A 57671-nucleotide genomic window follows, 5' to 3' on the forward strand; every position below is an offset into this window, starting at 1 on the left:
CAGCAGGCCATGCAAACCAGCCCCTACACCTACAGCGACATCACAAAGGCTTCGCCCAAGCCGCCAGACAAGGTGTAAATTACTGGATATGCATCCAGTGTTTTGGCTTTTGTGGAGCTAACTGGATACCCCTTATGCATGTACAGTGTCGTCATGCTCCACAGCACCTTGCCCGCTCATCAGGTTTCTTCCTGCGCATCCGCGAGGAATGCGATTGACCGCCTGCCACCGCACCTGGCCCAGGCTGTCTGGCCTGGGCACGTGCTGGGCACGGGAGCACAGCTGGTCTGGCCCAGCGGGCACCCGCAGCTCGATGCCGAATTGCCGGGAGGTGGCTGGCCTGCCCATTGCCTCAGCGAGGTCCTGCAGCCCCAGCCCGGCCTGGCCGAGTGGCGCCTGTTGCTGCCGACCTTGCGCCAAGTGGTCCAAGCCGGCGGACACGTTTTGCTGATCGGCCCACCGCATGTGCCGCACCTGCCCGGGCTGGCGCAGCAAGGCCTGCCGCCCGATCGGGTGATCCGCATCGATGTCACCACCATGGCCGAGCGCCTGTGGGCCACCGAGCAAGCTTTGTTGGCCGATGGGCTGTGGGCGGTGCTGAGCTGGCTGCCGCAGGCCCGGGCTGCACAGGTGCGCAGGCTTCAGGTTTGTGCGAGTCGGCAAGCCGGGCCGGTTTTCCTGTTCCGGCCGGAGCGGGTGTCGAGCGAGGCTTCGGCCGCCCCCTTGCGCCTGCACCTTTCACTGGGGTCTTGCCCCCATCCTCTGGTGGTGCGCCTCGTCAAACGACGCGGGCCCTTGCGTGAAACGCCCCTGCAACTGGCCTGCTGGCCGCCAGGGCTGATCGAGTTGCTGCCGCCTGGTGAGCAGGGCCCTGTGTCACCCCTTTCGCCTGACTGGTCTCGCGCTCCGGCCAAGCGCCCTCCTCTGGCGCCCGCTGTGCCCTGGGTGGCGAGCCCCCTTTTGCCCGACCATGCCGAGCTGGATCGCCCTGCTGCCCGCACCCACGCCTGAACGCGGTGAGCTGGACGCCTTGCACCTGGGCTGGTGGGCCTTGCAGTTCACCCCTCGGGTGGCCTTGCTCGAAGAAGCCGTGGTGCTGGAGGTGCAGGCCAGCGAGCGACTGTTCGGTGGTGCGGCACAGCTGTGGCAGAGGGTGTGGCAAGAAGCCATCAAGCTGGGCGCACTGGCCGCAGCGCGCTCAGGCACGGCGCATGCGGCGCTTGCCCTGGCCCGCACCCGGCGAGGGCTGGACGCGTCCTTGAACACGCCTCTGGACACCTCGCTGGCCGCCCAACTTGCCCCACTGCCCTTGCACAGCCTGAGCGCGGTCGGCCAGCACGCCGAAACCCTGCATCGCCTGGGTTGTCGCACCATCGGGCAGGTGCAGGCCTTGCCCCGTGGTGGCCTCAGCCGGCGCTTTGGTGCCGACTTGCTGCACGCCCTCGATGCCGCACACGGCTTGCGCCCAGAAGCCTTCGACTGGTTGCTGCTGCCGCCCGTGTTCGAGCGCCGACTGGAGCTGCCCTGGCGGCTCGACAACGCCGAGACGCTTCACCGGGCCTTCGAGCAACTGCTGAGTGAGCTGTGCGCCTGGCTCTCCGGTCACCAGGCCGCCACCCAGGTGTTGCAGCTGGGCTGGTGCCACGACTGGGCGCGCCACAGCACCTCGCGCTGGCAAGCGCACACCGTGCCACTGGCTGAGCCCACTTCAGATCCGGCACGCCTGTCGCGCATGGTGGGCGAGCACCTGCGTCGCATCGAGTTGAGCTCGCCCGTCACCGACATCAGCCTGAGCGTGAACACCATCGAGTCACGCGAGCTCGAGGGTGCGTCCTTGTTCGCTGAACAGGCCCGCAGCGCCGAAGGCATGTCCAGCGAAGCCTTGACTGCAGCGGGGCAAAGGGCGCAGCGCAGTGCCCTGTTGAACCTGCTGGACCGGCTGAGCATCCGGCTGGGCCCCGAGCGCGTGCTGGCCGGGCAACTGCAGGCCGATCACCGGCTGGCGCACAGCCAGACCTGGCAGGCGGCGATCCCCTTGCTGACGCATCCCATGACGCGAACGAAGGTTCATCCAGCCTTGTTCGCCAGCGACGTCCCGCAGCCCACCTGGGTGCTGCCCACGCCCCTGCACCTGAGCTTGCGCGGCACGGGTGGCATCGCCTACGGGCTGCGCGAGACACCCATCCACCAGGGGCCGCTGCGCTTGTTGGCAGGGCCGCACCGCATCGAAGCCGGTTGGTGGGATGGGGCCCCAGGTGCTGGACGTGAGGTGCGCGATCATCACCTCGCCAGCAGCCCTCAGGCCGGCCTGCTGTGGGTCTTTTGCGATCGGCATGTGCCACAGGACGGCGGCAGCACCTGGCACCTGCACGGTTTTTTCGCCTGAGGGGTGGCCATGAACACCGTCGATGCACGCCCTGGCTTGCCTGCCAGCCCGCTCAAAGCTCTGTCCGATTACGCCGAGCTCCACACCGTCACCAACTTCAGTTTCCTGTGCGGTGCTTCGCACCCCGAGGAGATGGTGGAGCGCGCGCTGACACTGGGCTACCGCGGCCTGGCCATCACCGACGACTGCAGCATGGCTGGTGTGGTGCGAGCTCACCAGGGCTGGCAGGACGCCATCCGTGCCGGCGTGCCAGGTGCCGAGGGCTTTCGGCTGATGATCGGCAGCAGCTTCGATGTGCACGAAGAAACGCTGGGTGAAGCAGCCCCGGCTTTCACGCTGATCGCGCTGGCTTGTCACCGCCTAGGCTACGGCTTGCTGTGCGAGTTCATCACCCGCCTGAGGCGCGGCGCCACAGGCAAGGGCCTGGCCACGCTGTGGCGGCGTGACATCCGCGCGGCCGATCTGGGTGATTGCGTGCTGCTGTTGCGCCCTCGCCGAGGCGCCAGCCCCGATGAACTGCTGGACCAGGCCCGCTGGCTGAGGCGGCTCTTTCGCGGGCGCTGCTGGCTGGTGGCCGAGCTGCATCACTCGCTGGACGATGCGGCCTGGCTGCGCGCCCTGCGAGCCGTGGCCGAAGCCGCCCACCTGCCGCTGGTCGCCGCTGGCGATGTGCACATGCACGTGCGTTCACGCCAGCCGCTGCAGGACGTTCTCACGACCATTCGCCTGGGCAAACCGCTCCAAGAATGCGGCTTGAGCCTGGCACACAACGCGGAGCGGCATTTGCGCAGTCGCTTGCGCCTGGCCCAGCGATACCCGCCTGAGCTGCTGGCCGAAACGCTCAAGGTCATGGCCCGGTGCGAATTCAGCTTGTCCGAGCTGAAATACGAATACCCCGAGGAGGTCGTGCCGCTTGGTGAGACCCCGGCGTCCTACCTGCGTCGCATCAGCCTCGAAGGCGCTGCCTGGCGTTACCCGCAAGGCGTGCCCCCAGAGGTGAGGCAGCAAATCGACAAGGAGCTCGAGCTCATCACCGAGCTGGGCTACGAAAAGTATTTCCTGACCGTGCACGACATCGTGTGTTTTGCGCGCTCGCAACACATCCTCTGCCAAGGGCGTGGCAGCGCCGCCAACTCGGCCGTTTGCTACTGCCTGGGCATCACCGAGGTCAACCCTGCGCAAAGCACCGTGCTGTTCGAGCGCTTCATCTCGCGAGAGCGCAACGAGCCACCCGACATCGATGTCGACTTCGAGCACGAGCGTCGCGAAGAAGTCATCCAGTACCTCTACAACAAGTACGGACGTGACCGCGCTGCGCTGACCGCCACGGTCATCCGCTACCGCACCCGCAGCGCGCTGCGCGACGTGGGCAAGGCCCTGGGTTTTGCGCCTGACGTGATCGAAAAGGTCGCGGCCAACCACCAATGGTGGGACGGCAAAGGCCTGCAGACCGAGCGGATGCAGGAGCTGGGCCTGGACCCCGATGAGCGCCGCATGCGCCTGTGGCAAGAGCTCAGCAGCGTGCTGATGGGCTTTCCGCGGCACCTGAGCCAGCACACCGGCGGCTTCGTCATCGCCAAGGGGGCGCTGTGCCGCATGGTGCCGATCGAGAACGCCTCCATGCCCGATCGCAGCATCATCCAGTGGGACAAGGATGACCTCGATGCCCTGGGCCTGCTCAAGGTCGACGTGCTGGCACTGGGCATGCTGACTGCGCTGCGCAAGACCTTCGACTTCGTGTCTCAGCGCCGAGGCGCGCCGTTCGGCATGCAGGACGTCCCGGACGAAGATGGGCAGACCTACGACATGGTCTGCCGCGCCGACACCATCGGCGTCTTCCAGATCGAGAGCCGCGCGCAGATGAGCATGCTGCCCAGGCTGCGTCCCCGCACCTTCTACGACCTGGTGGTCGAGGTGGCGCTGGTGCGACCCGGTCCCATCCAGGGAGGCATGGTGCACCCTTACCTGCAGGCACGCGAGCGCTTCAGGCTGGACCCGGCATCGGTCACCTACCCGCATGGGCTTGAGTCAGCGCTGCAACGCACCCTGGGTGTGCCCATCTTCCAGGAGCAGGTGATGCAGATCGTCGTGATGGCGGCGGACTTCACGCCCGGCGAGGCCGATGAACTGCGGCGCTCGATGGCGGCCTGGCGGCGCAAAGGTGGGGTGCACCGCTTTCGCGACAAGGTCATCACGGGCCTGATGCGCAACGGGCATTCGCAGACCTTTGCCGAGCAGATCTTCAGCCAGATCGAGGGCTTTGGCGAGTACGGCTTTCCGGAGTCCCATGCTGCCAGCTTCGCCAAGCTGGTGTACCTCAGCGCCTGGCTCAAGTGCCATGAGCCGGCGGCCTTCCTGGCGGGCTTGCTCAACGCGCAGCCATTGGGGTTCTACTCGCCCAGCCAGCTGGTGCAAGACGCGCGTCGCCATGGCGTGGTGGTGCTGCCACCTGACGTGGTGCACAGCAACTGGGATTGCACGCTGGTGGATGTGCCAGATGGCTTCGATGCCAGCGACCCCGCGGTCTGGCCTCAGGCGCATGAGCGGGTCGCACACCGCCCGGACCAGCCCGCCGTGCGGCTCGGGCTGCGCCTGGTCAGCGGCCTGGGTCGCGAAGCGGCGTCGTGCATCGAGCAGGCGCGCCTCTGCGCGCCCTTGCTCAATGTGGATGACCTGGCCCGTCGCGCTGGACTGGAGCAAACCGAGGTGCGTGCCCTGGCTTCGGGCGACGCCTTGCAGAGCCTGGCCGGACACAGGCGCCAGCAGGTCTGGGACGCCGCAGCCCTGCACCGCGCGCCGGTGTTGCTGCGCGAAGCCCCGGTGGCCGAGGCCACGCTGACCCTGGCGGCCCCACCTGAAAGCGAAGACATCCTCTTCGATCACGTTTCACTGGGGCTTTCGCTGCGGCGTCATCCCCTGGCTTTGCTGCGACCCCGACTTCAAGCGCAGCGCCTGCAGACATCCACCGAACTGCACACCTTGCCCAAAGGCCGGCTGGCCCGGGCTTGCGGCATCGTCGTCGGTCGCCAGCAGCCAGGCACGGCTTCGGGCGTGGTCTTCGTGACGCTGGAAGACGAAACCGGGTCGGTCAACGTCGTCGTCAAGCCCGAGCTGAAAGCGCGCCAGCGCACCGAACTCGTCCATTCCCGGCTTCTTGCCGTCTACGGCGTGTGGCAACGCGAGGGCGAGGTCTGCCACCTGGTGGCGCAATTTCTCAAGGACCTCACGCCTTTGCTGGGGCGCCTGAGCACGCGGAGTCGGGATTTTCACTGAAGCGGCCTTGGCGTTGGCACAACACGCACCGGCGTCTGGTGATGAAATTCAATTCGACAACGCGCCTTGTCACAACCTAGAATGCCATCGCTCTGTGCGCATTCAGCACAAACCACACTAGGAGACACGCATGAGCATCGCCAACACCTGCGTCCTGATCGCCGCCATCTTGCCGGTCATCACCATGGGCGCCGCCAAGGCCGCCACCGCCGGCAAGCGCCGCAGCGACGGCGGCTACGACAACAACAACCCGCGCGACTGGGCCGCCAAGCAAACTGGCTGGAAGGCCCGCGCCGCCGCCGCACAGAACAACGGCTTCGAAGCCCTGCCCCTGTTCGTGTTCGCCGTGCTGGCTGCGCAGTTCGCCGGCCTGGACCAGGTCCGCACCGATCAGCTGGCCATGGCCTTCATCGGCATCCGCCTGGTCTACACGGCGCTGTACTTCGCCAACGTTGCGGCGCTGCGCAGCCTGGTGTGGTTCGCTGGCCTGGCTGTCACCATCGCCATCTTCTCGCCCACGCTGAAGCTGCCTTTCTGACCTGATCACGGGTCAGCCCAACAAAACGCCCGGGGCGGTTCATCACCGCGCCCGGGCGTTGTCTTTTCAGGTCAGTCGCAGCGCTTCAACGCTTGCGCACCGGCATCAGGTCCGTGCAGGTGCCGTGAGCCGCCTCGGCCGCCAGCCCCACGCTCTCACCCAGGGTGGGGTGCGGGTGGATGGTCTTGCCGATGTCGACCTCGTCGGCGCCCATCTCGATGGCCAGTGCGATCTCGCCGATCAGGTCACCCGCGTGCGTGCCCACGATGCCGCCACCGACGATGCGATGGGTTTCGGCGTCGAACAGCAGCTTGGTGAAGCCTTCCGAGCGGCCGTTGGCCAGCGCCCGGCCTGACGCTGCCCACGGAAAGAGCCCCTTCTTGACCGCCCTGCCCTGGGATTTGGCCTGGTCTTCCGTCAGGCCCACCCAGGCGATTTCGGGGTCGGTGTAAGCCACGCTGGGGATCACGCTGGCGTCGAACGCCGTGCGCGCAAGTTTGTCGTCACCCAGCAGCTCACCGGCGATGACCTCGGCCGCCACGTGGCCCTCGTGCACGGCCTTGTGCGCCAGCATCGGTTGCCCCACGAGGTCACCGATGGCGAACAGACTGGGCACGTTGCTGCGCATCTGCTTGTCCACGGGCACGAAACCACGCTCGTTGACCGTCAGCCCGGCCTTGTCTGCTCCGACCTTGCGGCCATTGGGCGAGCGGCCCACGGCCTGCAGCACCAGGTCGTACACGGCTGGCTCGGGCGCCGGCTCGCCATCCTTGGCCGAAGCGAAGCTCACTTTGATGCCTTCGGGCGTGGCTTGTGCCGCCACCGTCTTGGTGCTGAGCATGACGCGGTCAAAGCGGTGGGCGTTGAACTTGTCCCAGACCTTGACCAGGTCGCGATCGGCGCCAGGCATGAGCCCGTCGCCCATCTCGACGACGTCGATGCGTGCCCCCAACGTGGAGTACACCGTGCCCATCTCCAGGCCGATGATGCCGCCGCCGATGACCAGCATTTTTTTGGGAACGCTGGTCAGCGCCAGGGCGCCGGTGGAGTCGACCACGCGCGGGTCGTCGGGCATGAAGGGCAGGCGCACGGCTTGCGAGCCCGCGGCCAGGATGGCGCGCTTGAAGCGCAACTGGCGGGTCTCACCGGTCTTGTCCTGCGCGCTGCCGGTGGTGACCTCGACCTCGAGCGTGTGCGCATCGACCAGGCTGCCGTAGCCACGCACCACCTCGACTTTGCGGGCCTTGGCCATGGCGGCCAGACCTTGCGTGAGCTTGCCGGTCACGCCCGACTTGTGCGCACGCAACTTGGCCAGGTCCAGCTTGGGCTCGCCAAAGCTCACACCCAGCGCATCGAAATGCTTGACCTCGTCCATCACGGCCGCCACGTGCAGCAAGGCCTTGGAAGGGATGCAGCCCACGTTCAGGCAGACACCTCCCAGCTCGGCGTAACGCTCGACCAGGATGACCTTCAGCCCCAGGTCGGCCGCGCGGAAGGCAGCGCTGTAGCCACCGGGGCCACCGCCCAGCACGAGCACGTCGCAATCGGTGTCGGGCGGGATGGCTGCCGCAGCCCGGGCGGGCTGGGCGACAACTTGCGCTGGAGCTTGAGCAGACGGTTGCGTAGAAGGCGCAGCTGCTGGAGTCGCGGCCGTTGCCGTCGCAGCGGCCCCAGACGCCCCAGACGCCGCAGACGTCGTTGCCCCGGCACCCGCCACATCCAGCGTCAGGATGACGTGCCCCTGCCCCACCCGGTCGCCCAGCTTGACCCGGATTTCGCCCACCACCCCGGCCTGGGGCGAAGGCACCTCCATGGAGGCCTTGTCGGACTCCAGGGTGATCAGGCTTTGCTCGGCGGCCACGGTCTGGCCGGGTTTGACGAGGATCTCGATGATCGCCGCGTCGGCGATGTCGCCCAGGTCGGGCACGGGGATGTCGATGAATGCCATGTCGACGCCCCTTACACCAATGCCCGGCGGAAGTCCGCCAGCAGCGCCGCCAGGTAGGCGTTGAACTTGGCCGCCGACGCGCCGTCGATGACGCGGTGGTCGTAGCTCAGGCTCAGCGGCAACATCAGGCGCGGCACGAACTCGCTGCCATTCCAGATCGGCTTCATGGCTGAGCGGCACACGCCCAGGATGGCCACCTCCGGCGCGTTGATGATCGGCGTGAAGGTGGTGCCACCGAAGCCGCCCAGCGACGAAATCGAGAAGCAGCCGCCGCTCATCTCGGCCGGGGTGAGCTTGCCGTCGCGGGCCTTGGCCGCCAGCGCGGCGGTTTCCAGCGCCAGCTGGCTCAGCGACTTCTGGTCCACGTCGCGGATCACCGGCACCACCAAGCCATTGGGCGTGTCGGCCGCGAAGCCGATGTGCACATAGCCCTTGAGCACCAGGTCATCGCCATCGAGCGAAGCGTTGAATTGCGGGAACTTGCGCAGCGCCACCGCACAGGCCTTGAGCAGGAAGGCCAGCATCGTGAACTTGGTGCCTGCCTTGGCGTGCTCCTCGTTGAGCTTGACGCGCAAGGCCTCCAGCTCGGTGATGTCGGCCTCTTCGTTGTTGGTGACGTGCGGGATGCGCACCCAGTTGCGGTGCAGGTTGGCGCCCGAGATCTTCTTGATGCGCGACAGCGGCTGGCGCTCGATGGGGCCGAACTTGGTGAAGTCGATCGATGGCCAGGGCAGCAGGGTCATGCCGCCCAGGTCGGCGCTGCCAGCACCCGATGAGACGGCAGGTGCGCCGCCCGAGGCCACCTGCGCGATCACACCCTTGACGAAGTTCTGCACATCGACGTGGGTGATGCGCCCTTTGGGACCGGTGCCTGGCACCTTGGCGATGTCCACGCCCAGTTCGCGCGCAAAGCGTCGAACGGAGGGCGAGGCATGGGCAAGCTGGCCCGTGGCGGGTGGTTCAGCCGGTGGCAAGGAGGCAGTCGGGCTGGTGCGCGGGGCCGGCTCGGCCACTGGCGCTGGCGCAACCACAGCGGCAACGGGTGCCGACACAGCAGGTGCGGCCGAGGCAGCAGCAGGCACAGCGGCTGCTGCAGGTGGCGAGGCACTCGCAGCGCCCTCACCCACCTCCAGCAAGCCGATCACCGATCCCTGGCTGACCTTGTCACCCAGCTTCAGCCTCAGCTCCTTGATCACTCCGCCTTGCGCAGACGGCACCTCCATCGACGCCTTGTCCGACTCGATGGTGATCAGGCTTTGTTCCGCGCGAACGGTGTCGCCCGGCTTGACGAGCAGCTCGATGACGGCTGCGTCGCTCACGTCCCCGATGTCCGGGACGGTCAGTTCAATCGTGGCCATGTGTGGTCCTCGCAGGCGTCAGGCGTACAGCGGGTTGAGCTTCTCGGTGTCGATGCCATATTTGGCGATCGCCTCGGCGACCTTCGAGCCCGGCAGCTTGCCTTCATCGGCCAGCGACTTCAGCGCGGCCACGACGATGTAGTGGCGGTTGATCTCGAAGTGCTCGCGCAGCCGGTAGCGGAAGTCGCTGCGACCGAAGCCATCGGTGCCGAGCACCTTGAAAGAACGCCCTTGCGGGATGTGGGCACGGATTTGCTCAGGCAGCGCCTTGACGTAGTCGGTCGAGGCCACGACCGGGCCTTGCGTTCGGCTCAACTGCTTCGTCACGAAGGGCACACGCGGCGCATCGGTCGGGTGCAGCAGGTTCCAGCGCTCGACGTCCTGGCCTTCGCGGGCCAGCAGGTTGAAGCTCGGGCAGCTCCAGACGTTGGCGCCCACGCCCCAGTCGGCTTCCAGCAGCTCCTTGGCCGCCACCGACTCGCGCAGGATCGAACCCGCACCCAGCAGGTTGACTTGAAGCTTGTGTTTGCTGTCAGTGTCCTGCAGCAGGTACATGCCGGCGATGATCTCGGCCTCGGTGCCTTGTTTCAAGCCTGGCTGGGCGTAGTTCTCGTTGAGCAGGGTCAGGTAGTAGAAGACGTTCTCCTGCTTCTCGACCATGCGCTTGAGGCCGTCCTGGATGATGACGGCGACTTCGTGCGCGAAGCTCGGGTCGTAGCTCAGGCAGTTGGGAATGGTGCCCGCCACCAGCTGGCTGTGGCCGTCCTCGTGCTGCAGGCCTTCACCGTTCAAGGTGGTGCGACCCGACGTGCCACCCAGCAGGAAGCCGCGCGCCTGCATGTCGCCCGCGGCCCAAGCCAGGTCGCCGATGCGCTGCAGCCCGAACATCGAGTAGTAGATGTAGAACGGGATCATCACGCGGTTGTTCGTCGAGTACGACGTGGCCGCCGCGACCCACGAGCTCATGCCGCCGGCTTCGTTGATGCCTTCCTGCAGGATCTGGCCGGCCTTGTCCTCGCGGTAGTACATGACCTGGTCCTTGTCGACCGGGGTGTACTTCTGGCCTTCCGGCGCGTAGATGCCGATCTGGCGGAACAGGCCCTCCATGCCGAAGGTGCGGGCTTCGTCGACCAGGATGGGCACCACGCGCGGGCCCAGGTTGGCATCGCGCAGCAGCGGCGTCAGGCAGCGCACGAAGGCTTGCGTGGTCGAGATCTCGCGGCCTTCCTGCGTGGGCTCCAGGATGCTCTGGAACGCATCCAGGCCCGGCACCGGCAGCGTCTCGTCGGCCTTGGGACGGCGCTTGGGCAGCGCACCACCCAGGGCGGCGCGGCGCTCCAGCAGGTACTTCATCTCGGGCGTGTTTTCAGCCGGCTTGATGAAGGGCAGCTTTTCGATGTCCTCGTCGGCCACCGGGATGTTGAAGCGGTCGCGGAAGAGCTTGATGTCTTCGTCCGTCAGCTTCTTGGTCTGGTGGGCGGTGTTTTTGCCTTCACCGCTCTTGCCCATGCCGAAGCCCTTGACCGTCTTGATCAGCAGCACGGTGGGCTGGCCGGTGTGGTTCACGGCCGCGCTGTAGGCGGCGTACACCTTCTGCGGGTCGTGGCCGCCGCGTTGCAGGCGCCAGATGTCGTCGTCCGACAGGCGCGCCACCATCTCCAGCGCACGCGGATCGCGCCCGAAGAAGTGCTGGCGCACGAAGGCGCCGTCGTTGGCCTTGCAGGCCTGGTAATCGCCGTCGACCATCTCCATCATGATCTTGCGCAGGATGCCGTCCTTGTCGCGCGCCAGCAGCGGGTCCCAGTACGAGCCCCACAGCAGCTTGATCACGTTCCAGCCGGCACCGCGGAACTCGCCTTCGAGCTCCTGCACGATCTTGCCGTTGCCGCGCACCGGGCCGTCCAGGCGCTGCAGGTTGCAGTTGATGACGAAGATCAGGTTGTCGAGCTTTTCGCGCGCGGCCAGGCCGATGGCGCCCAGCGATTCGGGCTCGTCCATCTCACCGTCGCCGCAGAACACCCAGACCTTGCGCTTGGAAGTGTCGGCCAGGCCCCGGGCGTGCAGGTACTTCAGGAAGCGCGCCTGGTAGATGGCCATGATCGGGCCCAGCCCCATCGACACGGTCGGGAACTGCCAGAACTCCGGCATCAGCTTGGGGTGCGGGTAGCTGGACAGGCCCTTGCCACCGACTTCCTGGCGGAAGTTGGCCAGTTGCTCTTCGGTGATGCGGCCTTCCATGAAGGCCCGGGCGTAGATGCCGGGGGCCGAGTGGCCCTGGATGTAGAGCAGGTCACCGCCGTGATCGGGGGTGTCGCCATGCCAGAAATGGTTGAAACCGACACCCAGCATGGTCGCCAGCGACGCGAACGACGAGATGTGTCCGCCCAGGTCGCCGCCATCGGGCGGGTTGTGGCGGTTGGCCCGCACCACCATCGCCATGGCGTTCCAGCGCATGTAGCTGCGCAGGCGCTCTTCGATGTCGAGGTTGCCGGGGTGGTGGGCCTCGTCCTCCACCGCGATGGTGTTGACGTAGGCCGTCGTGGCCGAGAACGGCATGTCGATGCCGGCCTGGCGGGCGTGGTCGAGCAGGTTCTCGAGCAGGTCGTGGGCGCGGGCGCGACCTTCGGTTTCGATGACCCCGGACAGGGCATCGAGCCACTCGCGGGTTTCCTGAGGATCCTGGTCCAGGTTGGGGGACAGCAGCGGATCGTTGGCTGACATGGTTTCAGTCTCCGGTGAAGGTGGCGTGCAACCGAGTATGGCCGCACGCCTGGATGGCCAAAAGCGTGGATAAACGCTGCCATTCCGGTTTCGACGAGGTGCGCGCGCAACACGGTGGCATTGCGGCACTCGGAAAATATACCTGCCGGGAGGCACTCCTCCAGTTGCGGTTTCCCGCACCGATAATCCCGAGATGCCCTTTTCCGCTTCTCCGCAACAGCCCGGGACGCCGCCGCCCCAAGCCGCCGGACAGACCAGCCGCCTCTTCTGGCGCTGGTGGCGCAAGCAGACCCCCAGCCAGCAGGACCGCTACGCCACCCTCGGGCCCCTGGTCTCCGTGCTGCTGTTCCTGGCGGCGATCATCGCGGCCTTCTGGTACCTGCGCAACGAAGAGCTCGAACGGGAGCAGGAGGCCGTCAAGCGCGACACCGAGGTCGTTCAGCAACAAATCCGCATGCGCCTGGTCGAGAACCAGGAGCAACTGCTGCGCCTGGCCCGCGACGTCAGCCTCAAGCCGGCCGACGCCGACGTTTTCACCCGCCAGGCCGATGACTTCATCCGCGCCCGCCCCGAAATCCTCAGCGTCAGCTGGGTGCAGCGCGACGGTCGCATGAAGGCCACCCGCAACGCCTTCAGCCTGCCCATTGCGCCAGAGCTCGAGCCTGACATCAACATCGAGGAAGACGACTGGCGAGACCACTTCCCCGGCGCCGAGCCCAGGCAGGCTTTCAAGAGCGCGCGTGAAAACAACATGCCGGTCTACTCGCGCCCCTACCTGAACCCTCAGGGCGTGCGCGTGCTGCAGCTACAGATGCCCATGATGGAGCGCGGCCAGTTCTCCGGCACCCTGGTGACCGAGTACGCGCTCGACCCCCTGATGCGCTACCTGGTGCCCCGCGAGATCGCCGCGCGCCACGCCATGAGCCTCATCGAGGTGAGCGGCATCGTGCTGACCAGCACCTCCGGGGCCCGCAACGAAGACTCCGCCCGCCCCATCTTCGCCCACGACGTGGTCGTCACCCCCGTGGGCAACGGCCTGATCCTGCGCGGCTCGGGCTACCGCACCTCCTCGGGCCTCATCGGCAACACCCTGTTCTGGATGGTGGTGGCACTGTCGGTTCTCACCGTCTGGACCCTGATGGGCACCCTGCGGCACATGCGCCGCCGCTCGCAGATCCAGAAAGCGCTGGTGCAGGAAACCAACTTCCGCCGGGCGATGGAGAACTCCATGCTCACCGGCATGCGCACCATCGACCTCGAAGGCCGCATCACCTACGTGAACCCGGCGTTCTGCGCCATGACGGGCTTTTCGGAAGAAGAGCTCATCGGCTGCGTGCCCCCCTACCCCTACTGGCCGAAAGACCGCCTGGACGAGTTCAACCGCATGTTCCAGCAGGAGCTGCTCGGCCGCAGTCCCATGGGTGGCATCGAGGTCGTCATGCAGCGCCGCGACGGCAGCCAGTTCGACGCCCGCATGTACGTCTCGCCCCTGATCGACGCCCAGGGCGACCAGACCGGCTGGATGACGTCGGTCACCAACATCACCGAAGCCAAGCGCGTGCGAGACCAGCTCACCGCCGCCCACGAGCGCTTCACCACCGTGCTGGAGGGCCTGGACGCCGCCGTGTCCGTGGTCTCGGTGCAACGCGGCGAACTGCTGTTCGCCAACCGCTCCTACCGCCTGTGGTTCGGCGCCAACCCCGACGCCCACGCCCAGCTCACCGGCGGACAGGTCATGCCCGATGAAATCATCGACGGCGACGAGGCCGTGGACGATTTCGGGGGCCTGCCCGCCCACTCGCTGACCAACGCAGGCAGCGACACCCGCGAAGTCTTCATGGACACCGTCCAGAAATGGTTCGACGTGCGCGCCCGCTACGTCCAGTGGACCGACGGCAACCTGGCCCAGATGCTGATCGCCACCGACATCACCGCCCGCCGCCAGGCCGAAGAAGCCGCCGCCCGCCAGGCCGAGAAGTCGCAGTTCACCAGCCGCCTGATCACCATGGGCGAAATGGCCTCGACCGTGGCCCACGAGCTCAACCAGCCGCTGGCCGCCATCTCCAACTACTGCAGCGGCATGATCAGCCGGGTGCAAAACGGCAACATCGACAACGAGCAGCTTGTCAGCGCCCTGGAGAAAACCTCCCGCCAGGCCCAACGCGCCGGCCAGATCATCCACCGCATCCGCCAGTTCGTGAAACGCTCGGAGCCGCAGCGTCAGCCCGCCCGGGTGCGCGACATCACCGACGCCGTGCTTGAGCTGGCTGTTTTCGAGATGAAACGCCGCCGGGTCACGCTCAACACCATGGTGGCCAACCGCCTGCCGCAGCTCATGGCGGACCCGATCCTCATCGAGCAGGTGCTGCTGAACCTGCTGAAAAACGCCGCCGAGGCCATCGACTCGGCTCAGATGCCCATGTCGCGTCGCCTGATCGACCTCAAGGTGCAACAGCGTGTGACCGAGGACCAGGGCCCGGTGGTCGAGTTCACCGTCAGCGACGGCGGCCCCGGCATGAAGGAAGAGATGCTGGCGCGGCTTTTCGAGGCCTTCCACTCGACCAAGGCCGAGGGATTAGGGATAGGCCTGAGTCTTTGTCGCTCCATCATTGAGTCGCATCATGGTCGGATCAAGGCCGAGAACATCTACAATGGTCCGAACGTCGTGGGGTGTCGTTTCACCTTCACACTCCCGATCGAAACCGACGCAGGTAGCCAGCCGGACCCGACCGACTCGGCCATCCCCCCCTCCAACGATTTGCTTGCCGACAACCCATGAGCTTGATCCCGAAAAAAGGCACTGTGTATGTGGTGGATGACGACGAGGCCGTTCGCGACTCGTTGCAGTGGCTGCTGGAGGGCAAGGACTACCGGGTTCGCTGTTTTGACTCGGCCGAATCCTTCCTCGCCCGCTTTGACCCCCGCGAAGTCGCCTGCCTGATCGCCGACATCCGCATGGATGGCATGAGCGGCCTGGAGCTGCAAGACAAGCTGCTCGAGCGCAAGTCCCCCCTGCCCATCGTGTTCATCACTGGTCACGGCGACGTGCCCATGGCCGTGAACACCATGAAAAAGGGCGCGATGGACTTCATCGAAAAGCCCTTCAAGGAAGACGCCCTGGTCGCCCTGGTCGAGCGCATGCTGGACCAGGCCCGCTCGTCCTTCTCGCAGTCGCAAGAAGCCGCCAGCCGCGAAGCGCTGCTCTCGCGCCTGACCACCCGCGAAGCCCAGGTGCTCGAGCGCATCGTCGCCGGCCGGCTGAACAAGCAGATCGCCGACGACCTGGGCATCTCCATCAAGACGGTGGAAGCCCACCGCGCCAACGTGATGGAAAAGCTCAACGCCAACACCGTGGCCGACCTGCTCAAGATCGCCCTGGGCGCCAGCGGCCAGGCGCCCGCAGCCGGCACCAAGTAAGGCTGCCCAGCCGCCCCCACAAGGCCGCCTCCAAGCGGCCTTTTTCCATTCCTGAGGCCACTCGGGCACGCCCCGAAGCCCCTTTTCGCTGAACTCGCTCACCTCGTTCCCCGGAGCCCCACCATGACCGCCCAACTCATCGACGGCAACGCCCTGTCCAAGCAACTACGCGGCGAAGTCGCCCAGCGCGCAGCCGCCCTGACCGCCAAGGGCCTCAAGCCCGGCCTGGCCGTTGTGCTGGTCGGCGACAACCCCGCCAGCCAGGTGTACGTGCGCAACAAGGTCAAGGCCTGCGAAGAAGCCGGGTTCCACTCCGTGCTCGAAAAGTACGACGCCACCCTGAGCGAGGCCGACCTGCTCGCGCGCGTCGAGGCCCTGAACAACGACCCTGCCATCCACGGCATCCTGGTGCAGCTGCCCCTGCCCAAGCACATCGACGACCACAAGGTGATCGAGGCCATCTCGCCATTGAAGGACGTGGACGGCTTCCACGTGGCCAGCGCCGGCGCCCTGATGGTCGGCGAGGTCGGCTTCAAGGCCTGCACGCCCTACGGCTGCATGAAGATGCTCGAATCCATCGGCATGAAGGACCTGCGCGGCAAGCACGCCGTGGTGATTGGCCGCTCCAACATCGTCGGCAAGCCCATGGCCATGATGCTGCTGGCCGCCAACGCCACCGTCACCATCACACACAGCGGCACGGCCGACCTGGGCGCCATGACCCGCCAGGCCGACATCGTCGTGGCGGCCGTGGGCAAGCGCAACGTGCTCACGGCCGACATGGTCAAGCCCGGTGCCGTGGTCATCGACGTGGGCATGAACCGCGACGACGAAGGCAAGCTCTGCGGCGACGTGGATTTCGCCGGTGTGAAAGAAGTGGCGAGCCACATCACCCCCGTGCCCGGCGGGGTCGGCCCCATGACGATTACCATGTTGCTGGTCAACACCATGGAAGCCGCCGAGCGCACCTTCGCGACTCGCTGAGCCCCACCCGCACCGCTTTGCCCACGTTCACCGCCAGCACCATGAGCAGCAACCCCCTCCTCGACACCTCCGGCCTGCCCCTGTTCGACCAGATCAAGCCTGAGCAGGTCAGCCCTGCGATGGACGCCCTGCTGGCCGAGTCCGAAGCGGCGCTTGAAAAGGTCACCGGCCCGGACGTGCCGGCCGACTACGACGCGCTGTCGCTGCTGCTGGACGTGCCGACCGAGCGCATGGGCCGCGCCTGGGGCGCCGTGGGCCACCTCAACAGCGTGGCCGACACGCCCGAGCTGCGCGCGGCCTTCAACGAGAACTTGCCTCGCCTGACCGAGTTCTACACCCGCCTGGGCTCGGACGAGCGCCTCTACGCCAAGTACAAGGCGGTCAACCTGGCAGACCAGGCCGCCAGCGCCGAGCGCAAGCTGCCCCCCGCTCGCCGCCGCGCCCTGGACAACGCCCTGCGCGGCTTCGTCCTCGGTGGAGCCGAGCTGCAAGGCCCCGCCAAGCAACGCTTCGCCGAGATCCAGGAATTGCAAGCCGCCAAGTCGCAGGCCTTTTCCGAGCATGTGATGGACGCCACCGACGCGTTCTCGCACTTCGCCAGCACCGATGAACTGGCCGGGGTGCCGGACGACGTGCAGGCCGCCACCCGCGCCGCCGCCGAAGCCGACGGCAAGGAGGGCAAAGACACGCATAAGCTCACCCTGCACATGCCCTGCTACCTGCCGGTCATGCAGTACGCCACCAACCGGGCGTTGCGCGAGACCATGTACCGCGCCTACGCCACCCGCGCCAGCGAGTTCGGCCCGGCAGAGCGCGACAACTCCACGCTGATGCAGGAGATCGTCGCCCTGCGCCAGGAAGAGGCCCAGCTGCTCGGCTACGCCAACTTCGCCGAGGTGTCCTTGGTGCCCAAGATGGCCCAAAGCCCCCAGCAAGTCATGGACTTCCTTCGCGACCTGGGCAAACGCGCTCGCCCTCACGCCGAGAAGGACATGGCCGAGCTGCGCGAGTTCGCGCGCACCGAATGCGCCCTGCCCGACCTGCAAGCCTGGGACATCGCGTTCGTGAGCGAAAAGCTCAAAGAGGCCCGCTACGCCTTCAGCGACCAGGAGGTCAAGCAGTATTTCACCGAGCCGACCGTGCTCAAGGGCCTGTTCGGCCTGATCGAAAAGCTCTTTGACGTCACGATCAAACCAGACACGGCGCCCGTGTGGCATGAAACGGTGCGCTTCTTCCGCATCGAGCGCGCCGGCAACTTGGTCGGTCAGTTCTACCTCGACCCCTACGCCCGCCCCGGCAAGCGCCCAGGTGCCTGGATGGACGACGTGCGTGGCCGCTGGAATCGCCCCGACAACCACGTGACGCAGACCCCGGTGGCGCACCTGGTGTGCAACTACGCCCGCGGCGTGGGCGACAAGCCCGCCCTGCTCACCCACGACGATGTCACCACCCTCTTCCACGAGTTCGGCCACGGTCTGCACCACATGCTGACCCAGGTCGACGACATCGGCGTGGCCGGCATCAGTGGCGTCGAGTGGGACGCGGTCGAGCTGCCCAGCCAGTTCATGGAGAACTTCTGCTGGGAGTGGGACGTGGTGCAGCAGCTCACCCACCACGTGGACACCGGCGCTTCGCTGCCACGCGCGCTGTTCGACAAGATGGTCGCCGCCAAGAACTTCCAGAGCGGCATGCAGACCGCTCGCCAAATCGAGTTTTCGCTGTTCGACATGCGCCTGCACGCCGAGCCCGGCGCACAAACCGATGTTCAGAAGGTGATCGACGAGGTGCGCCAGGAAGTTGCCGTCAACATTCCGCCGGCCTTCAACCGCTTCCAGCACAGCTTCTCGCACATCTTCGCTGGCGGCTACGCAGCCGGCTACTACAGCTACAAGTGGGCCGAGGTGCTGTCTGCCGACGCCTACGCAGCCTTCGAAGAAGCCGCCACGCCGCAAACCGGCGTGCTCAACGCCGAAGTCGGGCGCCGCTACCGCGAGGCCATCCTCGAAGCTGGCGGCAGCCGCTCCGCCATGGACAATTTCAAGGCATTTCGCGGGCGTGAGCCCCAGATCGACGCCCTGCTGCGCCACCAGGGCATGGCCTGATGAAGTCAATGAAGGAGCCAGCCATGTCAGCGACCAACCACCGTGCTTTCTGGCGGGCCTGCCTGCCCGCGCTGCTCAGCGCCTTGCTGGCTCCTGCCGCCTGGGGCGCCTACAAAATCGTGGGCCCCGATGGCCGTGTCACCTACACAGACCGCCCTCCCGTGGGCGAAGGGGCGCAAGCCCTCGGCAAACCCAGGGCGGGTGTCAGCACCGTTGCCTTGCCTTATGAGTTGCAACAGGTGGTCAACCGCCACCCGGTGACGCTCTACACCATGCGCGAATGCGGGGCCTGCGCAAGCGGGCGCCAACTGCTGCAGTCCCGCGGGGTGCCATACACCGAAAAGACGGTCGACACGCCCGAAGACGTCCGCGCCTTCAACGCCCAGGAAAACAGCACCCAGCTGCCCTTGCTCAAGGTCGGTGGCAAGCAGATCATCGGACTGCAGCAGTCGGAGTGGAACGCTTACCTCGATGCGGCCGGCTACCCGCAGCAGTCGAAGCTTCCACCTGGGTACACCCAGCCCGAAGCCAGCCCGCTCGCGCCGCCCAAGCCTGCCTCCAGCCCGGCGGGCGATCGTCGCAACGAAAGCGATCGGCCTTTTGCCCCCACCATCGGCAACCCGCCCGAAGGTTTCCGCTTCTAACCTGACCTTGCCCCCTGTGATCGAAACCGACGTGGCCATCATTGGCGGTGGCCCGGCAGGGCTTGCCGCAGCCGAACTCCTCTCCACACAAGGCTGGCAGGTCGACCTGTACGACGCCATGCCCTCGGTGGGGCGCAAGTTCCTGCTGGCGGGCCGTGGCGGCTTGAACATCACGCACTCCGAACCGCTCGATCGCTTCGTCACGCGCTTCGAGGGGCGATCAGGCACCCTGGCGCCCATGCTGGCGGCCTTCACGCCCGACGACCTTCGCCAATGGTGCCAGGGCCTTGGTGTGGACACCTTCGTGGGCAGCTCTGGCCGCGTTTTTCCGCAAGAGATGAAGGCGGCCCCCTTGCTGCGCGCCTGGCTCAGCCGCTTGCGCCAGCAAGGCGTGCGCGTGCATGCCCGCCACCGCTGGCAGGGCTGGACATCCGACGGGGATCTGGCCTTCACCGCCCCCGGCGGTGACATCGCAGTCAGGCCTCGCGCCACCTTGCTCGCCTTGGGTGGCGGCAGTTGGTCGCGCCTGGGCTCGGACGGCCGCTGGGTGCCCTGGCTGCAGGAACGCGGAGCGGATGTCGCCCCCCTGCGGGCGGCCAACTGCGGCTTCGACGTGGCGCCCACCGCACAGGGGCGCAGCGGCTGGTCGGAACACCTCACGAGCCGTCACGCCGGCCATCCCATCAAGCCGGTCACCCTGACCTTCACCGACCAGCAAGGCCTCAGCGAAACACGTCAGGGCGAGTTCGTGCTGACCGAGTCTGGCATCGAGGGCAGCCTGGTCTATGCCTTCTCCAGCCGCATCCGCGACGCCATCGAGCGCGATGGCTCGGCCACGGTGTGGCTCAATCTGTTGCCGGCCCACTCGCCCGATCAGGTGCTGACCGAGCTCAAGCGCCCACGCGGTCCCCGCAGCCTGTCCACCCACCTCAAGAGCCGGTTGGGCCTGCAAGGACTGAAGGTGGCGCTGCTGCACGAGTTGCTCAGCAAGGACGACATGCACGAGCCACTGCGCCTGGCACAAGCCATCCAGCACCTGCCGATCAGCCTGGTGCGCGCTCGCCCGATGGACGAGGCGATCAGCACCGCGGGCGGCGTTCGTTTCGAGGCGCTGGACGAGCACCTGATGTTGCGTACCATGCCCGGCGTGTTCTGCGCCGGCGAGATGCTCGATTGGGAAGCGCCGACAGGGGGATACCTGTTGACCGCGACCCTGGCCACGGCCCGTTTGGCGGCGGCGGGTGTGGCCCGCCACCTGAGCCTCAATACGAAATCGTCTTGACGCCAGCCGTCGTGCCCAGCAGGCAAACGTTGGCCTTGTTGCGGGCAAAGACGCCCACGGTGACCACGCCCGGCCACTGGTTGACGTCTGACTCGAAGCGGGCCGGATCCGTGATCTGCAGGCCACGCACGTCCACGATGATGTTGCCGTTGTCGGTGGTCACGCCTTCGCGCACCTGACCTTGGCCGCCGATGGCGGCGAAGGCACGGATCACCTGCGCGGCCGCCATCGGGATGACCTCCACGGGCAGGGGGAACTTGCCCAGCACTTGCACCAGCTTGCTTTCATCGGCTATGCAAACGAAGCGCTCGGCCAGCTCGGCCACGATCTTTTCACGCGTCAACGCGGCACCACCGCCTTTGATCATGTTGCCGGCGTGGTCGATCTCGTCGGCGCCATCCACGTAGACACCCAGGCCCGTCACGCTCTCGGACGCTAGCACGGGCACGCCCAGGGCTTTCAGGCGCTGGGTGCTGCGCACGGAGCTGGAAACCGCCCCACTCACCCGCTTCGGGTCGGCTTTCAAGGCTTCGCCCAGTGCATCGATGAACTTGTCCACGGTCGAGCCCGTGCCCACGCCCACCACGCTGCCAGCCGGCACGTGTTCCAGGGCGGCACGGCCCACCAGGGTCTTGAGTTCGTCTTGGGTCAGGGCTTGGGACATGTCAAAGGCTCGAGAAGGGGTGATGCGAATGTGAAGACGGGACGCGTCAGGGGGCAGGAGGCAAAGAACGCTGGCAGGCCAGGGGCCCACCTGATCACGGCGACAGCGGCCGAGGGCCCAGCCACTGCTGCCAGGCCATCAGTGCACCGATGAACACCGGCTGGTGCACCATGTAGAAGCTCAGGCTCCATTGCCCCAGCAAAACCAGGGCCCGCCAGGCAAGGCCGTGATTGTCGCCCGAGTTGCCCGCCGAAACCTGCGATGAAGCACCGCCCAGCCACTGCGGCCGGTGGTGCAACAGCCATTGCGTCACGGCCAGGCCCCACCACATCACGCCCAGCCAGGGCAGCACGGGCACGAAGTCTTCGGTGATGGGCTTGTGCGTGACCAGGCCCACCCAATTGGTCAGCCTCGTGTCAAAGAATGGATCTTGCAGCCAGCGCGGCAGCAGCATGGCGAGCAGCCCCAGAGGCAGCAGCCATCGCCCCAGCGGCGCACTCAGGCGGGCGACGACCAGCATCACCGCCATGCCGTGCAGCACCCCGAAGGAGATGTAGCTGCGCGGGAACATCCACCAGCTGCTCAGGCTCACCAGCAGCGCGCATCCGACGATCTGCGCCCAGCGGCGCCAAAAACGTGCCCAGCTCTGCCCCCGGTGCGTGGCGATGGCCTGGCCTGCCCCGGCACACAGCAAAAACGTCGAGAGGATGAAGGTGCGCTGCCAGGTCCAGAACGGGTCGCGGTAGAAATCCGATTCCGTCAGGCGAAAGTTGGCCAGGTCGAAACAGAAGTGGAAGGCTGCCATCCACACCAGCGCCAGCCCGCGCAAGGCGTCCACCCCGTCGAAGCGCTGGACGACAGGATCCGACGCCGTGATCCCGTTCGCCATCGAAGGGACTTGCGCCCCGAACTTGCCTTTTTTGCGTGCCATCGCGATAGTATCGGCCCTCCCCCGCCCCACCGCGTCGCCCTGCGGCTCCCGCCAGCCGAGAGGGTGCCGTCTTTGTCGTTCTTTCTTCGCCCCCAACCGCCCATGTCCCTGCCCGCCCACCAGATCGAACTGCTCTCGCCCGCGCGCACGGCCGACATCGGCATCGAGGCCGTCAACCACGGCGCCGACGCCATCTACATCGGCGGGCCCTCGTTCGGCGCGCGCAGCAACGCCAGCAACGAGGTCAGCGACATCGCCCGGCTGGTCCAGCACGCGCACCGCTACCACGCCAAGGTCTTCACCACGATCAACACCATCTTGCGTGACGACGAGCTGGAGCCCGCGCGCAAGCTGATCTGGGAGCTGCACGACGCGGGCGTGGACGCGCTGATCGTGCAGGACATGGGCCTGCTCGAACTCGATCTGCCGCCCATCCAGTTGCACGCCAGCACGCAAACAGACATCCGCACCGTCGAAAAAGCCAAGTTCCTGCAGGACGCCGGCTTCAGCCAGATCGTGCTGGCGCGCGAGCTCACGCTGCAGCAGATCCAGGCCATCTCGGACGCCACGCACGCCACCATCGAGTTCTTCATCCACGGCGCGCTGTGCGTGGCCTACAGCGGCCAGTGCTTCATCAGCCATGCGCACACCGGCCGCAGCGCCAACCGCGGTGATTGCTCGCAAGCCTGTCGCCTGCCCTACAACGTGCTCGACGGCAGCGGCCAGGTCGTGGCCTTCGAGCAGCACGTGCTGTCCATGAAGGACAACGACCAGAGCGCCAACCTCAACGCCCTGATCGACGCGGGCGTGCGCTCCTTCAAGATCGAAGGGCGCTACAAGGACATGGGCTATGTGAAGAACATCACCGCCCACTACCGCCTGCTGCTTGACGAAATCCTGGAACAGCGGCCCGAGCTGGCCCGCTCGTCGTCGGGCGAGTGCACCTTCTACTTTCAGCCCGAGCCCGAGCGCAACTTCAACCGCGGCAGCACCGACTATTTCGTCACCGGCCGCAAGGAAGACATCGGCGCCTTCGAGTCTCCGAAGCACCTGGGCCTGCCCGTGGGCGAGGTCGCCAAGGTGGGCGACAAATGGTTCGACGTGGCCATCGACGACGAGGCTGTCAAGGAAGCCGGCGGCATCCACAACGGCGACGGCCTGAACTACCTGACGCTGACCAAGGACATCGTCGGCGTGCAGGTCAACACGGCCGAACCAGTGGGCAAGTCGGGCCGGCTGTGGCGCGTGTTCCCCAACGAGGCCATCGAGGCGCTCAAGGACCTGCAGTCCGGCGTGGCCATCAACCGCAACCGCGACCGCAGCTGGGAGCACCAACTCAGCAAGAAGTCGTCCGACCGCCGCATCGGCCTGTGGGCAGAGTTGAGCGAAACGCCTGATGGCCTTGCGCTGCAACTCTCTGACGAAGACGGCTGCGTGGGCTCGGCCAGCGTGGTGTGCGACAAGCAGGCGCCGCAAGATGCAGAGCGAGCCGAAACCACGCTGCGCGAGCAGATCGGCAAGCTGGGCAACACGATCTTCCAGGCTCACGACATCGGCCTGAAGCTGAGCCAGCCCTGGTTCGTGCCGGCCTCGGCGCTCAACACCCTGCGTCGCGACGCCGTGGCTGCGCTGGAAGCCGCTCGTGAAGCGGTGCGCCCGCGGCTTGAGCGCGCAGCGGCGGTCGAGCCCCCCGCGCCCTACCCTGAAGACACGTTGAGCTACCTCGCCAACGTGTACAACCACAAGGCCCGCGATTTCTACGCCAAGCACGGCGTCAAGGTCATCGAGCCGGCCTATGAAAGCCACGAAGAACTCGGTGAAGTCAGCCTGATGATCACCAAACACTGCGTGCGCTTCTCGCTGAGCCTGTGCCCCAAGCAGGCCAAAGGCGTGCAAGGCGTTCAGGGCCAGGTCAAGGCCGAGCCGCTGCAGCTCATCAACGGCAAGGAGAAGCTCACGCTGCGCTTTGACTGCAAGCCCTGCGAGATGCACGTGGTCGGCAAGATGAAAAAGTCGGTGCTCAACCAGATCCCGCCGGCGCCGGTGCAGTTCTATCGCACGCGCCCGCAGGCCTGACCCATCTGTCTTTGACGCTCCCGCGAACCGGCGGGGGGCGTCATCCGACTGTCACCATGGCATCGCGGTCCTGTCACACGCGCCGCAGACCATGGGCGCATGCGGAACTGGATCAATGCACCTCTGCTGAGAGCCTTGACCTCGCCCGCCAGCTTCGCGGCTGGCAACGGGCGCCAGACACGTTCCCTTCTACCTTTTGCCTCAGGCGCGCTGCCAGGCGAGCACGGCGAAGCACGAGACGAGCTCGTGGGCACGCACCGGGTTCGCACGGTGTGGATTTCCGATGTGCACCTGGGCACGCCCGGCTGCCAGGCCCACGCCCTGCTCGACTTCCTCAAGCGCGTGGAGTGCGACACCCTCTACCTGGTTGGCGACATCATCGACGGCTGGCAGTTGCGCCGCAGCTGGTACTGGCCTCAAGCCCACAACGATGTCGTGCAAAAGCTGCTGCGCAAGGCGCGCAAAGGCACCCGCGTCATCTACGTGCCGGGCAACCACGACGAGTTCGCGCGCAAGTTCCTGGAGCATTCCTTCGGCGGCATCGAGGTGGCCGAAGAATGGATCCACACCACGGCCGACGGGCGCCAGCTCTGGGTCACCCATGGCGACCTCTACGACGGCGTGATCCAGTGCGCGCGCTGGCTGGCCCTGCTGGGCGACTCGCTCTACGAGTTCACGCTCAAGCTCAACCGCCACCTCAACTCATGGCGGGCTAGGGTGGGGTTGCCGTACTGGTCTTTGTCCAAGTACCTCAAGCTCAAGGTCAAGCGAGCGGTGAGTTACGTGGGCGACTTCGAGGCCGCGCTGGCCCGAGAGGCCCGCAAACGCGGCGTGGACGGTCTGGTGTGCGGACACATCCACCATGCGGAGATGCGCGAGGTCGAGGGCATCCTGTACTGCAACGACGGTGACTGGGTCGAGAGCCTGACGGCGTTGGTCGAGCACGAGGACGGCACGCTGGCCATCGTCGAGTGGAGCGAGGTCATGGCAGGGCGCACAGCCTTGTCACCGAGCTTGACGTCAGCCGCGTCGATCGCCGTTTGAAACGATCCCTGTCGGCGAGCCTGCGGCACAATGCGGCGCCTGACAGAAGGAGCCCGAACATGGCATTCGCCGACAACATCAAAGCCCTCCCCTCCGTGGCCCACCTGGCCGCCATCGAACTGCTCGACGCCGCCGGCGCCATGGTGGCCCGCATCGAAAACAAGCCTGGGCAGGCCGGCTCGCTCGCCGTGTACGCCGCGCTGGCGGCCAAGCACGAGGTCATCCATCCCGAGGCTGCACAGGAAGGCCTGCAGATCTACGCCGAGCACACCGCCGACGCCGAAGCCAACCCAGGCAAACACCCCAACATCGACCGGCTGATCGACCTGGTGCGCAACGGGCAATCGCTCACCGCTCGTACCATCGCCGCCTGAGCGGCCTGCGTCAGCAAGATAAAAAAAGGGGCGCCCTGGAGCGCCCCCTTGTCTTGGGTGGCTGAGAGATCAACCCACCCACTTGCGCGCGTTGCGGAACATGCGCAGCCAGGGGCTTGGCGCACTCTTGTCACCGCTCGTCCAGCTCATCTGGATGTTGCGGAACACGCGCTCCGGGTGCGGCATCATGGCCGTGAAGCGGCCATCGGGCGTGGTCACGCCGGTCAGGCCCTCGGGCGAGCCGTTGGGGTTGAACGGGTAGACCTCGGTGGGCACACCGGCGTGGTCCACGAAGCGCACCGCGCGGTGCACCTTGGCTGCGTCACCACGCTGCGAGAAGTTGGCAAAGCCTTCGCCGTGCGACACGGCAATCGGCATGCGGCTGCCGGCCATGCCCTCGAAGAAGATCGACGGGCTCTCCAGCACCTCGACCTGGCTCAGGCGGGCCTCGAAGCGCGTGCTCTGGTTGGTCGTGAACTTCGGCCAGTGCTCGGCGCCCGGGATGATCGGGCTGAGCGCCGCCAGCATCTGGCAGCCGTTGCACACGCCCAGGCCGAAGGTGTCGCCGCGCTTCATGAAGGCGGCGAACTGCTCGGCCAGTTGCGGATTGAAGAGCACCGAACGTGCCCAGCCTTCGCCGGCACCCAGGGTGTCGCCGTAGCTGAAACCTCCGCAGGCCACGAAGCCCTGGAACTGGTCCAGTCGAGCGCGGCCGGCGATCAGGTCGCTCATGTGCACGTCGAAGGTGTCGAAGCCACCCAGGTGCATGGCGTAGGCCATTTCCACGTGCGAGTTCACGCCCTGCTCACGCAGGATGGCCACCTTGGGACGGACCTTGTTGATGAAAGGCGCGGCCACGTCTTGCAGCGGATCGAAGCTCAGCGACACATGCAGGCCTGCGTTGGCTGCATCGCCGATGGTGGCGTGTTCGCTGTCGGCGCAGGCGGGGTTGTCGCGCAGCTGGGCGATGCGCCAGCTCACGTCGTCCCACGTTTGGTGCAGGTGCTGCAACGGGGCTTTGAAGATTTGCTTGGCGTCGCGCCAGACCTGCACCTCGTCCTTGGCTGCACCCGTGAGGATGGGCTTGCCGATGACGTGGCTGTGCTGGCTCAAGCCATGCTCGCGCAGGGTCTGCATCACGGCATCGCGCTCGGCGGTGCGCACCTGCAGCACCACGCCCAGCTCTTCGTTGAACAGGGCCTTGAGCGTGAGCTCGTTTCGGCGCTCGCTGACCTGGCCGGCCCAGTTCTTGGAGTCACCGGTTTCGGCGCGGCTGTCGCTGATGCCATCGCCCTCGGTGACGAGCATGTCGACATTGAGGGACACACCCGTGTGGCCGGCGAAGGCCATTTCGCACACGGTGGCCCACAGGCCGCCGTCGCCACGGTCGTGGTAGGCCAGCAGCTTGCCTTGGGCGCGCAGCGCGTTCACTGCCTCGACCGTGGACTTCAGGGCAGCCGGCGAGTCGACATCGGGAACATCGTTGCCGAACTGGTTGAGCACCTGGGCCAGCATCGAGCCGCCCATGCGCTTCTTGCCTTGGCCCAGGTCGATCAGGATCAGGCTGGTGTCCAGGGCCTGGCCGTTCTCGATGGTCACGAGCTGAGGCGTCAGCGTGCCTCGCACATCGGCGATCGAAGCGAACGACGTGACGATCAGCGAAACAGGCGCGGTCACCTGTTTGGAGACTCCGTTGTCAGACCACTTGGTGCGCATCGACAGCGAGTCCTTGCCAACCGGGATCGAAATGCCCAGCGCCGGACACAGCTCCATGCCCACGGCCTTGACGGTCTCGTACAACGCCGCGTCTTCACCCTTCTCGCCGCAAGCAGCCATCCAGTTGGCGGACAGCTTCACGCGCGGCAGCTCGATGGGCGCGGCCAGCAAGTTGGTGATGGCCTCGCCCACGGCCATGCGGCCGGATGCGGGTGCGTTGACCGATGCCAGCGGCGTGCGTTCGCCCATGGCCATGGCTTCGCCGGCGAAGCCCTTGTAGTCGGCCAGCGTCACGGCCACGTCTGCCACCGGCACCTGCCAGGGGCCGACCATCTGGTCGCGGCTGTTGAGGCCACCCACGGTGCGGTCACCGATGGTGATCAAAAAGCGCTTGCTGGCCACCGTGGGGTGGCGCAGCACGTCGAAAGCCACCTTGTCCAGTTGCACGCCGGTCAGGTCCAGCTGGCCGCCGTCCCACTGCACGCGCTGCACGTCGCGGTGCATCTTCGGAGGCTTGCCCAGCAGCACTTCCATGGGCATGTCGACGGCCTTGTCTGCTTCGGGCTTCGTGGTGTCTTCCAGCACCAGCTCCAGCGCCTCGGTGGCCGTGCCGATCACGCCGAAGGGGCAACGCTCGCGCTCGCACATGGCGGTGAAGATGGGCAGGCTCTCGGGTGCGATGGCCAGGACGTAGCGCTCCTGGCTCTCGTTGCACCAGATCTCTTTCGGGGCCATGCCGGATTCTTCCAGCGGCACCTTGCTCAGATCGAATCTGGCGCCCTTGCCCGCGCCGTCCACCAGCTCGGGGAATGCATTGGAGATGCCGCCCGCCCCCACGTCATGAATGGCGAGGATGGGGTTGTTGGCGCCCAGGCCCCAGCAATGGTTGATGACCTCTTGCGCGCGACGCTCGATTTCCGGGTTGCCGCGCTGCACCGAATCAAAGTCCAGCGCAGCAGAGTTGGTGCCCGCCGCCATCGACGACGCGGCCGCGCCCGCCATGCCGATGCGCATGCCGGGGCCACCCAACTGGATCAACAGCGTGCCCGCGCCGAACACGATCTTCTTGGTCTGCTCGGCGCTGATGGTGCCGATGCCGCCGGCGATCATGATGGGCTTGTGGTAGCCGCGGCGGATGGCGCTGGCGCCCTCGCCCACCTGTTGATCGAACACGCGGAAGTAGCCGCCCAGGTTGGCACGACCGAACTCGTTGTTGAAGGCGGCGCCACCCAGCGGGCCCTCGATCATGATCTGCAGCGGGCTGGCGATGTGCTCGGGCTTGCCAACAGGGTTTTGCTCCCACGGCTCATTCATGCCGGGCAGGTGCAGGTTCGACACCGAGAAGCCCGTCAAGCCCGACTTGGGGCGCGAACCACGGCCCGTGGCCCCCTCGTCGCGGATCTCGCCGCCCGCGCCGGTCGAGGCACCCGGGAAGGGCGAAATCGCCGTCGGGTGGTTGTGGGTCTCGACCTTCATCAGCACATGGGCCAGCTCTTCGCGGGCCTGGTACTGAGGCGCGTTGGTGAAGCCGGCTGGCATCCAGCGCTCGATCTGATGGCCTTCCATCACCGAGGCGTTGTCCGAGTAAGCCACCACCGTGTGCTGCGGGCTGAGCTTCTCGGTGTTGCGGATCATGCCGAACATCGACAGGTCCTGCTCCTGGCCGTCGATGGTGAACTTGGCGTTGAAGATCTTGTGGCGGCAGTGCTCGGAGTTGGCCTGCGCGAACATCGTCAGCTCGACGTCCGTCGGGTTGCGCTTCAAGCCGGTGAAGGCGTTGACCAGGTAATCGATTTCGTCATCCGACAAAGCCAGGCCAAACTCGGTGTTGGCGGCCTCGAGCGCGGCGCGGCCACGGCCCAGCACGTCCACATGCACCATCGGGGTGCCCTGCTTTTCGTCGAACAGGTGTCGGGCTTCTACGCGGCTGGCCATCACGCTTTCGGTCATCCGGTCGTGCAGCAGCGCCGCAACGGCCTGGATGTCTTGCGGGGCCAGCGGTTTGGCGCCGCCCATCAGGGCCCCGATGACCCCGGCCTTGACCGTCAGACGGAATTCGGTGACGCGCTCGACGCGCCGGATCGCCAGGCCACAGTTGTGCGCGATGTCGGTGGCTTTCGACGCCCAGGGCGAGACCGTGCCCAGGCGCGGCGCGACCACGATGAGGTCGCCCTCCACTGGCCCGGCGTAGGACGGCCCGTAGGTCAACAGGGCTGCCAGCCTTTCCTGCTCCGAGGAGGTCAGAGGCTGCTCCAGCGCCACCCAGTGCACGAAGCGGGCGTGAACGCCGCTGATCCGCGGGTTGATGGCCTGCAACTTGGGCAGCAGGGCTTGGGCTTGGTGGGGAGCCAGGGCGTTGCCGCCCTCGAAGTGCATCAGGGTGGACATCGCGGAGGAGGTGCGTTCGGTCACGGCGAGGGGCCCAAAGCAGGCCTGCGTCGGGAAAAACGCGCATTTTACCGGGGCCAGCGGACAAAACCCGCGAGTTGTTCGTGGCGGCATCTCCCTGTCGATGCCGAGCCGCGCACTTATTACGGATAATCCAGGCCCATGAGCATCACGATCAAATCCGGCGCCGAGATCGACGCCATGCGCGTGGCCTGCCGACTCGCCTCGGAGGTCCTGGACTACCTGACGCCCCACATCCAGCCCGGCATCACCACCAAGGAAATCGACCGCCTGGCGCACGACTACATGGTCAACGTCCAGGGCACGACGTCCGCCACGCTGAACTACCAGCCGCCCGGCCACATCCCCTACCCCGCCTCGTTGTGCACCTCGGTCAACGACGTGGTCTGCCACGGCATCCCGAACGACACGCCGCTGAAGTCGGGCGACATCGTCAACATCGACGTCACCGTCATCAAGGATGGCTGGTATGGCGACAACAGCCGCATGTTCCTGATCGGCAAGCCGGCGATCGCCGCCGACCGCCTGTGCCGCATCACCTTCGAGGCCATGTGGAAGGGCATCGTCAAGGTCAAGCCGGGCGCGCGCCTGGGCGACATCGGGCACGCCATCCAGACCTTCGCCGAAAACGCCGGCTACTCGGTGGTGCGCGAGTACTGCGGCCACGGCATCGGCCAGCGCTTTCACGAGGACCCTCAGGTGCTGCACTACGGGCGCCCTGGCACCGGCATCGAGCTGCAACCCGGCCTGATCTTCACCATCGAGCCCATGATCAACCTGGGCAAGCGAGAGATCAAGGAAGGCCGCAAGGGCGGACAGCCCTACGACGGCTGGACCATCGTCACCAAGGACCGCTCGCTGTCGGCCCAGTGGGAGCACACCGTGCTCGTCACCGAAACCGGCTACGAAGTGCTCACCTTGTCGGCCGGCAGCCCCGAGGCGCCCGCCTTCGTGCAGCAAGCCACCCAGCCCGCCTGAACCCACGCCAGTCCGCCAATGACCGTTGACGTCCCCGCCCTGCGCACGCAGTTTCGCGCAGACAAGGCCGCGCTGCTGCAGCGGTTCCAGGACAGCCGCCCGACCACCTCGTCGGCCACTCGCCTGCTCACCCAGCTCTCTCGCCTGGTCGATCGCGTGCTGCAGACGCTGTGGGACGCCCACGCCATGCCCAAGGGGGCCACGCTGGTCGCCGTGGGGGGCTACGGTCGCGACGAGCTCTTTCCGCACTCCGACATAGACGTCCTGCTGCTGATGCCCCTGTCGCCATCGGTGGCTGGCGACGAAAGCCTGGCGCCCAGCGTCGAAGGCTTCATCAGCGCCTGCTGGGACATCGGCCTGGAGATCGGCTCCAGCGTGCGCACCGTCGAAGAGTGCGCCGAAGAGGCCCAGCGCGACGTCACGGTCCAGACCTCCCTGCTCGAAGCCCGCTTCCTTTGCGGCTCCCGGGCCCGTTTTGAAGCGCTGGAGAAAGCCACCTACGAGCACCTCGACGTGCACGCCTTCATCACGGCCAAGATGCTGGAGATGCGGCAGCGGCACACCAAGCACGAAGACACGCCCTACGCGCTGGAGCCCAACTGCAAGGAAAGCCCTGGGGGCCTGCGCGACCTGCAGGTGGTGCTTTGGCTTGCCCTGGCCGCTCGACTGGGGCGCAACTGGCATGACCTGGCCCGCAACGGCCTGCTGACGCCCTTCGAAGCCCGCCAACTGCAGCGCAACGAGGGTCTGCTCAAGCTCATCCGCTGCCGCCTGCACCAAGTCGCCGGGCGCCGCGAAGACCGCCTCGTCTTCGACCTGCAGACCACCATTGCCGAGAGCTTTGGCTACGTGAACACGCCTGCCCTGCGCGCTTCCGAGGCGCTGATGCGGCGCTATTACTGGGCGGCCAAGGCCGTCACCCAGCTCAACCAGATCCTGATCCTGAACATCGAGGAGCGCGTGCAGGGCTCGACCGACGCGCCCATGCGCGTCATCAACGAGCGCTTTCTCGATCGCGGCGGCTACCTCGAAGTCGCCAGCGACGACCTCTACCAGCGCGACCGCCACGCCATCCTCACCACCTTCCTGACGCTGCAACAGGACGGCACCTTGAAAGGCCTGTCGGCCCGCACGCTGCGCGCGCTCTACAACGCGCGTGGCGTCATGGACGCGTCCTTCCGCCGCGACCCGGTGAACCACGCCACGTTCATGGCGATCCTGCAGGAGCAGCAGGGCCAGACCCGCGTCATGCGCCTGCTCAACCAGACCTCGGTGCTGGGCCGCTACCTCTGGGTGTTCCGCCGCATCGTCGGGCAGATGCAGCACGACCTCTTCCACGTCTACACCGTGGACCAGCACATCCTCATGGTCGTGCGCAACGTGCGGCGTTTCTTCATCCCGGAGCACGCCCACGAGTACCCCTTCTGCACCCAGCTGGCCTCGCAGTTCGACAAGCCCTGGCTGCTCTACATCGCCGCGCTGTTCCACGACGTGGCCAAAGGCCGCGGTGGCGACCACTCCGAGTTGGGCGCAGTCGAGGTCAAGCGGTTTTGCAAAGACCACGGCATCGCTGGTGAAGACGCCAAACTCATCGAGTTCCTGGTCGGCGAGCACCTGACCATGTCGCGCGTGGCCCAGAAAGAAGACCTTTCGGACCCGGACGTCATCCAGGCCTTCGCGCGCCGCGTGGGCAACGAGCGCACCCTCACAGCCCTGTACCTGCTCACCGTGGCAGACATCCGCGGCACCAGCCCCAAGGTCTGGAACGCCTGGAAGGGCAAGCTCCTCGAGGACCTCTACAAGCTGGCGCTGCGCGCACTGGGTGGGTCGCGCCCACACATGGACGCCGAAATCGAGTCGCGCAAGCAGCAGGCCCGCCAGACGCTGCAGCTGTACTACCTGCCGCCTGGCATCGAAGACAAGCTCTGGCAGACGCTGGACATCAGCTACTTCGCCCGCCACGACGCCGCCGACATCGCCTGGCACACGCGCATGCTCTGGCGCCACGTCGACACGCCCAAGCCCATCGTGGCCGCCAGGCTGTCGTCCATCGGCGAAGGCCTTCAGGTGCTGGTCTACGCGCCCGATCGCCCCGACCTGTTCGCCCGCATCTGCGGCTACTTCGACCGCGCCGCCTTCAGCATCCAGGACGCACGCATCCACACCTCGGGCACGGGTTACGCGCTGGACACCTTCCAGATCCTGGCATCCGACCCGCTGCGCTTCGAAGGCGTGCATTACCGCGACATGATCGCGCTGGTCGAAACCCAACTGGCTGAAGCCGTGGCCTCCGACAAACCTCTGCACGACCCAGCCCGTGGGCGTCAGTCTCGCCGCGTGCGCTCTTTCCCGATCCCGCCGCGCGTGAGCCTGCGGCCTGACGAGCGCGCTCAGCGCTGGCTGCTCACGGTGTCTGCGTCGGACCGCTCAGGCCTGCTGTACGTCATCGCCCGAACGCTGGCCCACCATGGGGTGAACGTTCAACTGGCCAAAGTCAGCACCCTGGGTGAACGCGTGGAAGACACCTTCCTCGTCACCGGTGACGCCTTGCGTCAAGACAAGCGGCAATTGACCATCGAAACCGAGTTGCTGGCCGCACTGGCCTGAGCCTTGGAGCAGTTCAGGCTGGCTCTTTCGGGTCGAGCAGCAACTCCAGGCGAGCGATCTGGTCGCGCAGCATGAGCCGCCGCTTCTTCAGGCGACGCAGGGACAACTCATCCGTGGGGGTTTGTTCGGCGGCGCGGTCGATCAGGTTGTCCAGGTCGGCGTGCTCCATCCGCAGTTCGATCAACTGTCGATGGGGGGAATGGAGGTTCTCGGTCATCTTGGGCGCCAGGGGTCGTCATGCTGCAACCCGTCATCGGTTGAATCCCCTGTGATCGGGGAACAGGGTCTCCCCGTTTCCCGATTATAGTTTTCAGATGATCACAGTGCCTTCGAGTTTTCGCCTTGTGGCCGCAACCGGCCTGCACCGCGGAGACCGCCCCTACCAACAAGACCAGGTGGAAGTCATGCCGCATCCGCGCGTGCCCGGCTGCCTGATGGCCGTGGTTGCCGACGGCATGGGCGGCAAAAGCGGTGGGCGCAAGGCCGCAGACCAGGTCATCCTCACCGCCAGGCAGGTGTTTGAGCGCTACGAGCCGGGCATGGAGTCGAGCGAGTCACTCATGACACAGCTGGTGCAAGAGGCTCACTTGATGATCAAGCTCACCGCGCTGGCCTTCGAAGAAGAACCCCACAGCACGGTCGGCGCTTTCCTGATCAACCCGGACATGAGCGCCTGCATTGGTCACGCAGGCGACACCCGCATCTACCATTTTCACGGGCCGGAAATGATCACCCGCACCGAGGACCACTCCTACGTGCAACGCCTGGTCAACGAAGGCCACCTGACCGAAGACGAAGCCAACGTGCACCCTCAGGCCAACTTGCTGACGGGTTGCCTTGGCAGCCAGGCCGATCCGCCCTTGGCCGTGCGCACCGTCACCCGGCTTGAAATCGGCGACACGCTGCTGGCCTGCTCTGACGGCCTGTGGCACTACTTCACGCCCAAGGAACTGGGCGCCATCGTGCACACGCTGCCCCCGCGTGAGGCCGCAGAAATGCTGGTGGGCAAAGCTCGCTACCGCGCTCGCGCCGGTGGCGACAACCTGTCGCTCGCACTCGTCAGGGTCGAAGCACTGGGCTGAGGTCTCGGCCGCAGCGAGCCGGCGGTCTGGCCTGCAGGCTCAGGTCAGCGAGGTGTCGACGATGCGCCGCTCTTCGCTGAGGTACTCCTTGGACTGCATCTCGTTGAGCCGAGACACCGTGCGCGGGAACTCGTGCGACAAGGGCCCTTCCGTGTACAGCTGCTCGGGCGGCACCTCGGCCGAGATCACCAGCTTGCATTTGCGGTCGTAAAGCACGTCCACCAACCAGGTGAATCGGCGTGCTTCTGAAGCCATCCTCACCGGCATGTGCGGCACGTGGCTCAGCATCACCGTGTGAAAACGCGAGGCCAGCTCCAGGTAGTCGTTCTGCGAGCGCGGACCGCCGCACAGCGTGTTGAAGTCGAACCAGACCACGCCACCGGCTTTGCGACGAGCCTTGAGCACGCGGTGCTCGATGTTCAGTTCCGGATCTTCATCGGCGGTTTCTGCCAACTGCCCGAATATGCGGTGCATTTCCGCTTCGTTCGCCTCGTTGAGCGGCTGCAGGTAGAGGTTGGCGTTTTCCAGCGCGCGGCGGCGGTAGTCGTTACCCGCGTCCACGTTGACCACCTGCAACTGCTGCTTGAGCAACTCAATGGCTGGCAGGATGCGGTCGCGGTGAAGGCCATTCGGGTACAGCCCATCCGGATGGAAGTTCGACGTGGTGACGATGCTCATCCGGTTGCGGAACATCGCGTCCAGCAACTTGTAGAGGATCATGGCGTCGGTCACGTCGGCCACGTGGAACTCGTCGAAACAGATCAGTCGGTGCTTGCGTGACATGCGCTTGGCCAACACCTCCAGCGGGTCCTGCTGCCCCTTGAGCTCGTGCAACTGGCGGTGCACCTCGCGCATGAACTCGTGAAAGTGCAGGCGGGTCTTGCGCTCCAACGGCACGGCATTGAAAAAGCAGTCCATGATGAAGCTCTTGCCCCGCCCCACCCCGCCGAACATGTAGACGCCACGTGGCAGCTCCGGGTAGCGCAACATCTTGGTCAGCGCATTGCTGCGCTTGGCCTTGTAGTTGGCCCACTCGTCCTGGCAGCGCTGCAGCGCCGCGATGCCTTGCAGCTGGGCCTCATCGGCCTTGTAGCCCCGCTCGGCCAGGCTCTGCTCGTAGAGTTGGGTGACGGATTGCTTGTAGGCAGGCATGTTGAAACGGCTTTGACCAGGGTGTGAGCGAAACAAAACAAAAGGGGCAGCCAAGCCGCCCCTTTCGGTTCTGACAGGAACAAGGTCAGAAGTTTAAGGTGCGCTTGTCCACGGCGAGCGCAGCCTCCTTGGTGGCCTCGCTCAGGCTGGGGTGAGCGTGGCAGATGCGCGCGATGTCTTCTGCGCTGGCCTTGAAGGCCATGGCCACCACCGCCTCCGAGATCAACTCGCTTGCATAAGGGCCGATGATGTGCACGCCGAGGATCTCGTCGGTCTGCGCATCGGCCAGGAACTTCACGAAGCCGTTGGTGTCGCCCAAGGCGCGGGCGCGGCCGTTGGCGATGAAGGGGAAGGAGCCGGCCTTGTAGGGCCGGCCCTCCGCTTTCAGAGCCTGTTCGGTTTTGCCGACCCAGGCAATCTCCGGGCTGGTGTAGATCACCCAGGGAATGATGTCGAAGTCGACGTGACCATGCTGACCAGCGATTCGCTCGGCCACGGCCACGCCCTCTTCTTCTGCCTTGTGCGCCAGCATCGGGCCACGCACCACGTCGCCCACCGCCCACACATTGGGCAGGTTGGTCTGGCAGTCGTCGTTGACCACGATGGCACCGCGCTCATCGAGTTGCAGGCCCACGCCTTCGGCGTTCAGGCCGTTGGTGTTGGGCACTCGGCCGATCGAGACGATCAGCTTGTCGCATTCGAGCTTTTGCTCGGCACCGGCGGCGTCGGTGTAGGCCACCGTCACGCCCTTCTTGCCCGGCTTGATCTCGCCGATCTTCACGCCAAGCTGCAGCTTCAGGCCTTGCTTCGTGAAGAGCTTCTGGGCTTCCTTGGCGACCTGCTCGTCCACCGCAGCCAGGAAGGTCGGCATGGCTTCGAGCACGGTCACTTCTGCACCCAGGCGACGCCAGACCGAGCCCATCTCCAGACCGATCACGCCGGAGCCGATCACGCCCAGCTTTTTGGGCGCCTCGCCGATGGCCAGCGCGCCGTCGTTGGAGAGGATCAGCTTTTCGTCGAACGGCACACCAGGCAGCTGACGGGCGTTCGAGCCCGTGGCGATGACCACGTGCTTGGCGACCAGGCTTTCGGGCTTGTCACCCGTCACGGCCACTTCATACAGGCCATCGGCGGACTTCACGAACGAGCCGCGGCCATGGAAGAAACTGACCTTGTTCTTCTTGAACAGGTAGAGGATGCCGTCGTTGTTCTGCTTCACGACGGTGTCCTTGCGACCGATCATCTTGGCCACGTCGATGGACAGGCCGTCCACGGTGATGCCGTGATCCGCAAAGTGATGGGCCGCGTGCTCATAGTGCTCGGACGATTGCAGCAGCGCCTTGGACGGGATGCAGCCGACGTTGGTGCAGGTGCCGCCCGGTGCAGGGCCACCCTTGGCGTTCTTCCACTCGTCGATGCAGGCCACCTTGAAGCCGAGCTGTGCAGCGCGGATGGCAGCGATGTAGCCGCCGGGGCCGGCGCCGATGACGATGACATCGAATTGTTGTTGGGACATGGTTGGGTCTTTCCGTGCGGCAAAGGCGCTGTGAAGCTCGGTGTCAGGCAGGAGGGTCAGGCTGGGTCATCGCCCTCGGGGGGAACAAACACCCACAACAGGACGTAGATGATGAGCCCCGTGCCCCAGAAAAAAATCAGCAGGGTGACGGCGAGTCGGATGATCCAGGTTTCCACGCCCATCATGCGGGCCAGGCCACCGCAGACACCACCAACCCAGCGGTCGTCCAGCGAGCGGCGCATGGTCGAATCAACCACACTTGGCGTTCCCTCGAGCGAGGTGCCGTCCAGCAAACGAGACTTCAGTCGCTGAAACTCCTCAGCGGTGATCACGCCTCGCTCATGCAGCGAGGCGAGCTTGTCAAGTTCGTCGGCCATGGACATGGTGTGGAATCCTGTGATGGGATGCAGACCCGAGCGACCCCTCGTGAGGGTCGCCCGGTCGCAAAACTCGTCAGATGTCGAACAGCAGGCGCGCCGGGTCCTCCAGCGCTTCCTTCATGGCGACCAGGCCCAGCACGGCTTCGCGGCCGTCGATGATGCGGTGGTCGTACGACATGGCCAGGTAGTTGATCGGGCGGATCACGATCTGGCCGTTCTCCACCACGGCGCGGTCCTTGGTGGCGTGCACGCCCAGGATGGCCGATTGCGGCGGGTTGATGATCGGGGTCGAGAGCATCGAGCCGAACACGCCACCGTTGGAGATGGAGAAGGTGCCACCGGTCATCTCTTCGATGCCCAGCTTGCCGTCACGGGCCTTCACGCCGAACTCGGCGATCTTCTTTTCGATCTCGGCAAAGGTCATCTGGTCGACGTTGCGCAGCACCGGCACCACCAGGCCACGCGGTGAGCCGACGGCCACGCCGATGTCGAAGTAGCCGTGGTAGACGATGTCGTTGCCATCGACCGAGGCGTTGAGCACCGGGTACTTCTTGAGAGCGTGCACCGCGGCCTTGACGAAGAAGCTCATGAAGCCGAGCTTGACGCCGTGCTCCTTCTCGAACTTCTCCTGGAACTTCTTGCGCATCTCCATGACCGGGGCCATGTTGACTTCGTTGAAGGTCGTCAGGATGGCGTTGGTGGCTTGCGATTGCAGCAGGCGCTCGGCCACGCGGGCACGCAGGCGGCTCATCGGCACGCGCTGCTCAGGACGGTCGCCCAGGCTGTTGGGGCCGCTCGGAGCCTGAACGGCCGGCAGCGAGCTGGTGGGCACGCCAGTCGGGATGGCGGGCGCAGCTGGCGCAGGCGCAGCGGCGGGTTTGGCGCCACCAGCCACGGCCGACAGAACGTCGCCCTTGGTGACACGACCATCCTTGCCGGAGCCGGCGACCTGAGCAGTGCTCAGGCCGTTGTCGGCAAGCAGCTTGGCGGCGGCCGGCATGGCCACATCGGCCTTGCTGCCACCCGTCGCGGCTGCAGGTGCTGCAGCGGGCGCAGCCGTCGGCGCGGGGATCGCCTTGACTTCCAGCGGGCTCACCGCGGCCGAGCCTTCGGTGTCGATGCGGGCAATGACCTCGTCGCTGACAACGGTGTCACCGTCGTTGCGAACAAGTTGCGCCAGCACGCCGGCAGCCGGCGCCGGCACTTCGAGCACGACCTTGTCGGTCTCGATCTCGATGAGGATTTCGTCCGCTGCCACGGCTTCGCCGGGGCGCTTCTTCCATTGAAGCAGCGTGGCCTCGGCCACGGATTCGGACAGTTGGGGAACCTTGACGTCGATGATTGCCATGTGAGTATCTCCAGCAGCGGCTGCTTGGCGCGTCGCCTCTTCAGGGGGCCTGTTCAGGGGCCCGGCCTGACAAGGTCATCCAGAACGCGCAGCGTCCGCATGAACCTTATTTGGTGAGAACGAAGCCCTTGAGCTTGGCGAAAGCCTGATCCAGCAGCGCTTTTTGCTGCTCCATGTGCAGGTGGGCGTAACCCACGGCCGGTGAGGCCGAGGCCGGACGGCCGGCGTAACCCAGCTTCTGGCCTTCCACCATGTTTTCATGGATGTAGTGCTGCACGAAGAACCAGGCACCCTGGTTCTGGGGCTCGTCCTGGCACCACACCAGATCGCTCAGGTTGGGATACTTCTTCAGCTCGGCAGCGAAGGCCTTGTGCGGGAAGGGATAGAGCTGTTCGACGCGCACGATGGCCACGTCAGTGGACTTCTTCTCTGCGCGCTTCTTGACCAGGTCGTAGTAGACCTTGCCCGAGCAGCAGATCACGCGCTTGACCTTCGATGCGTCAACCGTGTCATCGACCTCACCGATCACCGTGCGGAACTCACCGCGGGTGAACTCGCTCAGCGGCGAGGTGGCGTCCTTGTTACGCAGCAGCGACTTCGGGGTCATGATGACCAGCGGCTTGCGGAACATGCGCACCATCTGGCGACGCAGCACATGGAAGATCTGCGAAGCCGATGTCGGCTGCACGATCTGCATGTTGTTGTCAGCGGCCAGCTGCATGAAGCGCTCCAGGCGCGCCGAGCTGTGCTCGGGGCCCTGGCCTTCGTAGCCATGCGGCAGCATCAGGGTCAGGCCGTTGGCGCGGCCCCACTTCACTTCACCCGAGGCGATGAACTGGTCGATCACGACCTGGGCGCCGTTGGCGAAGTCGCCGAACTGGGCTTCCCAGATGACCAGGCTGTTGGGGTCGGAGCCGGCGTAGCCGTACTCGAAGCCCAGCACCGCCTCTTCCGACAGGATCGAGTCGATGACCACGAACGGTGCCTGGTTGTCAGCGATGTGCTGCAGCGGCACGTAAGTGCCTTCGTCGAACTTCTCGCGGTTCTGGTCGTGCAGCACCGAGTGACGGTGGGTGAAGGTACCGCGGCCGCAGTCCTCACCGGACAGGCGCACGGGGTAGCCGGATGCCACCAGGGAGGCAAAAGCCATGTGCTCGCCCATGCCCCAGTCGACGTTGACCTCGCCACGGCCCATGGCCGCGCGGTCATCGACCACCTTTTGCACCAGCGGGTGCAGCTTGAAGTTGGTCGGGATGGTGGTGATGCGCTCGGCCAGGCGACGGAACTCCGCCAGCGGCAAGGCCGTGTCGGCCGAGTCGGTCCACTTCTTGTTGAGGAATGGGGTCCAGTCGACCGCGTACTTGCTCTTGAAGTTGGTCAGCACCGGGTCGACCGTGTGCTTGCCGGCTTCCATCGCCGCGCGGTAGGCCTTGACCATGTCGTCCGGACCCGTCTCGCCCAGCGTGCCACCGCCGACCAGCTTGTCGCCGTACACCTTGCGGGTGCCGGGGTGCTGACCGATCTTCTTGTACATCAGCGGCTGGGTCATGGACGGCGTGTCCTGCTCGTTGTGGCCGAGCTTGCGGAAGCACACGATGTCGACCACCACGTCCTTGTTGAACTCCTGGCGGTAGTCCAGCGCGAGCTGCGTGGCCAGCACGACAGCTTCGGGGTCGTCGCCGTTGACGTGCAGCACGGGGGCTTCGATCATCTTGACCACGTCCGAGCAGTACAGCGTCGAGCGCGTGTCGCGCGGGTCGGAAGTGGTGAAGCCGATCTGGTTGTTGATGACGATGTGGACCGTGCCGCCGGTGTAGTAACCGCGGGTCTGGGCCAGCGCCAGCGTTTCCATCACCACGCCTTGGCCTGCGAAGGCCGCGTCACCGTGCACCTGCACGGGCAGCACCTGCACGCCCTTGGCGTCGCCGCGGCGGTCCATGCGGGCCTTGACCGAGCCTTCGATCACTGGGTTGACGATTTCCAGGTGCGAGGGGTTGAACGACAGCGAGAGGTGGACGGGGCCGCCAGGGGTGGTCACGTCACTCGAGAAGCCCTGGTGGTACTTCACGTCGCCAGCAGTCAGGTTCTCGGGAGCGGTGTGCTCGAACTCGGAGAACAGGTCCTTGGGTTGTTTGCCCAGTGTGTTGACCAGCACGTTCAGGCGGCCGCGGTGGGCCATGCCGATGACGATTTCCTGCACGCCCTTTTCGCCGGCGCGCTGAATGAGCTCGTCCATCGAGGCGATGAAGGACTCACCGCCCTCCAGCGAAAAACGCTTCTGGCCGACGTATTTGGTGTGGAGGAATCGCTCCAGACCTTCTGCGGCTGTCAGGCGCTCGAGAATGTGCTTCTTCTTCTCGGCACTGAAGGTCGGCTTGGAGCGGATGGACTCCAGGCGTTCCTGCCACCAGCGTTTTTCGGTGGGGTCGGTGATGTGCATGTACTCGGCGCCGATGCTGCCGCAGTACGTCTCACGCAAGGCCTGCACGATTTCGCGCAGGGTCATGTGCTCGGCCTTGGTGAAGTAGGTGTTGGTCGCCGAGAAGGTGATGTCCATGTCCGACTCGGTGAAGTCGTAGAAGGACGGTTCAAGCTCGGGGATCTTGTTGCGTTCCTGGCGCTTGAGCGGATCGAGGTCGGCCCAGCGGGAACCCAGGAAGCGGTAAGCGGCGATCAGCGACTGGACGTGAACCTGCTTGCGGGCGACAGCGAGGTCGGCCGAGCTGGTCTTGACCATGAAGGCGTTGGCCTTCGCACGTTGAGCGAACGACTCGACCACCGGGGCATGCGCCACATCTCGGTGATCCGTGCCGTCAGATGCAGGGACGTTTTGAAGCGCGTCAAAGTACGCGCGCCAGTTGTCGGGGACGGAACCTGGGTTGTCGAGGTAGGCCTCGTACAACTCTTCCACATATGGGGCGTTGCCCCCGAACAGGTACGAGTTCGACCTGAACTGCTGCATCATTTTTCGCTCACCTTGCTCCCAGGTTTCCTGGGACGTTGGCTGGTTGGACAACCTTCCGCGACACGGCTTGACCGGTTGGCGGATTGCGACCCGCCTTGCTGTGACTGCCGAAGCACACACCAGCAAGGGCGACGGGAAGGGCTTAATTCATAAACCGAGGGTCAATGTAGCACCATTGACTCCGCTTGATGCGCCGAGCGGACAAAAAAACACGGGAGGACGCCGGCTCATTGGACGCCCTGCTCACGGCGCCAATCGGTGAAAGAAGGCGCAAAAAAGCCGGGACATGCCCGGCTTGGTTCAAGCAGCCGCTCTCTGTGGCTGCTCGAAGATCAGGTCTAAAGACGCTCAACCGAAGTTCTTTTCGGCGAAGTCCCAGTTCACCAGGCTGTTGAGGAACACCTCGACGAACTTGGGACGGGCGTTGCGGTAGTCGATGTAGTAGGCATGCTCCCACACGTCGACGGTCAACAAAGCGGTGTCACCGGTGGTCAGCGGGGTACCGGCCGGGCCCATGTTGACGATGTCGACCGAGCCATCGGCCTTCTTGACCAGGAAGGTCCAGCCCGAACCGAAGTTGCCCACGGCAGACTTGGTGAAAGCTTCCTTGAAGGCGTCGTAGCTGCCGAACTTGGCGTTGATGGCGTCAAGCAGCTTGCCCTTCGGAGCGCCACCGCCTTGCGGCTTCATGCAGTTCCAGAAGAAGGTGTGGTTCCAGATCTGGGCGGCGTTGTTGTAGATGCCACCGCTGGACTTCTTGACGATGTCTTCCAGCGACAGGGCTTCGAACTCGGTGCCGGGGATCAGGTTGTTCAGGTTGGTGACGTAAGCCTGGTGGTGCTTGCCGTAGTGGTATTCGAAGGTTTCCTTCGACAGGTGCGGGGCCAGGGCGTCCTGGGCGTAAGGCAGAGGAGGAAGGGTGTGTGCCATGGTGCTGTTCCTGCTTGGGTTGGTGGGATTGCTGCGGCATTGTAGGCAAGCCCACTCAGGCTGCCACGAGGTGCTCGGCTAAGGCAGGCGAACACTCAGGTTTTTGCCACCCGGCGGCGCTTGATTCGGGGCGCCACAGGATCTGCCGTGACGCGCATCTGCAACACACCATCGGCCAACACACCCTGAACAACATCGTCGGGCTGCACCCGCGTCACAGAAGTCAGGGGCTGCCCCTGGGGGTCGCTCAGCCACGCATAGCCGCGCTCCAGCACACGCCTGGGGTCGAGCGCGTGCAGACGCCCCGCCAACACCTCGATGCGACGGTGTTGCGAGGGCCACTGGGCCTTCGTCGCCGCCAGCAGTCGCGCCTGGAGCACCCCGGCATCTGCCCGAGCTGCGCGCAACCGTTGGTCAGGCACCTGGGACAAGCGTTGCTGCAGCAAAGCCTGTTGGCGCTCGAGCGCCGACAGAACCTGGGCTGGCCTGGCCAGGCGCAGAGCCGCCTGGTCAAGCCGCTGCCCCAGGCCATCGAGGCGCTGCCTAACGCGGTGCGCCATGCGTTGCAGCAAGCGCGCCTGCACAGCCTGCGCCACCTCTCGCTCCATCGCGATCAACTCGGCTGCAGCGGTGGGTGTCGGCGCGCGCAAGTCGGCCGCCAGGTCAGCCAGGGAAACGTCGGTTTCATGTCCCACGCCACACACCAGCGGCACCGGGCAACCCACCACGGCGCGCACCACGCGTTCGTCGTTGAACGCCCACAGGTCTTCGAGCGAACCACCACCCCTGCAAAGGATGGCCGAATCGAAAGGCAGGCCCGAGCGGTGTGCCAGCGCGAGCTCGGCCAACGCTTGCACGATCTGAGCCGGGGCCTCGGCCCCCTGCACCGCTGTCGGGATCAACACCACCTCGACATGCGGCACCCGGCGAGCCAACGCAGTCATGACGTCGCGCCACGCCGCAGCAGCGGGCGAGGTGACCACCGCCACGCGGCGCGGAAACCGAGGCAGGTCCCGCTTGCGGGCGGGGTCAAAGAGACCTTGGGCGTCCAGTCGGGCCTTCAGCCTCAGGAATTGCTCGTACAAAGCCCCCGCCCCCGCCTGGCGCATGCCATCGACGACCACCTGCAACTCACCTCGAGCCTCGTAGACGGCCAACTGACCTCGGATCTCAACCAGCATCCCGTCTGCTGGCTGGAAATCGACCGAAGCGAAGGAGCGGCGGAACATCGCGCAACGCAACGCCGCTTGCCCATGCTCGTCCTTGAGCGTGAAATACGCGTGCCCGGAAGCGGCTCGCGTGAAGCCGCTGAGCTCTCCGCGCACCACGCAGGTCGCAAAGCGCGCCGACAGCGTGTCGCCCACCGCTTGCACAAGCGCCGAAACAGACCAAATGCGTGCGCGATCTGCGCCTGAGAAGCCCTGCATCACCACGACGGAGCCGCCACAAGTCCACACGCACGCGCCAGGCCTTGCCAAAGAGCCTGGGCATCGTCACGCGCCTTTAACAATGATGCAAGCTGTTGATTCATATGATTTTTTTGCTGCCTATTTTTTCAGCAAACTGAGTCAAACCCCGTGCTGATGCGGGTTGGCGGGCATCCTCCAGCCCTTACCCACAAAGTTATCCACAGGAACGGTGGACGACTTTCGCACGGTCGTGCTTCACGCTCGAGGGGGGCGGGCAAGTCCGATGTCCAGTCCCGGCCACAGGCCTCGGAAGCGCCAACAAAGGGCCCCATAATCGGGCCGCAGTGCGCCGCGGCCGGGAGTTTTCGGCCGCATTCCTGTCGACCCGAGAGGGAGTTCCGAGTTGCTGTCCATCTTAATCGCCGCAGGCTGGCCGGTCGTGCCACTGCTGCTTTGCTCCGTCATCGCCCTGGCCCTGATCATCGAGCGTCACCTGAGCTTGCGCGAGAGCCGGGTCGCCCCCCCGAAGCTCCTGGAAGAGGTCATGTCGGTGACCCGCTCTTCGCTGCCCAACGCCGACACGGTCGCGAAACTGGCCGAGAACTCCGTTCTGGGACAACTGCTTGCCCAAGGCATCCGCGCAGCACAGTCTGAGCCCCGCATCCAGGAAGCCTCGCTGCGTGGCGCCTTCGAGGGGGCTGGTCGAGAAGCCATTCACCGCCTTGAGCGCAACCTCAACGCCCTGGGCACCATCGCCAGCGCGGCGCCGCTGCTGGGGCTGCTGGGCACGGTCATTGGCATGATCGAGATCTTCGCGGCCTCTGGCGGTGGCACGGGCGGCAACCCTGCAGAACTGGCCCACGGCATTTCGGTGGCGCTCTACAACACGGCCTTCGGCCTGATCGTGGCCATCCCGTCGCTGATCGCCTACCGCCATTTCCGCACCCGGATCGAGGCACACATCCTCACCCTGGAGCAGGCTGCCGACCGCATGGTGCCGCACATCCTGCGCCTGGGCCACGGCCGTCGCGGCTGATCGCGCAGCAGAGCCCGCCATGCCCATGAATTTTCGCAAGCGACATGCGCCCGAAGAACCCGAGATCAACCTGATCCCTTTCATCGACGTGTTGTTGGTGGTGCTGATCTTCCTGATGCTGACAACCACCTACTCCCGGCTGACGGAGCTCAAGATCAACCTGCCGACGGCCAGCGCCAAGGCGGCTGATGCGCGGCCCAAGGAGTTGACGGTGATGGTGACGGCGGATGGCCGCTACATGGTCAACCAGCGGCTGATCGAAGGCCGCAGCGTCGAATTGCTGGCGGCAGGCCTGACGGCCCAGGCGGGCAGCGAAAGGAACCTTGTCGTCGTGATCAACGCCGATGCCTCGGCGAGCCACCAGAGCGTCATCAACGTGATGGATGCGGCCCGCCGCGTGGGCCTGACGCAGCTGACCTTCGCCACACAGGGCCAGTCCGACAATTCGGCCGCCCATGGCGATCGCTGATCGCCTCGTCGCACACCTGCAGCAGGCCTGGCTCGGTCGCGGCATCACCGCGCGGCTGTTGTCCCCGGTTTCGCTGCTGTACGGCGTGCTGGTTGGTTTGCGCAGGGCGGCATACCGCAGGGGCCTGATCCGCATTCAACACCTGCCTGTGCCGGTGCTGGTGGTGGGAAACCGCATCGCAGGAGGGGCGGGCAAGACCCCCACCACCCTGGCGATCTTGCAGCACCTGCGTGACGCAGGCTGGCGACCCGGGGTGCTGACCCGCGGACATGGCGCACGCCCCACACCATCGTCGCCGCTGCCACTGGACGCCGACTCGCAGGACCAACTCAACGCGGTCCGCACTGGCGACGAGCCGTGGCTGATCTGGCGACGCAGCCAGGTGCCCCTGATGATCGGACGCGATCGGGCTGCCAGCGGCCGGGCCATGCTGGATCGACACCCGGATATCGACATCCTCGTTTGTGACGATGGGCTGCAGCACCTGACATTGCACCGTGACATCGAGGTGGTCGTCTTCGACGAGCGTGGCACCGGCAACGGTTTTCTGCTGCCTGCAGGCCCCTTGCGCGAACCCGCGGACACGCGGCCGGTTTCTGCCCTCGTGGCCGCGCCAATCGTGTTGCACAACGCGGAGCGCCGCAGCGCCAATCAGGCGGGCCACCTGGCGCGGCGCAAACTCGGAGACATCGTGCCGCTGGCCCACTGGTGGGCCGGCCGTCCCTGCAGCGCACCAGCCCCGCGTCGGGCACACGCCATGGCAGGCATCGCCCACCCTGAGCGGTTTTTTCAGTCGCTTCGCGACCTCGGCATCGAGGTCACACCTTGCCCTTTGCGCGACCACGCCGACTTCGATACCCTGCCCTGGGGGCGTGAGGTGCGCACCCTGCTGGTGACCGAAAAAGACGCTGTCAAGCTCAACCCGCAACGCATTGCCCGCGAGCGCCCGGACACCGAGATCTGGGTCGCCGCCTTAGACTTCAGCCCTGAACCCTCTTTCTGGAACGAACTCGATGCCGCGCTGGCCCGGTTGCCTCAACCGCACAGCCGCCCTTGAGACGTGATCAAGACACCATGGACACCCGACTCATCGAACTCCTGGTCTGCCCGGTCTGCAAAGGCCCGCTGCAGCGCCCTGCCCAAAGCCAGTTGCTGGTCTGCCCAGCCGATCGCCTGGGCTTTCCCATTCGGGATGGCATCCCCGTGATGCTGGAAAACGAAGCCGTGGCCCTGGACGAGAACGGAGCCCCCCTGCCCTCAGCCCCTGCCTCGCAAGCCTGATGAGCTACACCGTCCTGATCCCTGCGCGCATGGCATCAAGTCGCCTGCCCGACAAGCCCCTGGCCGACATCGCAGGACTGCCCATGGTGGTGCGCGTGGCGCGGCGCGCCGCGCTCAGTGGTGCACAGCAGGTGGTCGTGGCCACCGACAGCGAGCTCATCCTGGCCGCCTGCGAACAACATGGTGCACGAGCCATCCTGACCCGCGCTGACCACCCCACCGGCAGCGACCGGCTGGCCGAGGCCTGCCAGATCCTCGGGCTCGATGGCGATGATCGCATCGTCAACGTGCAAGGCGATGAGCCCCTGATCGAGCCAGCACTGATCGACGCCTGCGCCCGGCTGTTGACGGAGCGCCCGGATTGCGTGATGAGCACGGCCGCACACCAGCTCGAGGACTCCGCCCATTTCGCCAACCCGAATGTGGTCAAGGTCGTCACCGATGCACTGGGCAGGGCCCTGTACTTTTCGCGAGCCCCCATCCCATGGTGGCGAGATGCACCCCAGGCGGCACAGCCCGCAACCGGTGCTGGCACTCCCCTGAGGCACATTGGCATCTACGGATATCGGGCAGGCTTTTTGCGTCTATTTCCCCAGTTGCCACCCAGTCCACTGGAAACGGTGGAATCGCTCGAGCAATTGCGCGTGCTTTGGCACGGCGAGCGCATCGCGGTTCACCTGTCCGACAACGCGCCAGGAGCCGGCGTGGACACCCCTGAAGACCTCGCCCGCGTGCGAGCAATGTTCTCCGCCTGAACCGAGCAAGCCCATCGCCGCTGGGGCTAACCCATCCCCAGACAGAGGGGATGCCCATGCTATCCTCGAGGGCTTGCGAGGTTTTCACACGCCTCCCACCATCCGGACACCAAGGACAAACATGAGACTCATCCTGTTGGGCGCGCCCGGCGCCGGCAAGGGCACGCAGGCCGCCTTCCTGTGCCAGAAATTCGGCATCCCCCAGATCTCGACCGGCGACATGCTGCGCGCCGCGGTCAAGGCAGGCACCGAACTGGGCCTGGCGGCCAAGAAGGTCATGGATGCAGGCGGCCTGGTGAGCGACGACATCATCATCGGCCTGGTCAAGGAACGCATCACGCAAGCCGATTGCGCCAAGGGTTTCCTGTTCGACGGCTTCCCCCGCACCATCCCCCAGGCCGAGGCCATGAAGGCAGCTGGCGTGAAGATCGATTACGTGCTCGAAATCGACGTGCCAGACAGCAACATCATCGAGCGCATGAGCGGTCGCCGTGTTCACGTGGCCTCTGGCCGCACCTACCACGTCACGTTCAACCCGCCCAAAGTGGCCGGCAAGGACGACGTGACCGGTGAAGACCTGATTCAGCGCGAAGACGACGCCGAGGCCACCGTGCGCAAGCGCCTGGACGTCTACCACCAGCAGACCCGCCCGCTGGTCGACTACTACGGTCAATGGGCCGCCACTGGCGACGCCGCCGCCCCGCAATGCCGCAAGATCAGCGGCGTGGGCTCGGTCGATCAGATCACCGCAGCTGCCGTCGCCGCCCTCGCCTGACCGCTCGCTTCCAGGTCGATTTCACATCGACCTTCGAACAGCCCCGCCGCCGCCAAGCGCCGGGGCTGTTTTATTCTTGAGCCCCGGCTGCCCCCCCCTGTCGCCGCACACAGCCCCTCGCCGTGATCCCACCTTCATTCATCCAGGACCTGCTGGCCCGCACCGACATCGCCGATGTCGTGGGTCGCTACGTCACGTTGAAAAAGGCCGGCATCAACTTCAAAGGCCTGTGCCCCTTCCACGGCGAAAAATCACCGTCCTTCATCGTCAGCCCCTCGCGGCAGACCTATCACTGCTTCGGCTGCGGCGTGCACGGCAACGCCGTGGGCTTCCTGATGGAGTATGGCGGGCTGGGCTTTGTCGACGCGGTCAAGGACCTGGCCCAAATGCAGGGCATGCCGGTGCCAGACGACAACCTGCGGCCCGAGGACCGGGAGCGACAAAAGCAGGCCAAGGCCAAACAACTGGTGCTGACCGATGTGCTCGCCCAAGCCGGCAAACACTGGAAGCAGCAACTCAAGAAAACCCCGCGCGCCGTGGCCTACCTGAAGGGACGCGGGTTGACGGGCGAAATCGCAGCACGCTTCGGCCTGGGCTACGCCCCAGACAGCTGGCGCGGCCTGGCCAGCGCCTTCCCCAGCTACGACGACCCCTTGCTGGTCGAGTCGGGTCTGGTGATTGCGCACGATGCCAACGAGGGCGAGAGCGAGGGCAAGCGCTACGACCGCTTCCGCGACCGCATCATGTTCCCGATCCGCAACCCGCAAGGCGAAGTCATCGGCTTCGGAGGTCGGGTGCTGGACAAAGGCGAGCCCAAGTACCTCAACTCACCCGAGACGCCGGTGTTCAGCAAGGGGCGCGAGCTCTACGGCTTGTTCGAAGGCCGCGCCGCCCTGCGCAACAAGGGCTACGCACTGGTCACCGAAGGCTACATGGACGTGGTTGCGCTGGCGCAATGGGGCTTTGGCAACGCCGTGGCCACTTTGGGCACCGCCTGCTCGCAGGAGCACGTTCAAAAGCTGTTTCGCTTCACCGAGCAGATCGTTTTCAGCTTCGATGGCGACGCCGCCGGACGCCGGGCCGCCGGGCGGGCGCTTGAAGCCGCCCTGCCCTTCGCCACCGACACCCGGCGCATCAGCTTCCTGTTTTTGCCAGCAGAGCATGACCCGGACAGCTACATCCGGGAGTTCGGTCCGCAGGCCTTCGAGGCTTGCGTCAAAAAAGCCGTGCCGCTGTCGCGCCAGCTGCTGGAGCACGCCGGCGCGGAATGCGACCTGGACAGCGCCGAGGGCCGCGCCCGCCTGATGACCCAGGCCATCCCGCTCATTGCCTTGCTGCCAGAAGGCGCCCTGCGGGGCCTGATCGCCGACGAGCTCGCCCAGGTCGCCAAGGCGTCGACCGATGACGTTCGTCGTCGGCTGCAGGCCCACCTGGAAAAGGCGGCATCAGGCGCTGGCGGAGACAGGGGGCACGATCGAAACGGCCAGCGTGCCAGCGCCGCCACGAGCCCCGACGACGGCCCGTTCTTCGGCAACGAGCCCCCGCCATTCGAGCCTGACTTTGGCAGCCAGGAGCCTTTCTGGGATGGCGGCAATTCCTTCGACCAGGGTCACGGCTCACGCGGGCAGAGCAGCGAGCGAGGTCGCGGCGACTGGAAGGGCCGAAACGGCCGAGGCAACTGGCGCAACGAGGGCGGGCGATGGCAAAGTCGCGGTCGAGCCACGCCGCCCCGCCCCCTGCCACGAGCCGCCACCTCGCTGGACCGCATCGCCTGGGTGCTGGTCTGCAGCAGCGGCACCTGGGAGCAACTGCCCACCAGCGCGCACGACATCTTGTGCGATCAGCCCAGCCCTTACGGCCCCTTTTTCAGGTGGCTGGACCGGCTGGTGCTCGACCAGGGCGCCGTGGCTGGGCCCGATTTGCTGCAAGGCATGAAGCAAACCGATGGGCAAGCCGACGAGGCGGGAGCTGACAAGCCCTTGTCCACGCTGGCCGAGCGCATCACGCGCCTGCATGATTTCGGCTCCGCCGCAGAACACAGTCTGAACGACCTCCTGTCGCTCATCCGCCCCCTGGAGCTCGAAGCCCTGCGAGAAGAGCTCGACATGCTGCTGCAGGCGGGTGAATTGTCCGAAGCGGCTGAGGCCCGCAAGCTCGAACTCGTGCGCCTGACGCGCGACCTCAAGCTTGAAATCAGCCAGCAAAGGCCCATTTCTGCTTGAGAGGCCCTCCAGGCGGCGAAATTTGACATCCGGCGCCGCTCGCGACGCCATGGTCTTGCGCGATAATGGAGGGTTCGACGAGGACCGTCCAGCGCAAGATCGCAGGGCGGCTGCTTGCCACCCTTTCGCATGGCCACACGGCCCACCTGCGGCGCGAGTGACGCGCCCACCAGCGCCATCGCGCATTTCACCCGTGTGGCCATGTGGCAGGATGGGGCCCTTGTCCGCCTCTCAGCCTCTCATTCAGAGCATCTCTTTCGAGGAAGCGCATGACCGCGAAAAAAGCCGCCAAGACCGGTGTGAAGACTGCCGAAGCAGACGTCAACGAAAAGAAAGCCACCAAGGCACGCGCCTCCTCCAAGGCCCAGGACGCCGAAACCGCAGTCGAAGCCGTGGCAGCCGAGCCCAAAAAGCGTGGCCGCAAGCCCAAGGCTGCAGCCGAAACCGCCAAGGCCGAACCCGCACGCAAAGCCTCGTTTGACGAGGACGACGTGGGCGACATCGAAGCCGACATCGAGGCCGACCTCGACCAGACCGAGGCCGAAGCCAGCGAAGACTCCGGCGCCAGCGAAGGCAAGGCCAAGGCCAAGCCCCTGCGCATGAAGGTCTCGCGCGCCAAAGAGCGCGCCCTGATGCGTGAATTCGGCATCGACGAAACCGCCCTGTCCGAAGAGGAAGTCGCCAAGCGCCGCCAGGAGCTCAAGACCCTCATCAAGATGGGCAAGACGCGCGGCTTCCTGACCCACCAGGAAATCAACGACCACTTGCCTGAAAAGCTGGTCGAGGCCGAAATCCTCGAGGCCATCATCTCCATGTTGAACGACATGGGTGTGGCCGTTTACGAGCAGGCGCCCGATGCCGCCACGCTGCTGATTTCCGGCAGCGCGCAAACGCAAGCCACCGAAGAAGAAGCCGAAGAAGCCGCCGAAGCCGCGCTGTCCACCGTCGACTCCGAATTCGGCCGCACGACCGACCCGGTGCGCATGTACATGCGCGAAATGGGCACCGTCGAGCTGCTGACCCGCGAAGGCGAAATCGAAATCGCCAAGCGCATCGAAGGTGGCCTGCAGGCCATGATGCTGGCCATCTCGGCCTCGCCCACCACCATCGCTGAAATCCTCGGCCTGGCCGACAAGATCCGCGCCGCCGAGATGACCATCTCCGAAGTGGTCGATGGCTTCGTGGCAGCCGACGAGGCCGACGACTACGTGGCCGAAGAAGACTTCGACGAATTCGACGAAGAAGACGACGACGACGGCAATGGCGGCTCCAAGGCCCTGAGCAAGAAGCTCGAAGAGATGAAGAACCAGGCCCTGGCCAAGTTCGACTCCCTGCGCGTGAACTTCGACAAGATGGCCAAGGCCTTCGAGAAGGACGGCTACAAGTCCGCGCCTTACAACAAGGCCCAGGAAGCCATCAGCCAGGAGCTGATGACCATCCGCTTCACCGTCAAAATCATCGAACGCCTGTGCGACGTGCTGCGCTCGCAGGTCGACGACGTGCGCCGCTACGAACGCGAGCTGCGCAAGATCGTGGTCGACCGCTGCGGCATGCCGCAAGACCACTTCATCAAGGTCTTCCCGCCCAACATCCTGAACCTGGAATGGGCAGTCAAGGAAGCGCAGTCCGGCAAGAGCTACTCCGCCGTGATGACCCGCAGCCTGCCCGCCATCCAGGAATTGCAGCAAAAGCTGATCGACCTGCAGGCCAAAGCCGTCGTGCCCATCGATGATCTGAAAGAGATCAACAAGCGCATGAACAACGGCGAAAAAGCCAGCCGCGACGCCAAGAAGGAAATGATCGAGGCCAACCTTCGCCTGGTCATCTCCATCGCCAAGAAGTACACCAACCGCGGCCTGCAGTTCCTCGACCTGATCCAGGAAGGCAACATCGGCCTGATGAAGGCGGTGGACAAGTTCGAATACCGCCGCGGCTACAAGTTCTCGACCTACGCCACGTGGTGGATCCGTCAGGCCATCACGCGCTCGATCGCCGACCAGGCCCGCACCATCCGCATCCCGGTTCACATGATCGAGACGATCAACAAGATGAACCGCATCTCGCGCCAGCACTTGCAGGAATTCGGCTTCGAGCCGGATGCCCCCACGCTGGCCGAGAAGATGGAGATGCCCGAGGACAAGATCCGCAAGATCATGAAGATCGCCAAGGAGCCGATCTCCATGGAAACGCCGATCGGGGACGACGACGACAGCCACCTGGGCGACTTCATCGAGGACACGAACAACACCGCGCCGATCGAAGCGGCCATGCAGGCTGGCCTGCGCGACGTGGTCAAGGACATCCTCGACAGCCTCACCCCGAGGGAAGCCAAGGTGCTGCGCATGCGTTTCGGCATCGAGATGAGCACGGACCACACGCTGGAAGAAGTCGGCAAGCAGTTCGACGTCACCCGCGAGCGCATCCGCCAGATCGAGGCCAAGGCCATCCGCAAGCTCAAGCACCCCAGCCGGAGCGACAAGCTCAGGACCTACCTGGACAACCTCTGATCCCCTGGCGGATTTCAGACACCGAACCCGGCCTCGTGCCGGGTTTTTTCATGCAAGCGCTGCAATTTGCCACCAAACTGCGTGCAATTCATCACGCTGCACGGGCCTGAATCCGCCAAGATACGAGCATGGGCACGACCAAGGAACGCGCCATCCTGTTTGCCGACCTGCGCGGCAGCACATCGCTTTACCTCAAGCTGGGCAATGCGCAGGCGGCGCAAGTCGTCACGCAGAGCCTGACCTTGCTGGGCGATCGCATCACGCGCCAGGGCGGCCGGGTGGTCAAGACACTGGGTGACGGGTTGATGGCCGTCTTCGAGCAGGCCGAGCCTGCGGTCGAAGCGTCCGTCAGCCTCCACGAGGCACTGGAGCAATTGCGTCCGGTCGGCGAAGGCGTGCCCCTGCGCAGCGGCGCCATCAAACTGAAAGTGGCCATTGCCTGGGGCGAGATGGTCGAGGTCGATGGCGACTGCTTTGGCGACGCCGTCAACGTCGCGGCGCGCCTGCTCGACCTGGCGGGGGACAACGAGACCCTGACCACCGGCCCCTTGCTGCGCGAGTTGCCATCTGATCAGCAGGAACGTTTTCGCAGCATCGACAAGCTGCACCTGCGCGGACGCAAGGAGCCCGTGCCCGTCTTGCGCATGGACAGCCGGCGATTCGGCGACTCTGATGCCCTGTCCACGGCCATCATGGACGCGCCCGAAACCGACGTGCCAGACGGCATCCGGCTGAGCTGGCTGAGCACCGAGCGTGTCTTCTCGACCGCCCAGATGCCCGTGATCCTGGGCCGCAGCCCCCAAGCCTCGTTCTGCGTGAGCGATTCACGGGTTTCGCGCTCTCATGCGCGCATCGAGTCGCACAGCGGACACATCTACCTCAGCGACCTGAGTTACAACGGAACCCACATCCGCTTCGACCGGGACGATCAGGTGCTCACGCTGCGACGTGGGACCTGCACCTTGCACGGCAGCGGGGTCATCAGCCTGGGCGCGTCTCCCTCCGACCCCACCAGCACACAGATCCGATTCGACATCCTGAGCTTTTCGGACACCTTGCCTCAGTGATGCCCATCAGGCTGAGCACGCGACGCGTGGGCTAGAGTGGGGGGATGGAATTCGCGACAAAGCCCTGCCGTTTTTCTGCATGACCACGCCCCTGCCCTCTGTGCACGACGCCGAGCGTTCGACCTTGATGCAAGCTGTGCGAGGGGCGATCCAGGCCAACCAGGCGGCTTTCGCTGCCCTGGCTCGCTTGCTTGCCCATGGCAACCACGGGCTTTGCTCTGGCCTGTTCCTGCTAGACGGACCCAACGCTTGGCCAGTGACGCCAGCCTCTGGTCGTGCGGGCCCGATTGCTCGTGCTCGCATGATCCTGCCGTCATTGACGCTGCCGGCTTCGCTGCTCGCGATCCCCGACGTGGCCCACGACCCGAGTGGATCGGCCATCGCGGCCAGCACACCTCGACAAAGTGGTCCCAACGCGCTTGCAAGCATGCCATGGCACGCCCGTGGGCAGGTCATTGGCGTGGTGTCGATTTGGTCAAGCGCACCGACGCCCTGGTCGCCCCAGCAACTCGCTGTGCTGCAAGATGTCACCGAGGCGGCATCTCAGCTGCTGCAACGCCACCTCGAAGCCGAGAGCGCGCGGCTCAGCGAGGAGCGTGTTCGCACGGCATCGACAGCCGGCAGCCACTGGCTTTGGGAAACCGACGCCAACGGACTCCTGCAATGGGTGTCAGCGGGTCTGCTTCACCACACCGGCATCGACCCAGCGACCCAGATCGGCGTGTCGGCACCCGGGGTGCTCATCCCCCGCAACGACGAAACCCGAGACAACTGGCAGCGCTACCTGCGGGCCCGTGAGCGTCATGAGCCTTTTCAGGACCTGATCGGTGACCGGCTGACGCCCAGGGGCCGCATCGTGGTGAGCATCAGCGGGCAACCGGTTTTTGATGCGGCCGGGCGTTTCCAGGGCTACCGGGGCGCCAGCCGCAACATCACCCGTCAAATCGAGGCGGAACAGGCCGTCAGGCGTGCCGACCGGCTGCTGCGCCAGGCCATCGAGTCGTTCTCGACCAGCATCATGATCACCGACCCGAGTGGCCAGGTTGTGCTGGGCAATCGCCTTTGGCGCGAGCTCATTGGCGACGCGCAATCGGGTGAAGGCGACCGTTGGCCCGACATCGTTGCACGCATGGTCCATGCCGGTCACTACCCCGACTGCAAGCCAGGTCAGGAATCGGCATTCATCGCCTGGCGGCTGAGCTTGCGTGGCACCGGCCAGCGCGCCGAGATGCGCTTCAAGGACCGCTGGTTGCTCATCCGAGACGACGCGCTCGAAGACGGCTGCACCGTGCACTTCGCGATGGACATCACGCGTTCGCACCAGGATGCCCAGCTGCTCAAGCAACAACAGCAAGCGCTTGAGGCCACCCAGGAAAGACTCAGCTCGGTGCTGCGTGCCTTGCCCGACCTCTGGTTCGTGATCGACGAGGACAACCGCTACATCGATGGGCACCTCGATCACCCTCAATTGGTTGGACAGGCGGGACAGCTGATCGGGCAAACGGTCGGGGCCATGTTGCCTGACGGCGTGGCGCGACTGCAGCGAGCCGCCGTCGATCGGGCGCGCCAGACCGGCCTGCCCCAGACCATCCAGTACGACCTGGAGATCACCCCTGGCGCCACACACCACTTCGAGGCCCGCGTCACCCCGATGACCGATGGTCAGGTGCTCTACCTGACCAGCGACATCACCGACCGCAAAGTGGGCGACGACAAGCTTCGTGTCAGCGAGGAGCTTTACCGATCCGTTGCCGCAACCATCCGCGATGGCTTGCTCATCGTGGACTTGCAGGGGCAAGTCGTTGCCATGAACCCGGCGGCCAGGCGCGTGCTGGGGCTTGAGGCGCAACAGGCCCACCACGAGTCGTTGCATGGTGACCTCGTGCAATTGCTGCAAGACGATCTGTGCACGCCGCTGCCTCGCGAACGCTGGCCTTTGCAGGAAACCATCGACACGGGCGAGCGCATCGTCGATCGGATCGTGCCCGCGCGACGCGCAGACCGGGAGATCGTCTGGCTGCAGATGTCGAGCCACCTGCTGAGGCTGGATCCGCAGCAGGCGCCGTTTGCCGCCATGGTCACCTTCCGGGACATCACCCAGGAGCGCCTGGCCGTGCACGAGCTCGCCTCCAGCGAGGAGCGCTGGAAGTTCGCCCTCGAAGGCGCAGGCGACGGCGTGTGGGACTGGGACATGGTCACCGGCGTCGTCTACTACTCCAACCGCTGGAAGCAGATGCTGGGCTTTCAGGACGGCGACATCGGTGACACCATCGAAGAGATCTTCTCGCGCATCCACCCCGAGGACCGCGACAAGGTGTCCCACAGCACCATGCAGTACATGACCGAGACGCGCTCGGTGCAGGAGGTCGAGTTCCGCCTGCGCCACCGCGACGGCCACTTCCTGCACATCCTCTCGCGCGGCAAGGTGGTGGCGCGCTCACACGACGGCATGCCCTCGCGCGTGGTCGGCACGCACTCCGACATCACCCGACTGAAGGAAGCCGAAGATGCGCAACGCGCGCAGCAACTCGCCGAGGCCGCCAGCGCCTCCAAGAGCGAGTTCCTCTCGCGCATGAGCCACGAGATCCGCACCCCGCTCAACGCCATCACCGGCTTCGCCCAACTGCTGCGCCTGCAGATGCAGACGGGCCCGGCCGACAGTGCGCAGCGCAACTACGTCGATCAGATCCTGCACGCCGGCCGCCACCTCTCGGGCCTGGTCAACGATGTGCTCGACCTGCAACAGGTCGAAGCCGGTGTGATGTCGCTGCGTCCCGAAGCCCTGCAGCTCGACGAAGAGGTCGTGCAATGCTTGTCGATGCTGCTGCCCATGGCCGAACAACGCGAGATCGCCATGAGCAGCCACATCCCGCCCGGGCTCAACGTGGTGGCCGACCGACAACGGCTGCGACAGGTGCTGGTCAACATCGGCTCCAACGCCATCAAGTACAACCAGCAAGGCGGCTTCGTGCGCGTTGAAGCGCGCGAGCGGCCAGATGGCCTGGCCGAACTCGCCATCTCCGACACCGGCGCGGGCATGACGCCCGAGCAACTCAACCGCCTTTTTCAGCCCTTCGAACGCCTCGGACGGGAGACATCCCATGTCGAAGGCACCGGACTCGGGCTTATCATCACCCGCTCGCTGGTTGAATCCATGGGAGGTCGCATGGAAATCGAGAGTCGCCCCGGCAGTGGAACCCGGGTCAGCATCACCCTGCCACAGGCCACCTCGGCCGTGACCACGACCGAAGGTGCGCACGCAGACGATGGCATCCCCTCTGCCGGAGCCGTCCCGATCGAATTGACCGTTTCTCCGCCCTCTCCC

At 65.6% G+C, this 57671-nt stretch carries 40 protein-coding genes (1 of these 40 running past the window's edge); 26 read left to right on the forward strand and 14 right to left on the reverse strand.

Translation table 11 applies throughout. The annotated features are described in order from the left end of the window. Positions 1-138 precede the first annotated feature (138 nt). The 4 genes from imuA (at position 139) to ABG80_RS00065 (ending at position 6197) form a co-directional block, all read left to right on the forward strand. A complete protein-coding gene (gene imuA, locus ABG80_RS00050; protein ID WP_058085768.1) occupies positions 139-1011 on the forward strand; it encodes a translesion DNA synthesis-associated protein ImuA in 873 nt (290 codons plus the stop codon). Further along, complete coding sequence (locus tag ABG80_RS00055) at positions 971-2386, forward strand: Y-family DNA polymerase (RefSeq protein WP_058085769.1); 1416 nt, start codon at positions 971-973, stop codon at positions 2384-2386. The genes imuA and ABG80_RS00055 overlap by 41 nt, the downstream gene beginning before the upstream one ends. A gap of 9 nt (positions 2387-2395) precedes the next feature. After that, a complete protein-coding gene (locus tag ABG80_RS00060; RefSeq protein WP_058085770.1) occupies positions 2396-5659 on the forward strand; it encodes an error-prone DNA polymerase in 3264 nt (1087 codons plus the stop codon). A gap of 130 nt (positions 5660-5789) precedes the next feature. After that, positions 5790-6197, forward strand: a complete 408-nt coding sequence (locus ABG80_RS00065; RefSeq protein WP_058085771.1) for an MAPEG family protein — start codon at positions 5790-5792, stop codon at positions 6195-6197. 85 nt (positions 6198-6282) lie between these two features. On the opposite strand, the gene lpdA (ABG80_RS00070) is transcribed toward ABG80_RS00065, so the two are convergent. The 3 genes from lpdA (ABG80_RS00070) to aceE are packed head-to-tail and all read right to left on the reverse strand — an operon-like array spanning position 6283 to position 12224. Continuing rightward, positions 6283-8145 carry a dihydrolipoyl dehydrogenase gene (gene lpdA, locus ABG80_RS00070; RefSeq protein WP_058085772.1) on the reverse strand — a complete coding sequence of 621 codons (1863 nt, stop codon included), beginning with the start codon at positions 8143-8145 and terminating at the stop codon, positions 6283-6285. A gap of 11 nt (positions 8146-8156) precedes the next feature. Next, positions 8157-9503, reverse strand: a complete 1347-nt coding sequence (aceF, locus tag ABG80_RS00075; protein ID WP_058085773.1) for a dihydrolipoyllysine-residue acetyltransferase — start codon at positions 9501-9503, stop codon at positions 8157-8159. Between the two features lie 18 nt (positions 9504-9521). After that, the gene (gene aceE, locus ABG80_RS00080; protein ID WP_058085774.1) at positions 9522-12224 is read right to left on the reverse strand and encodes a pyruvate dehydrogenase (acetyl-transferring), homodimeric type; all 2703 of its coding nucleotides are present in this window, start codon (positions 12222-12224) and stop codon (positions 9522-9524) included. A 193-nt stretch (positions 12225-12417) separates the two neighbouring features. Here aceE and ABG80_RS00085 point away from each other — a divergent pair, with 193 nt between their 5' ends. From ABG80_RS00085 to ABG80_RS00110, 6 genes are all read left to right on the forward strand, one after another. Next, complete coding sequence (locus ABG80_RS00085; protein WP_058085775.1) at positions 12418-15003, forward strand: PAS domain S-box protein; 2586 nt, start codon at positions 12418-12420, stop codon at positions 15001-15003. After that, on the forward strand, positions 15000-15641 hold the full coding sequence (locus ABG80_RS00090) for a response regulator transcription factor (protein WP_058085776.1): 642 nt from the start codon (positions 15000-15002) through the stop codon (positions 15639-15641). The genes ABG80_RS00085 and ABG80_RS00090 overlap by 4 nt, the downstream gene beginning before the upstream one ends. A gap of 123 nt (positions 15642-15764) precedes the next feature. Next, complete coding sequence (folD, locus tag ABG80_RS00095) at positions 15765-16625, forward strand: bifunctional methylenetetrahydrofolate dehydrogenase/methenyltetrahydrofolate cyclohydrolase FolD (RefSeq protein ID WP_058085777.1); 861 nt, start codon at positions 15765-15767, stop codon at positions 16623-16625. Positions 16626-16666: 41 nt separating this feature from the next. Continuing rightward, positions 16667-18727, forward strand: coding sequence for a M3 family metallopeptidase (locus ABG80_RS00100; RefSeq protein WP_058085778.1), 2061 nt, complete (start codon positions 16667-16669; stop codon positions 18725-18727). Positions 18728-18750: 23 nt separating this feature from the next. After that, entirely contained in the window at positions 18751-19371 is a 621-nt protein-coding gene (locus ABG80_RS00105; protein WP_058085816.1) for a glutaredoxin family protein, read from the forward strand. Between the two features lie 16 nt (positions 19372-19387). Then, positions 19388-20653: a TIGR03862 family flavoprotein gene (locus ABG80_RS00110; RefSeq protein ID WP_058085779.1), complete on the forward strand. Its 1266-nt coding sequence runs from the start codon at positions 19388-19390 to the stop codon at positions 20651-20653. On the opposite strand, the gene rpiA is transcribed toward ABG80_RS00110, so the two are convergent. Together rpiA and ABG80_RS00120 are read right to left on the reverse strand one after the other, a co-directional pair. Further along, positions 20634-21317, reverse strand: a complete 684-nt coding sequence (gene rpiA / locus ABG80_RS00115; protein WP_058085780.1) for a ribose-5-phosphate isomerase RpiA — start codon at positions 21315-21317, stop codon at positions 20634-20636. The genes ABG80_RS00110 and rpiA overlap by 20 nt on opposite strands. Positions 21318-21411: 94 nt before the next feature. Beyond that, entirely contained in the window at positions 21412-22206 is a 795-nt protein-coding gene (locus tag ABG80_RS00120; RefSeq protein ID WP_058085817.1) for a DUF1624 domain-containing protein, read from the reverse strand. Positions 22207-22350: 144 nt separating this feature from the next. On the opposite strand from ABG80_RS00120, the gene ABG80_RS00125 reads away from it, so the two are divergent. From ABG80_RS00125 to ABG80_RS00135, 3 genes are all read left to right on the forward strand, one after another. Next, positions 22351-24324, forward strand: coding sequence for a peptidase U32 family protein (locus ABG80_RS00125; RefSeq protein ID WP_058085781.1), 1974 nt, complete (start codon positions 22351-22353; stop codon positions 24322-24324). A gap of 135 nt (positions 24325-24459) precedes the next feature. Further along, positions 24460-25368: a UDP-2,3-diacylglucosamine diphosphatase gene (locus tag ABG80_RS00130; RefSeq protein WP_407638718.1), complete on the forward strand. Its 909-nt coding sequence runs from the start codon at positions 24460-24462 to the stop codon at positions 25366-25368. Positions 25369-25427: 59 nt separating this feature from the next. Then, a complete protein-coding gene (locus tag ABG80_RS00135) occupies positions 25428-25742 on the forward strand; it encodes a DUF2322 family protein (protein WP_058085782.1) in 315 nt (104 codons plus the stop codon). Positions 25743-25811: 69 nt separating this feature from the next. Here ABG80_RS00135 and purL read toward each other — a convergent pair whose 3' ends face one another. Further along, positions 25812-29846 carry a phosphoribosylformylglycinamidine synthase gene (gene purL, locus ABG80_RS00140; RefSeq protein WP_058085783.1) on the reverse strand — a complete coding sequence of 1345 codons (4035 nt, stop codon included), beginning with the start codon at positions 29844-29846 and terminating at the stop codon, positions 25812-25814. Positions 29847-30008: 162 nt separating this feature from the next. On the opposite strand from purL, the gene map reads away from it, so the two are divergent. Beyond that, on the forward strand, positions 30009-30845 hold the full coding sequence (map, locus tag ABG80_RS00145; RefSeq protein ID WP_058085784.1) for a type I methionyl aminopeptidase: 837 nt from the start codon (positions 30009-30011) through the stop codon (positions 30843-30845). A gap of 18 nt (positions 30846-30863) precedes the next feature. Continuing rightward, positions 30864-33452 (forward strand): [protein-PII] uridylyltransferase, encoded by a 2589-nt coding sequence (locus ABG80_RS00150; RefSeq protein WP_058085785.1) that lies wholly within the window; start codon positions 30864-30866, stop codon positions 33450-33452. 13 nt (positions 33453-33465) lie between these two features. On the opposite strand, the gene ABG80_RS00155 is transcribed toward ABG80_RS00150, so the two are convergent. Beyond that, entirely contained in the window at positions 33466-33669 is a 204-nt protein-coding gene (locus ABG80_RS00155; protein ID WP_058085786.1) for a YdcH family protein, read from the reverse strand. A 97-nt stretch (positions 33670-33766) separates the two neighbouring features. Here ABG80_RS00155 and ABG80_RS00160 point away from each other — a divergent pair, with 97 nt between their 5' ends. Then, positions 33767-34534: a PP2C family protein-serine/threonine phosphatase gene (locus ABG80_RS00160; RefSeq protein WP_058085787.1), complete on the forward strand. Its 768-nt coding sequence runs from the start codon at positions 33767-33769 to the stop codon at positions 34532-34534. Positions 34535-34573: 39 nt separating this feature from the next. Here the strand turns inward: ABG80_RS00160 and zapE are convergent, their stop codons facing one another. The 7 genes from zapE to xseA form a co-directional block, all read right to left on the reverse strand. Continuing rightward, positions 34574-35686, reverse strand: a complete 1113-nt coding sequence (gene zapE / locus ABG80_RS00165; RefSeq protein ID WP_058085788.1) for a cell division protein ZapE — start codon at positions 35684-35686, stop codon at positions 34574-34576. Positions 35687-35771: 85 nt separating this feature from the next. Further along, a complete protein-coding gene (gene lpdA / locus ABG80_RS00170; RefSeq protein ID WP_058085789.1) occupies positions 35772-37202 on the reverse strand; it encodes a dihydrolipoyl dehydrogenase in 1431 nt (476 codons plus the stop codon). Positions 37203-37258: 56 nt separating this feature from the next. Further along, a complete protein-coding gene (locus tag ABG80_RS00175; RefSeq protein ID WP_058085790.1) occupies positions 37259-37585 on the reverse strand; it encodes a PspC domain-containing protein in 327 nt (108 codons plus the stop codon). Between the two features lie 70 nt (positions 37586-37655). Continuing rightward, complete coding sequence (gene odhB, locus ABG80_RS00180) at positions 37656-38930, reverse strand: 2-oxoglutarate dehydrogenase complex dihydrolipoyllysine-residue succinyltransferase (RefSeq protein WP_058085791.1); 1275 nt, start codon at positions 38928-38930, stop codon at positions 37656-37658. Positions 38931-39036: 106 nt separating this feature from the next. Further along, positions 39037-41895 (reverse strand): 2-oxoglutarate dehydrogenase E1 component, encoded by a 2859-nt coding sequence (locus ABG80_RS00185; protein WP_058085792.1) that lies wholly within the window; start codon positions 41893-41895, stop codon positions 39037-39039. Between the two features lie 348 nt (positions 41896-42243). Then, positions 42244-42825, reverse strand: a complete 582-nt coding sequence (locus ABG80_RS00190) for a superoxide dismutase (protein ID WP_058085793.1) — start codon at positions 42823-42825, stop codon at positions 42244-42246. 95 nt (positions 42826-42920) lie between these two features. After that, complete coding sequence (xseA, locus tag ABG80_RS00195; protein WP_058085794.1) at positions 42921-44252, reverse strand: exodeoxyribonuclease VII large subunit; 1332 nt, start codon at positions 44250-44252, stop codon at positions 42921-42923. A 385-nt stretch (positions 44253-44637) separates the two neighbouring features. Between xseA and ABG80_RS00200 the strand changes: the two genes are divergently transcribed. The 10 genes from ABG80_RS00200 to ABG80_RS00245 form a co-directional block, all read left to right on the forward strand. Then, positions 44638-45270, forward strand: coding sequence for a MotA/TolQ/ExbB proton channel family protein (locus ABG80_RS00200; RefSeq protein ID WP_058085795.1), 633 nt, complete (start codon positions 44638-44640; stop codon positions 45268-45270). A gap of 25 nt (positions 45271-45295) precedes the next feature. Further along, positions 45296-45739 carry an ExbD/TolR family protein gene (locus ABG80_RS00205; RefSeq protein ID WP_058085819.1) on the forward strand — a complete coding sequence of 148 codons (444 nt, stop codon included), beginning with the start codon at positions 45296-45298 and terminating at the stop codon, positions 45737-45739. Next, on the forward strand, positions 45726-46796 hold the full coding sequence (lpxK, locus tag ABG80_RS00210; protein WP_058085796.1) for a tetraacyldisaccharide 4'-kinase: 1071 nt from the start codon (positions 45726-45728) through the stop codon (positions 46794-46796). The genes ABG80_RS00205 and lpxK overlap by 14 nt, the downstream gene beginning before the upstream one ends. A gap of 17 nt (positions 46797-46813) precedes the next feature. Continuing rightward, entirely contained in the window at positions 46814-47020 is a 207-nt protein-coding gene (locus tag ABG80_RS00215; protein ID WP_058085797.1) for a Trm112 family protein, read from the forward strand. After that, on the forward strand, positions 47020-47775 hold the full coding sequence (gene kdsB, locus ABG80_RS00220; protein WP_058085798.1) for a 3-deoxy-manno-octulosonate cytidylyltransferase: 756 nt from the start codon (positions 47020-47022) through the stop codon (positions 47773-47775). The genes ABG80_RS00215 and kdsB overlap by 1 nt, the downstream gene beginning before the upstream one ends. Before the next feature lie 121 nt (positions 47776-47896). Further along, a complete protein-coding gene (gene adk / locus ABG80_RS00225) occupies positions 47897-48550 on the forward strand; it encodes an adenylate kinase (RefSeq protein WP_058085799.1) in 654 nt (217 codons plus the stop codon). A gap of 122 nt (positions 48551-48672) precedes the next feature. Next, entirely contained in the window at positions 48673-50772 is a 2100-nt protein-coding gene (gene dnaG, locus ABG80_RS00230; protein ID WP_058085800.1) for a DNA primase, read from the forward strand. A 269-nt stretch (positions 50773-51041) separates the two neighbouring features. Continuing rightward, positions 51042-53279, forward strand: coding sequence for an RNA polymerase sigma factor RpoD (gene rpoD / locus ABG80_RS00235; protein ID WP_058085801.1), 2238 nt, complete (start codon positions 51042-51044; stop codon positions 53277-53279). Between the two features lie 128 nt (positions 53280-53407). Further along, a complete protein-coding gene (locus tag ABG80_RS00240; protein ID WP_058085802.1) occupies positions 53408-54346 on the forward strand; it encodes an adenylate/guanylate cyclase domain-containing protein in 939 nt (312 codons plus the stop codon). 79 nt (positions 54347-54425) lie between these two features. Beyond that, on the forward strand, positions 54426-57671 hold the 5' portion of the coding sequence (locus ABG80_RS00245; RefSeq protein ID WP_058085803.1) for a PAS domain S-box protein. It continues 405 nt past the right edge of the window; the window shows 3246 of its 3651 coding nt (coding positions 1-3246); it begins with the start codon at positions 54426-54428; its stop codon lies off the right edge, out of view.

The sequence above is a fragment of the Aquabacterium parvum genome, from assembly GCF_001447195.1.
In the GTDB taxonomy this organism is placed as follows: domain Bacteria; phylum Pseudomonadota; class Gammaproteobacteria; order Burkholderiales; family Burkholderiaceae_C; genus Aquabacterium; species Aquabacterium parvum.

Bases quoted from the DNA above. Each gene is read 5' to 3' on its own strand.
- imuA (WP_058085768.1), top strand. From the start codon at position 139: ATGTACAGTGTCGTCATGCTCCACAGCACCTTGCCCGCTCATCAGGTT.
- ABG80_RS00055 (WP_058085769.1), top strand. From the start codon at position 971: ATGCCGAGCTGGATCGCCCTGCTGCCCGCACCCACGCCTGAACGCGGT.
- ABG80_RS00060 (WP_058085770.1), top strand. From the start codon at position 2,396: ATGAACACCGTCGATGCACGCCCTGGCTTGCCTGCCAGCCCGCTCAAA.
- ABG80_RS00065 (WP_058085771.1), top strand. From the start codon at position 5,790: ATGAGCATCGCCAACACCTGCGTCCTGATCGCCGCCATCTTGCCGGTC.
- lpdA (WP_058085772.1), bottom strand. From the start codon at position 8,145: ATGGCATTCATCGACATCCCCGTGCCCGACCTGGGCGACATCGCCGAC.
- aceF (WP_058085773.1), bottom strand. From the start codon at position 9,503: ATGGCCACGATTGAACTGACCGTCCCGGACATCGGGGACGTGAGCGAC.
- aceE (WP_058085774.1), bottom strand. From the start codon at position 12,224: ATGTCAGCCAACGATCCGCTGCTGTCCCCCAACCTGGACCAGGATCCT.
- ABG80_RS00085 (WP_058085775.1), top strand. From the start codon at position 12,418: ATGCCCTTTTCCGCTTCTCCGCAACAGCCCGGGACGCCGCCGCCCCAA.
- ABG80_RS00090 (WP_058085776.1), top strand. From the start codon at position 15,000: ATGAGCTTGATCCCGAAAAAAGGCACTGTGTATGTGGTGGATGACGAC.
- folD (WP_058085777.1), top strand. From the start codon at position 15,765: ATGACCGCCCAACTCATCGACGGCAACGCCCTGTCCAAGCAACTACGC.
- ABG80_RS00100 (WP_058085778.1), top strand. From the start codon at position 16,667: ATGAGCAGCAACCCCCTCCTCGACACCTCCGGCCTGCCCCTGTTCGAC.
- ABG80_RS00105 (WP_058085816.1), top strand. From the start codon at position 18,751: ATGTCAGCGACCAACCACCGTGCTTTCTGGCGGGCCTGCCTGCCCGCG.
- rpiA (WP_058085780.1), bottom strand. From the start codon at position 21,317: ATGTCCCAAGCCCTGACCCAAGACGAACTCAAGACCCTGGTGGGCCGT.
- ABG80_RS00120 (WP_058085817.1), bottom strand. From the start codon at position 22,206: ATGGCGAACGGGATCACGGCGTCGGATCCTGTCGTCCAGCGCTTCGAC.
- ABG80_RS00125 (WP_058085781.1), top strand. From the start codon at position 22,351: ATGTCCCTGCCCGCCCACCAGATCGAACTGCTCTCGCCCGCGCGCACG.
- ABG80_RS00135 (WP_058085782.1), top strand. From the start codon at position 25,428: ATGGCATTCGCCGACAACATCAAAGCCCTCCCCTCCGTGGCCCACCTG.
- purL (WP_058085783.1), bottom strand. From the start codon at position 29,846: ATGTCCACCCTGATGCACTTCGAGGGCGGCAACGCCCTGGCTCCCCAC.
- map (WP_058085784.1), top strand. From the start codon at position 30,009: ATGAGCATCACGATCAAATCCGGCGCCGAGATCGACGCCATGCGCGTG.
- ABG80_RS00150 (WP_058085785.1), top strand. From the start codon at position 30,864: ATGACCGTTGACGTCCCCGCCCTGCGCACGCAGTTTCGCGCAGACAAG.
- ABG80_RS00155 (WP_058085786.1), bottom strand. From the start codon at position 33,669: ATGACCGAGAACCTCCATTCCCCCCATCGACAGTTGATCGAACTGCGG.
- ABG80_RS00160 (WP_058085787.1), top strand. From the start codon at position 33,767: ATGATCACAGTGCCTTCGAGTTTTCGCCTTGTGGCCGCAACCGGCCTG.
- zapE (WP_058085788.1), bottom strand. From the start codon at position 35,686: ATGCCTGCCTACAAGCAATCCGTCACCCAACTCTACGAGCAGAGCCTG.
- lpdA (WP_058085789.1), bottom strand. From the start codon at position 37,202: ATGTCCCAACAACAATTCGATGTCATCGTCATCGGCGCCGGCCCCGGC.
- ABG80_RS00175 (WP_058085790.1), bottom strand. From the start codon at position 37,585: ATGTCCATGGCCGACGAACTTGACAAGCTCGCCTCGCTGCATGAGCGA.
- odhB (WP_058085791.1), bottom strand. From the start codon at position 38,930: ATGGCAATCATCGACGTCAAGGTTCCCCAACTGTCCGAATCCGTGGCC.
- ABG80_RS00185 (WP_058085792.1), bottom strand. From the start codon at position 41,895: ATGATGCAGCAGTTCAGGTCGAACTCGTACCTGTTCGGGGGCAACGCC.
- ABG80_RS00190 (WP_058085793.1), bottom strand. From the start codon at position 42,825: ATGGCACACACCCTTCCTCCTCTGCCTTACGCCCAGGACGCCCTGGCC.
- xseA (WP_058085794.1), bottom strand. From the start codon at position 44,252: ATGCAGGGCTTCTCAGGCGCAGATCGCGCACGCATTTGGTCTGTTTCG.
- ABG80_RS00205 (WP_058085819.1), top strand. From the start codon at position 45,296: ATGAATTTTCGCAAGCGACATGCGCCCGAAGAACCCGAGATCAACCTG.
- lpxK (WP_058085796.1), top strand. From the start codon at position 45,726: ATGGCGATCGCTGATCGCCTCGTCGCACACCTGCAGCAGGCCTGGCTC.
- ABG80_RS00215 (WP_058085797.1), top strand. From the start codon at position 46,814: ATGGACACCCGACTCATCGAACTCCTGGTCTGCCCGGTCTGCAAAGGC.
- kdsB (WP_058085798.1), top strand. From the start codon at position 47,020: ATGAGCTACACCGTCCTGATCCCTGCGCGCATGGCATCAAGTCGCCTG.
- adk (WP_058085799.1), top strand. From the start codon at position 47,897: ATGAGACTCATCCTGTTGGGCGCGCCCGGCGCCGGCAAGGGCACGCAG.
- rpoD (WP_058085801.1), top strand. From the start codon at position 51,042: ATGACCGCGAAAAAAGCCGCCAAGACCGGTGTGAAGACTGCCGAAGCA.
- ABG80_RS00240 (WP_058085802.1), top strand. From the start codon at position 53,408: ATGGGCACGACCAAGGAACGCGCCATCCTGTTTGCCGACCTGCGCGGC.